The sequence below is a fragment of the Nocardioides jejuensis genome (genome assembly GCF_004337475.1).
In the GTDB taxonomy this organism is placed as follows: domain Bacteria; phylum Actinomycetota; class Actinomycetes; order Propionibacteriales; family Nocardioidaceae; genus Nocardioides; species Nocardioides jejuensis.
Map to the genome: position 1 here is coordinate 1 of NZ_SJZJ01000018.1, position 56,251 is coordinate 56,251.

Annotated in this window: 49 protein-coding genes; 29 read left to right on the plus strand and 20 right to left on the minus strand. The window is 71.2% G+C overall.

Features of this window, described 5'->3' with window-relative positions; all coding sequences use genetic code 11:
* From EPD65_RS11385 to EPD65_RS11405, 5 genes are all read left to right on the plus strand, one after another.
* A partial coding sequence (locus EPD65_RS11385; protein ID WP_207891519.1) for a hypothetical protein occupies positions 1-877 on the plus strand: 877 nt, incomplete at its 5' end.
* A 94-nt stretch (positions 878-971) separates the two neighbouring features.
* Complete coding sequence (locus EPD65_RS11390) at positions 972-2,450, plus strand: FAD-dependent oxidoreductase (RefSeq protein ID WP_131584216.1); 1,479 nt, start codon at positions 972-974, stop codon at positions 2,448-2,450.
* Positions 2,447-3,595: a sortase domain-containing protein gene (locus EPD65_RS11395; protein ID WP_131584218.1), complete on the plus strand. Its 1,149-nt coding sequence runs from the start codon at positions 2,447-2,449 to the stop codon at positions 3,593-3,595. Before EPD65_RS11390 ends, EPD65_RS11395 begins: the two co-directional genes overlap by 4 nt.
* A 3-nt stretch (positions 3,596-3,598) precedes the next feature.
* Positions 3,599-4,273 carry a class F sortase gene (locus EPD65_RS11400; protein ID WP_131584220.1) on the plus strand — a complete coding sequence of 225 codons (675 nt, stop codon included), beginning with the start codon at positions 3,599-3,601 and terminating at the stop codon, positions 4,271-4,273.
* A 42-nt stretch (positions 4,274-4,315) separates the two neighbouring features.
* Positions 4,316-4,966 carry a class F sortase gene (locus EPD65_RS11405; RefSeq protein WP_131584222.1) on the plus strand — a complete coding sequence of 217 codons (651 nt, stop codon included), beginning with the start codon at positions 4,316-4,318 and terminating at the stop codon, positions 4,964-4,966.
* A 7-nt stretch (positions 4,967-4,973) separates the two neighbouring features.
* Here the strand turns inward: EPD65_RS11405 and EPD65_RS11410 are convergent, their stop codons facing one another.
* The gene (locus EPD65_RS11410) at positions 4,974-5,672 is read right to left on the minus strand and encodes an NAD-dependent deacylase (protein WP_131584224.1); all 699 of its coding nucleotides are present in this window, start codon (positions 5,670-5,672) and stop codon (positions 4,974-4,976) included.
* A gap of 34 nt (positions 5,673-5,706) precedes the next feature.
* On the opposite strand from EPD65_RS11410, the gene EPD65_RS11415 reads away from it, so the two are divergent.
* Together EPD65_RS11415 and EPD65_RS11420 are read left to right on the plus strand one after the other, a co-directional pair.
* Positions 5,707-6,093: a thiol-disulfide oxidoreductase DCC family protein gene (locus EPD65_RS11415; protein WP_131584226.1), complete on the plus strand. Its 387-nt coding sequence runs from the start codon at positions 5,707-5,709 to the stop codon at positions 6,091-6,093.
* 113 nt (positions 6,094-6,206) lie between these two features.
* Positions 6,207-7,709 (plus strand): FAD-binding oxidoreductase, encoded by a 1,503-nt coding sequence (locus EPD65_RS11420; protein WP_131584228.1) that lies wholly within the window; start codon positions 6,207-6,209, stop codon positions 7,707-7,709.
* Between the two features lie 7 nt (positions 7,710-7,716).
* Here EPD65_RS11420 and gap read toward each other — a convergent pair whose 3' ends face one another.
* Positions 7,717-8,718 (minus strand): type I glyceraldehyde-3-phosphate dehydrogenase, encoded by a 1,002-nt coding sequence (gene gap / locus EPD65_RS11425; protein WP_131584229.1) that lies wholly within the window; start codon positions 8,716-8,718, stop codon positions 7,717-7,719.
* Between the two features lie 99 nt (positions 8,719-8,817).
* On the opposite strand from gap, the gene EPD65_RS11430 reads away from it, so the two are divergent.
* The gene (locus EPD65_RS11430) at positions 8,818-10,422 is read left to right on the plus strand and encodes a glucose-6-phosphate isomerase (protein WP_243640562.1); all 1,605 of its coding nucleotides are present in this window, start codon (positions 8,818-8,820) and stop codon (positions 10,420-10,422) included.
* An 18-nt stretch (positions 10,423-10,440) separates the two neighbouring features.
* Here EPD65_RS11430 and EPD65_RS11435 read toward each other — a convergent pair whose 3' ends face one another.
* Positions 10,441-11,616 carry an ROK family transcriptional regulator gene (locus EPD65_RS11435; protein WP_131584231.1) on the minus strand — a complete coding sequence of 392 codons (1,176 nt, stop codon included), beginning with the start codon at positions 11,614-11,616 and terminating at the stop codon, positions 10,441-10,443.
* 127 nt (positions 11,617-11,743) lie between these two features.
* Between EPD65_RS11435 and glgX the strand changes: the two genes are divergently transcribed.
* From glgX to glgA, 5 genes are read left to right on the plus strand one after another with little or no spacing between them, the layout of a single operon-like run.
* Positions 11,744-13,876 carry a glycogen debranching protein GlgX gene (gene glgX / locus EPD65_RS11440; protein ID WP_131584233.1) on the plus strand — a complete coding sequence of 711 codons (2,133 nt, stop codon included), beginning with the start codon at positions 11,744-11,746 and terminating at the stop codon, positions 13,874-13,876.
* A complete protein-coding gene (locus EPD65_RS11445) occupies positions 13,873-15,960 on the plus strand; it encodes a maltotransferase domain-containing protein (RefSeq protein ID WP_131584235.1) in 2,088 nt (695 codons plus the stop codon). The genes glgX and EPD65_RS11445 overlap by 4 nt, the downstream gene beginning before the upstream one ends.
* Positions 15,957-18,176, plus strand: coding sequence for a 1,4-alpha-glucan branching protein GlgB (gene glgB, locus EPD65_RS11450; RefSeq protein WP_207891521.1), 2,220 nt, complete (start codon positions 15,957-15,959; stop codon positions 18,174-18,176). The genes EPD65_RS11445 and glgB overlap by 4 nt, the downstream gene beginning before the upstream one ends.
* Positions 18,173-19,381, plus strand: a complete 1,209-nt coding sequence (gene glgC / locus EPD65_RS11455) for a glucose-1-phosphate adenylyltransferase (protein WP_131584237.1) — start codon at positions 18,173-18,175, stop codon at positions 19,379-19,381. Before glgB ends, glgC begins: the two co-directional genes overlap by 4 nt.
* Before the next feature lie 5 nt (positions 19,382-19,386).
* Positions 19,387-20,541 carry a glycogen synthase gene (glgA, locus tag EPD65_RS11460; protein WP_131584299.1) on the plus strand — a complete coding sequence of 385 codons (1,155 nt, stop codon included), beginning with the start codon at positions 19,387-19,389 and terminating at the stop codon, positions 20,539-20,541.
* Positions 20,542-20,587: 46 nt separating this feature from the next.
* Here glgA and EPD65_RS11465 read toward each other — a convergent pair whose 3' ends face one another.
* Genes EPD65_RS11465 through EPD65_RS11500 form a run of 8 tightly spaced genes read right to left on the minus strand, consistent with a single transcriptional unit; the run spans position 20,588 to position 30,440 of the window.
* Positions 20,588-21,808 (minus strand): DUF4032 domain-containing protein, encoded by a 1,221-nt coding sequence (locus tag EPD65_RS11465; protein ID WP_131584238.1) that lies wholly within the window; start codon positions 21,806-21,808, stop codon positions 20,588-20,590.
* Positions 21,809-21,836: 28 nt separating this feature from the next.
* Positions 21,837-23,489, minus strand: coding sequence for a glycoside hydrolase family 13 protein (locus EPD65_RS11470; protein WP_131584240.1), 1,653 nt, complete (start codon positions 23,487-23,489; stop codon positions 21,837-21,839).
* Entirely contained in the window at positions 23,476-24,417 is a 942-nt protein-coding gene (locus EPD65_RS11475; RefSeq protein WP_131584242.1) for a carbohydrate kinase family protein, read from the minus strand. Before EPD65_RS11475 ends, EPD65_RS11470 begins: the two co-directional genes overlap by 14 nt.
* Before the next feature lie 37 nt (positions 24,418-24,454).
* Positions 24,455-25,534, minus strand: coding sequence for an ABC transporter ATP-binding protein (locus EPD65_RS11480; protein WP_131584244.1), 1,080 nt, complete (start codon positions 25,532-25,534; stop codon positions 24,455-24,457).
* A 29-nt stretch (positions 25,535-25,563) separates the two neighbouring features.
* On the minus strand, positions 25,564-26,400 hold the full coding sequence (locus tag EPD65_RS11485; RefSeq protein WP_131584246.1) for a carbohydrate ABC transporter permease: 837 nt from the start codon (positions 26,398-26,400) through the stop codon (positions 25,564-25,566).
* Positions 26,397-27,410, minus strand: a complete 1,014-nt coding sequence (locus tag EPD65_RS11490) for a carbohydrate ABC transporter permease (RefSeq protein WP_131584248.1) — start codon at positions 27,408-27,410, stop codon at positions 26,397-26,399. Before EPD65_RS11490 ends, EPD65_RS11485 begins: the two co-directional genes overlap by 4 nt.
* 25 nt (positions 27,411-27,435) lie before the next feature.
* Positions 27,436-28,716 carry an ABC transporter substrate-binding protein gene (locus tag EPD65_RS11495; RefSeq protein ID WP_131584250.1) on the minus strand — a complete coding sequence of 427 codons (1,281 nt, stop codon included), beginning with the start codon at positions 28,714-28,716 and terminating at the stop codon, positions 27,436-27,438.
* 26 nt (positions 28,717-28,742) lie between these two features.
* On the minus strand, positions 28,743-30,440 hold the full coding sequence (locus EPD65_RS11500; protein ID WP_243640563.1) for a glycoside hydrolase family 13 protein: 1,698 nt from the start codon (positions 30,438-30,440) through the stop codon (positions 28,743-28,745).
* Positions 30,441-30,597: 157 nt separating this feature from the next.
* On the opposite strand from EPD65_RS11500, the gene EPD65_RS11505 reads away from it, so the two are divergent.
* The 4 genes from EPD65_RS11505 to EPD65_RS11520 all read left to right on the plus strand — a co-directional run bounded on the left by EPD65_RS11505 (position 30,598) and on the right by EPD65_RS11520 (position 35,196).
* A complete protein-coding gene (locus EPD65_RS11505) occupies positions 30,598-31,611 on the plus strand; it encodes a LacI family DNA-binding transcriptional regulator (RefSeq protein ID WP_131584252.1) in 1,014 nt (337 codons plus the stop codon).
* Between the two features lie 92 nt (positions 31,612-31,703).
* Positions 31,704-33,605, plus strand: a complete 1,902-nt coding sequence (edd, locus tag EPD65_RS11510; RefSeq protein ID WP_131584254.1) for a phosphogluconate dehydratase — start codon at positions 31,704-31,706, stop codon at positions 33,603-33,605.
* Positions 33,602-34,228, plus strand: coding sequence for a bifunctional 4-hydroxy-2-oxoglutarate aldolase/2-dehydro-3-deoxy-phosphogluconate aldolase (locus tag EPD65_RS11515; RefSeq protein ID WP_131584256.1), 627 nt, complete (start codon positions 33,602-33,604; stop codon positions 34,226-34,228). The genes edd and EPD65_RS11515 overlap by 4 nt, the downstream gene beginning before the upstream one ends.
* On the plus strand, positions 34,225-35,196 hold the full coding sequence (locus EPD65_RS11520; protein WP_131584258.1) for an ROK family protein: 972 nt from the start codon (positions 34,225-34,227) through the stop codon (positions 35,194-35,196). The genes EPD65_RS11515 and EPD65_RS11520 overlap by 4 nt, the downstream gene beginning before the upstream one ends.
* Before the next feature lie 142 nt (positions 35,197-35,338).
* Here the strand turns inward: EPD65_RS11520 and pgm are convergent, their stop codons facing one another.
* The gene (gene pgm, locus EPD65_RS11525; protein WP_131584260.1) at positions 35,339-36,976 is read right to left on the minus strand and encodes a phosphoglucomutase (alpha-D-glucose-1,6-bisphosphate-dependent); all 1,638 of its coding nucleotides are present in this window, start codon (positions 36,974-36,976) and stop codon (positions 35,339-35,341) included.
* A 119-nt stretch (positions 36,977-37,095) separates the two neighbouring features.
* Here pgm and zwf point away from each other — a divergent pair, with 119 nt between their 5' ends.
* Genes zwf through EPD65_RS11545 form a run of 4 tightly spaced genes read left to right on the plus strand, consistent with a single transcriptional unit; the run spans position 37,096 to position 41,806 of the window.
* On the plus strand, positions 37,096-38,574 hold the full coding sequence (gene zwf, locus EPD65_RS11530; protein ID WP_131584262.1) for a glucose-6-phosphate dehydrogenase: 1,479 nt from the start codon (positions 37,096-37,098) through the stop codon (positions 38,572-38,574).
* A gap of 9 nt (positions 38,575-38,583) precedes the next feature.
* Positions 38,584-39,573 (plus strand): Gfo/Idh/MocA family protein, encoded by a 990-nt coding sequence (locus tag EPD65_RS11535; protein ID WP_131584264.1) that lies wholly within the window; start codon positions 38,584-38,586, stop codon positions 39,571-39,573.
* A gap of 48 nt (positions 39,574-39,621) precedes the next feature.
* Complete coding sequence (gene glpX / locus EPD65_RS11540) at positions 39,622-40,614, plus strand: class II fructose-bisphosphatase (RefSeq protein WP_131584266.1); 993 nt, start codon at positions 39,622-39,624, stop codon at positions 40,612-40,614.
* A 4-nt stretch (positions 40,615-40,618) separates the two neighbouring features.
* Positions 40,619-41,806 carry an MFS transporter gene (locus tag EPD65_RS11545; RefSeq protein ID WP_131584268.1) on the plus strand — a complete coding sequence of 396 codons (1,188 nt, stop codon included), beginning with the start codon at positions 40,619-40,621 and terminating at the stop codon, positions 41,804-41,806.
* A gap of 10 nt (positions 41,807-41,816) precedes the next feature.
* On the opposite strand, the gene EPD65_RS11550 is transcribed toward EPD65_RS11545, so the two are convergent.
* Positions 41,817-42,749, minus strand: a complete 933-nt coding sequence (locus EPD65_RS11550; protein WP_207891523.1) for an aldo/keto reductase — start codon at positions 42,747-42,749, stop codon at positions 41,817-41,819.
* A 59-nt stretch (positions 42,750-42,808) separates the two neighbouring features.
* On the opposite strand from EPD65_RS11550, the gene EPD65_RS11555 reads away from it, so the two are divergent.
* The 5 genes from EPD65_RS11555 (at position 42,809) to EPD65_RS11575 (ending at position 48,718) form a co-directional block, all read left to right on the plus strand.
* On the plus strand, positions 42,809-43,465 hold the full coding sequence (locus EPD65_RS11555; RefSeq protein ID WP_243640565.1) for a lipoate--protein ligase family protein: 657 nt from the start codon (positions 42,809-42,811) through the stop codon (positions 43,463-43,465).
* 24 nt (positions 43,466-43,489) lie between these two features.
* Positions 43,490-44,386 carry a LysR family transcriptional regulator gene (locus EPD65_RS11560; RefSeq protein ID WP_131584272.1) on the plus strand — a complete coding sequence of 299 codons (897 nt, stop codon included), beginning with the start codon at positions 43,490-43,492 and terminating at the stop codon, positions 44,384-44,386.
* A 118-nt stretch (positions 44,387-44,504) separates the two neighbouring features.
* Positions 44,505-47,171: a pyruvate dehydrogenase (acetyl-transferring), homodimeric type gene (gene aceE / locus EPD65_RS11565; protein ID WP_131584274.1), complete on the plus strand. Its 2,667-nt coding sequence runs from the start codon at positions 44,505-44,507 to the stop codon at positions 47,169-47,171.
* A gap of 12 nt (positions 47,172-47,183) precedes the next feature.
* On the plus strand, positions 47,184-48,494 hold the full coding sequence (gene aceF, locus EPD65_RS11570; RefSeq protein ID WP_131584276.1) for a dihydrolipoyllysine-residue acetyltransferase: 1,311 nt from the start codon (positions 47,184-47,186) through the stop codon (positions 48,492-48,494).
* The gene (locus EPD65_RS11575; RefSeq protein ID WP_131584278.1) at positions 48,491-48,718 is read left to right on the plus strand and encodes a hypothetical protein; all 228 of its coding nucleotides are present in this window, start codon (positions 48,491-48,493) and stop codon (positions 48,716-48,718) included. Before aceF ends, EPD65_RS11575 begins: the two co-directional genes overlap by 4 nt.
* A gap of 16 nt (positions 48,719-48,734) precedes the next feature.
* Here EPD65_RS11575 and EPD65_RS11580 read toward each other — a convergent pair whose 3' ends face one another.
* Entirely contained in the window at positions 48,735-49,343 is a 609-nt protein-coding gene (locus tag EPD65_RS11580) for a hypothetical protein (protein ID WP_131584279.1), read from the minus strand.
* Positions 49,344-49,541: 198 nt separating this feature from the next.
* On the opposite strand from EPD65_RS11580, the gene EPD65_RS16665 reads away from it, so the two are divergent.
* On the plus strand, positions 49,542-49,988 hold the full coding sequence (locus tag EPD65_RS16665; protein WP_279387566.1) for a calcium-binding protein: 447 nt from the start codon (positions 49,542-49,544) through the stop codon (positions 49,986-49,988).
* A 22-nt stretch (positions 49,989-50,010) separates the two neighbouring features.
* Here EPD65_RS16665 and EPD65_RS11590 read toward each other — a convergent pair whose 3' ends face one another.
* The 3 genes from EPD65_RS11590 to EPD65_RS11600 all read right to left on the minus strand — a co-directional run bounded on the left by EPD65_RS11590 (position 50,011) and on the right by EPD65_RS11600 (position 52,874).
* Positions 50,011-50,967 carry a 1,4-dihydroxy-2-naphthoyl-CoA synthase gene (locus EPD65_RS11590; protein ID WP_131584283.1) on the minus strand — a complete coding sequence of 319 codons (957 nt, stop codon included), beginning with the start codon at positions 50,965-50,967 and terminating at the stop codon, positions 50,011-50,013.
* Positions 50,968-51,032: 65 nt separating this feature from the next.
* A complete protein-coding gene (locus EPD65_RS11595; RefSeq protein ID WP_131584285.1) occupies positions 51,033-51,266 on the minus strand; it encodes a hypothetical protein in 234 nt (77 codons plus the stop codon).
* Between the two features lie 72 nt (positions 51,267-51,338).
* On the minus strand, positions 51,339-52,874 hold the full coding sequence (locus EPD65_RS11600; protein WP_243640564.1) for a molybdopterin-dependent oxidoreductase: 1,536 nt from the start codon (positions 52,872-52,874) through the stop codon (positions 51,339-51,341).
* Positions 52,875-52,985: 111 nt separating this feature from the next.
* Here EPD65_RS11600 and EPD65_RS11605 point away from each other — a divergent pair, with 111 nt between their 5' ends.
* Complete coding sequence (locus tag EPD65_RS11605; protein ID WP_131584287.1) at positions 52,986-53,564, plus strand: sigma-70 family RNA polymerase sigma factor; 579 nt, start codon at positions 52,986-52,988, stop codon at positions 53,562-53,564.
* Entirely contained in the window at positions 53,564-54,223 is a 660-nt protein-coding gene (locus EPD65_RS11610; RefSeq protein WP_131584307.1) for an anti-sigma factor, read from the plus strand. The genes EPD65_RS11605 and EPD65_RS11610 overlap by 1 nt, the downstream gene beginning before the upstream one ends.
* 21 nt (positions 54,224-54,244) lie before the next feature.
* Here the strand turns inward: EPD65_RS11610 and EPD65_RS11615 are convergent, their stop codons facing one another.
* The 3 genes from EPD65_RS11615 to thpR are packed head-to-tail and all read right to left on the minus strand — an operon-like array spanning position 54,245 to position 56,143.
* Positions 54,245-54,859, minus strand: a complete 615-nt coding sequence (locus EPD65_RS11615) for an ACT domain-containing protein (protein WP_131584289.1) — start codon at positions 54,857-54,859, stop codon at positions 54,245-54,247.
* A gap of 46 nt (positions 54,860-54,905) precedes the next feature.
* Entirely contained in the window at positions 54,906-55,535 is a 630-nt protein-coding gene (locus EPD65_RS11620; RefSeq protein WP_131584291.1) for an NADPH-dependent F420 reductase, read from the minus strand.
* Positions 55,536-55,558: 23 nt separating this feature from the next.
* Positions 55,559-56,143 carry an RNA 2',3'-cyclic phosphodiesterase gene (gene thpR / locus EPD65_RS11625; protein WP_131584293.1) on the minus strand — a complete coding sequence of 195 codons (585 nt, stop codon included), beginning with the start codon at positions 56,141-56,143 and terminating at the stop codon, positions 55,559-55,561.
* Between the last annotated feature and the right edge of the window lie 108 nt (positions 56,144-56,251).

A 56,251-nucleotide genomic window follows, 5' to 3' on the forward strand; every position in this document is an offset into this window, starting at 1 on the left:
GGTGACCATCAACGGCGTCGACTACCCCGTCACCGACGGAACCGTCACCGTCAACGGCACGACCTACCCGGTCACGCCTGGCACCACCGACGGCGGCTCCACCACTCCCGGCAGCACCACCCCGGGAACGACGGACGGCAGCTCCACGCCCACCGATGGCGGCAGCAGCACCACGCCGGGCTCGACCGACGGCACGGAGCAGCCGCTGGCGATCAGCGAACCGACCGTCAACGGCAAGTCCGCTGACGCGCCCGGTTCGGCAAAGGCCGAGGCACACCGGCCGGCTCGGGTGGCGTTCACTGTCACCAACACGAGCCAGCAGGACGTGACCGACGTCAGCGGCCAGACCGACAACGGCTCCGTGACCTGCTCGGACACCGAGCTTGCTCCCGGGGAGACCGCCACCTGCACGGGGCGGATCGTTCCGGAGGAGGGCGCCCAGTCGACGCCCGTCTCGGTGTCGGCGACGACCGCGGACGGGGCTCGCACCACCGCCAGCCGTCCGGTCTACCTGTCGGGCGTCGCGGTCAAGGGCGTCGCAGCTCCGGTCGCCCAGGCTCCGGCGGCTCAGGCTCCGGCAGTTGCGGTTGGCGGGCACACCTCGATGCCGTCCACGGGCGGCGCCAAGGCGGGCGTGGCCAGCGTCATCCTCGGAGGCGTTCCGGCGCCGACGGGTCTGCAGCAGGTCATCGACCCGGCTGCCGGTGCGTACCCGATGCCGCTCGGCGGCGTCGGTACCGGTGGCGGCGGCATGGCCGACGTGCGGATCGGCAACCACGAGCAGGACGGCGACCACGACGTGTACGCCTGGCTGCTCCTCCTCGCAGGCGCGGGTGCCGTTTCGGCCCAGCGCGTGCGCACCTCCCGCTCGCGCTGACAAGCACGAGCACCTCGCTGACGGGGTGCGGCCCACGAGTCGCACCCCGTCAGCACCACCCATGAGCCACCTCCCAGCCCCTTGAGAGGCCCTGATGACGATCACCCCTGACCAGGCCACGAGCGCGACCGAGCGGCTCGTCAGCGACGACCAGCTCGAGGCGTCGCGGATCCCGGTGACCAAGGTCGGCTTCGCCACCATCGGCGGTGGCCTCGGGTCGTTCGCACTCGTGAACCGTCTCCGGATCGCGGGCGTGCCAGCCGAGGACATCGCCGTGATCGGAGCCCACCACTCCCCCGGCACCACCTTCTTCCAGCGATGCACCGCCCTGGGACTCACCGGAGACAGCCGCCTCCGCAGCGAGTCCTCGGCCCGCATCGACAACCTCTGGGGCTTCCCCGGCTACGCCAGCCAGGAGGCCCGCCGTACGCGGAGTCCCCGGCCGCTTCTGCGTGACCTGCTCGACGGCGTGGGCGGCGAGGCGTACAGCCCGACCGTCGCCGCGGTCCGCGACGGCCTCGACAAGGAAGCGCGCCGGATCGGCTGGCACCGCATGACCAGCGGCACGCCGGCCGACCACCTCTTCAAGCGCGTCGACGGCGGCTACTTCGTGATCTGCCGGGAGAAGGGGAAGCTGGTCGCGATCCAGAGCGACCACGCCCACCTCGCGCTCGGCGCAACCGGTGCGCGCCAGCCCGCAGACGTCGCCGCCTTCCGCGAGGCGTTCCCGACGAGCACCCTGCTCACCAGCCCGTACGACGACAACGCGGCCACGCTGAGCCGCCTCGCGAACCGTGGCGGCCAGGTCGTCGTACGCGGCGCGGGACCGGCGGCCGTACACCTCCTCGAGCAGCTCGCCGCCGCTCGTGCGCGTCACGGGCGCGACCTGCACATCTGGCACGTTCTCCGGAGCTGGCCGGACGGCTCGAGCGGCAGGGACGAGGGCCTCGGCTTCCGCCACCAGCGCCTCGAGTTCCCGCGCTCGGCGTACACCGGGACGCTCCGCGAGGAGCTCCGGGGTGTGGACGAGGACGACCGCCTCGAGGCGATCGAACGGCTCGGCGCGCCGAGCACCCCGCGTCGCAAGGCGGTCGACGACGTCCTTGCCCAGGCCCGCGAGGCCGGCTGGTACGACGCCGTGGTCGGCGAGGTCGACACGTTCGCCGAGCGAAACGGTCAGATCGACACCGTCGTCCTCCTGCAGAACGGCGAGCGGATGACCGTCACGGCGGACCACGTGTTCGACGCCTCGGGCCTGGAATCCGATGCCGGCGAGCACCCTCTCGTGGCCGACCTCCTCGCCTTCAGCCCGGTCTCGACCAACCGCCTGGGCGGGCTGCGTACGGGCACGGACTGGACCGTCGACGGAGGCGACAGCGGCGACGGTCTGTTGTTCGCGACCGGGCGGACCGCGCGCGGTGGCCACTACGGCCCGGTCGACTCCTTCCTCGGGCTGCAGCAGGCAGCCCTCGCCATCGCCGACACGCTGGCGGCAGCCGGCTTCGGCGCACCGCTCACACCGCTGCGCTCGGCCCGCAGCTGGCTCCACTGGATCGGAGGGAAGTCGCTGTGACCCCCACCCTCGCCGGGCGACTGCAGACGCGGATCGCGCTTGCGGTCGTCCCCGGCCTGCCCGTGACCGCGTTCTCCGCGGCGATGCTCGACAAGCTCACCCCGGCCGACGCGCTCGTCGGCCTGGTGGCGATCACCGTCGTCGGCCTCGGCTGGGACGCGGCGTACCAGGCGATCCAGGACCGGCGGTGGGACCGCGACTGGCCCCGGCCGTTCACGCTCCTGTCGTGGATCCCGGAGGCCTTCGGGTCCTGGCTGGTGCTCCACCTCCTCGACCGGGCCGCGCCGCTGGGCACGCACCTCGCCTTCTTCACGGCACTCTGGCTCGCCGCCCTGGCGGTGCGCGCGATGGTGCTGCCGGTGCTCCTCCCCCGGTCGCGGCACGAGGGGCAGCGACTCCGCGGCGTACGAGGATCCACGTCGGACGACCCGCTGCCGGTGGCTGACAGCGTCGAGCAGACCGGACCGCAGCACTCGCGTGCCCGTGGCTTCAGCCTGATGGGGCTGAAGCCGCAGCCCGGCAACGGACGTCTGGCCACGCTGGCGCTCTTCTTCGGCATCGTCGGGGCCGTGGTGCTCCTGGCGCCGCTCCTCGACAACCACCACGCCGGCCCCATGTCCGCGGACGCCCTGATGACGAAGAGCGGCGCAGCCATGGATCGGGCGGACAAGAACGATCGGTCCGGCGCCACGAGCACCGACTGGGACACCTCGCGCCGTGTCCTCCCGTCGTCGATCGTCTTCCACGGCGCTGATCTGGCGACCACGCTGACCATGACCCTCATGAAGCCGGACGGGGTCCTGGTGACGCCCGACGAGCAGCACGCAGCGTGGTACGGACAGGGCGCCGCTCCCGGCCAGCGCGGACCCGCGGTCGTGATCGGCTCGAGCGACGCGGTCTTCAAGGGACTCCGCGACGCCCACCGGGGACAGCGCCTCCAGGTTGCCCGCAAGGACCACAGCACGGTGACGTTCGTCGTGGACAGCGTGGACACCGTCGACGCTGCGTCGTTCCCCACCCAGAAGGTGTACGGCGCCTCCCCCCGGCCACTGCTCCGCCTCGTCGGCTACGACGCGGCATCGGGTCGCAACACCATCGTCTTCGCCCACGCCGTGTCGCTGCGGAAGAGCCCGACGGAGGGCTGAGCGATGACCACGAACCAGCCGGTCCGCACGGACACCCCACCGCCCCATCCGTCGGGAGCCATCGGTCTCGGCGTCCTCGCGATCATGATGTGGGGACTCATCGGGCTGGTCGCGGGTGGCGCCTGGCTGGCCAGCGGGACCGATCACCAGCGCGGCGGCTCACCCCGTGCCATCGCACCAACCAGCCACCCCACCGCGACCGTGCAGCTCGTCTCCGGCGAGCGGCCGGAGCGGCTGCGCATCCCGAGCATCGACGTGGACACCCGCCTCATGAACCTCGGGCTCACGGCCACGCGCGAGCTCGAGGTGCCGCCGTACTCCAAGGCGCAGGTCGCCGGCTGGTACGACCGCTCCCCCGTGCCCGGCGAGGTCGGGCCCTCGATCCTGGCCGGCCACGTCGACACGAAGACCGGGCCGGCGGTCTTCTACCGCCTCCGCGACCTCCACGAGGGCGACCGTGTCGCGATCGACCGCACGGACGGTCGGACCGCGTCGTTCGAAGTGGACCGCGTCGACCTGGTCACCAAGTCGGCGTTCCCCACCAAGCGGGTCTACGGGGCCACCGCGGATCCGGAGCTCCGGCTGATCACCTGCGGCGGCACGTTCGACGACGACACCGGTCACTACCTCTCGAACGTCGTCGTCTACGCCCACCTCGTCCGGCTCTCGCCGTCCTGACCCTGCAACGACCCGACGTCCCTCGCCTGCTCGGAGGCCCCCATGTCCACATCACACATCAGCCGCGGGCGTCGCTACGCCACCGCCGGATTCGCCGCCTGCCTGGCCGCGGGAGCGGCCACGATGGCCTTCGGCGCTGGTGCCACCTCGCCCCACGGCAACGCTGCCGGCCGGCCCGCTGACCCGTCGCCCGTCGCCGAGTCCCTCGGACCGTCCATGCCGACCAGGATCACCATCCAGCGGCTCGGCATGGCCGTCGGGGTGGTCGACCTCCGCGCCTCCGCGGACGGGCGGACCCTGGCCCTGCCACCGCTGCGGCAGACCGGCTGGGACTCGACGTCGGTCACCCCCGGCCAGGCCGGGATCACGGTCATCACCGGCTACATCTCGCGTACGGCGAAGCAGCCCGGCGCCCTGCAGTCGATCGACAAGCTGAAGGACGGGGACGTCATCACGGTCGACCGCAAGGACAGCAAACAGATCTCGTACCGGGTGACCGGCGTCGACTACTACGCCAAGGGCACGTTCCCGGCCGCGAAGGTCTTCCCCCAGACGAGGGTGCCGGAGCTGCGCCTGATCAGCACCGGCGGACCGCTGCACAAGGGCGACCCCCTCGGCAACGCGGTGGTCACCGCGGTCGCTGCTACGCCGGACCCCGCCGACGCGGGCCCCACTGACACAGGGCCCCACTGACGCCAGGTCAGTGCCCGATCGACTCCAGCACCTGATCCACCCAGCGCGGCACGAGGTCGCCCGCCTTGCCGTGGCGTGCCTCGTCGAACCAGTGCGTGCCCTCGGACGGCTCGAGGTTGAGCTCGAGACTGCGGATGCCTCGCGCGCGGGCCTCGATGACGAAGCCTGCCGCCGGGTAGACCGCACCGGAGGTGCCGATGGAGACGAAGAGGTCGGCCGCCGCCAGGGCCTGCGAGATGCGGTCCATCTCGTAGGGCATCTCGCCGAACCAGACGATGTCCGGTCGGAGCTCGCTCACCCCACAGCCCGGACAGGCGGGCCGGTCGCCGAGGTCGCCACTCCACCGATACCGGTGGCCGCAGGCACGACACAGCGCCGAAAGCAGCTCGCCATGCATGTGAACGACGTGCTGGGCGCCGCCGCGCTCGTGCAGGTCGTCGACGTTCTGCGTCACGATCGTCAGGTCGTCGCCGAGCACCGACTCCAGGCGACCGAGCGCCAGGTGCGCCGGGTTGGGTGCGACCTCGCGGAGGGCGGCACGCCGGGCGTCGTAGAACGCATGGACGAGGGCCGGGTCGGCGTCGTACCCCTCGGGGGTGGCGACGTCCTCGACGCGGTGGCCCTCCCACAGGCCGTCGGCGTCACGGAAGGTCGGCACGCCGCTCTCCGCGGAGACGCCGGCGCCGGTCAGGACCACGATGCGCATGACGGGCACTCTAAGCCGCACGTAGGCTCGCAGCATGATCCCGCCGCTCGCGCGCCTCTCCGGCACGGTCCTGTACGACGCCGACTGCGGCTTCTGCACCACGTGCGCGCACTGGCTCGAACGGCACGCCAGCTGCTCGGTTGCGCCGTGGCAGTCGCAGGATCTCGATGCACTGCACCTGACCGAGCACGACGTGACCACGGCGGCGTGGTGGCTCGACGGTTCCGGGCGTGCGACGGCCTCCGGAGCACAGGCGATCGCAGCCGCACTGCGCACCTGCGCGGCGCCGTACCGGGTGGCGGGGTGGCTGATGACCCTGCCGGTGATCCGGCTCGTCGCGGCCGTCGTCTACGGCTGGGTCGCACGCAACCGGTACCGCCTGCCCGGCGCCACCGACGCGTGCCGCATCGACCGGCACTGACCCGACACGGCGTGGAGCGCCGCTCCGGGTGACCTCTGCTCTGCTGTGTATCTGAGGCCAGTTTCCGGCCTCAGATACACAGCAGACGAGGAACCCCCTCGCACAATGGCCCGGTGAGCGAAATCAGTCGTCGTGCGCTGCTCGCGGCCGGTGCCGCCACGGCGCTCAGCGCCTGCGGTCCGCGGGACCGCAACGCCCCGCCACCGACGGCGCCGGCGACACTGACCCCGACCGGCTCGTCCGCCGGCCGCGTCCCCTGGGCCCAGCTCGGGCGGCACCTCGACGGCACCCTCGTCCGGCCGAACGACGCGGCGTACGACGCGGCCCGCGCGGTCGAGAACCCGCGCTGGCAGGCCCGCCCGCTCGCCGTCGCCCGGGTTGCCAGCGCGGCCGATGTGGCGACAGCGCTCCGGTTCGCCCAGGACAACGCTCTCGAGGTCGCCATCCGCTCGGGCGGGCACTCCTACCCCGGCTGGTCCGCGGGCGACGGCAAGCTCGTCCTCGACTGCCGTGGCCTCGACGGGCTCACCTGGCAGGGCACCAGCACCACGATGGGGCCCGGCCGCCTGCTCGCCGACGTGTACGCCGGCGTGGCCGGGCGCGGGCGGGCACTCCCGGGCGGCTCCTGCCCGACGGTGGGCCTCGGTGGCCTGACGCTCGGTGGCGGAGTCGGTGTTGTGACCCGTGCGTACGGCCTGACCTGTGACCACCTGACCGCGGCCGAGGTCGTCCTGCCCGACGGCCGCATCCTCACGACGGACGAGCACGACGAGCCGGACCTCTTCTGGGCGCTCCGCGGTGGTGGGGGCGGCCACCTCGGCGTCACCACATCCATGACGTTCTCGACCGTGCCGGCACCGATGCTCACCACGACCTACCTCACCTGGCCGTCGGCCCGCGCCGAGGAGGTGGTGCCGGCGTGGTTCGCCTGGATGGGCGCAGCTCCGCCCGAGCTGTGGTCGACCCTCAAGCTGCTCGACGGCGCGAGCCACCCCGACGGCATGTCGGTCGGCGCGACCGTCACCTGGGTCGGCGATGCCTCGCGCTTCGACACCGTGCTCGCTCCGATCCTCCGGACCGGACCGACAGGGCGCTACGACCACCACCGCGGGTTCCTCGAGGCGATGCGCGCGTACGCCGGCGGCGGCTCGGCGCCGCAGCCCTTCGCTGCCACGTCGCACATCGCGTACGCCGCGTACGCCGCGCCGGACGCCACGGCGATCAGCGACCTGGTCCAGCTCGTCGAAGCCTGTCCGCGGACGATCCACGAGGGCGGCGTCTCCATCGACGCGCTGGGGGGCGCGGTGGCCGAGGTCGCCGCGGACGCGACCGCCTTCGTCCATCGGGAGGCGCGGGCGACGCTGCAGTACACCGCCACCTGGACCGGCAACCAGACCGGCAACGAGTCCGGCAGCAGCCTTGCTGCCACTGCCGACCGCTTCGTCCACGGCCTCCGTGCTGGCATGACGCCACACCTCGGCGATCACGCCTACGTCAACTACGCCGACGCTTCGCTGCACGATGCCGGGACGGCGTACTTCGGTGACAACTGGCCGCGTCTACAGCAGGTGCGGGCGAGCTACGACCCGCACCAGTTCTTCACGCAGCCGCAGTGAGTCGGAGTCAGGCGCCGAGCAGCGTGACGAGGTCGACGAGGCGGTTGGAGTAGCCCCACTCGTTGTCGTACCAGCCGACGACCTTGACCTGGTTGCCGATGACCTTGGTCAGCGGCGCGTCGAAGATGCAGGACGCCGGGTCGGTGACGATGTCGGAGGAGACGATCGGCGCCGTCGAGTACTTCAGGTAGCCGGCAAGCGGCCCGGCGGCGGCCGCCGCGACGATCGCGTTGACCTCCTCGACGGTGGTCTCCCGCGAGGCGATGAAAGTCAGGTCGGTGAGCGAGCCCGTGGGGGTCGGCACCCGGACGGCGAACCCGTCGAGCTTGCCCTTGAGCTCCGGCAGGACGAGGCCGATCGCCTTGGCGGCGCCGGTCGACGTCGGGACCAGGTTGAGGGCGGCGGCGCGGGCGCGGCGCAGGTCCTTGTGGATGTTGTCCTGGAGGTTCTGGTCAGCCGTGTAGGCGTGGACCGTCGTCATCAGGCCGCTCTCGATGCCGAGGGCGTCGTTGAGCGCCTTGGCCATCGGGGCCAGGCAGTTGGTCGTGCAGGAGGCGTTGGAGACCACGGTGTGGAGCTCGGGGTCGTAGAGGTGGTCGTTGACGCCCATCACGATGGTGGCGTCCTCGTTGGTCGCGGGGGCCGAGATGATGACCTTCTTCGCGCCGCCGCCGGTGATGTGCTCGCGCGCCCGCGTCGCGTCGGTGAAGAAGCCGGTGGACTCGATCACGACGTCGACGTCGAGGTCTCCCCACTTGAGCGCCGCGGGCTCGCGCTCGGCGAAGCAGCGGATCTCCTGGTCGCCGATGCGGATCGAGTCGGCGGTCGCGGTGACCTCCTCGTCGAGGCGGCCGAGGATCGTGTCGTACTGCAGCAGGTGCGCGAGGACGGCGTTGTCCGTCAAGTCGTTGATGCCGACGATCTCGATGTCGGCGCCGGAGGCGCGGACGGCGCGGAAGAAGTTCCGACCGATGCGGCCGAATCCGTTGATGCCTACGCGGACGGTCATGTGCGGTGCTCCTCGGGAGTGACGGGTGGGTGTGATCGGCGCAACACCGACGCATCTACTTTTATACACGTTAAAAGCAAAAGTCTGTACCCTAGAGACATGAAGAATGTGATGGCAGTCACGATCGCCGCTCCCGGTCCGTCCCTCGCTCCCGCCCTCGACGACCTCGTCAGCAACCGGATCGCCTCCCGGATCGCCGCCCAGGACGCCACCGTCTGGGGCCCCGCCGCCGAGTCCGAGGCCAGCAGGCGACTCGCGTGGGTGCACCTCGCGGAGTCCTCCCGCCCGCTCGTCGCGACGATCCAGGAGCTCCGCGCCGACTTCGCCCGACGCGGCCTCGATCGCGTCGTCCTCTGCGGGATGGGCGGCTCCTCGCTCGGACCCGAGGTCGTGTGCGCGGCTGCCGGCGTCGACCTCACGGTCGTCGACAGCTCCGACCCCGGCCAGGTCGCTGCCGCCCTCGCCAGCGACCTCGAGCGCACCATCGTGGTCGTCTCCAGCAAGTCCGGCGGCACGCTGGAGACCGACAGCCAGCACCGGGCGTTCCGCCGGGCGATGCGTCGCGCCGACCTCGACCCGCGCGACCACGTCGTCGTCGTGACCGACCCCGGCACAGCCCTCGACCTCGAGGCCCGCGCTGCGGGCTACACGGTCATCAACGGCAATCCCGACGTCGGCGGCCGCTTCTCGGTGCTCAGCGCGTATGGCCTGGTGCCGAGCGGCCTGGCCGGGGCCGACATCGCGACCCTTCTCGACGACGCCGCATCGGTCAGCCCCCGACTCGGCGCCGACGACACGGCCAACCCCGGCCTCCAGCTGGGCGCCCTGCTCGGTGTCGCTGCCTCACAGGGCGTCGACAAGCTGGTCCTCGAGGGCGACCTGTCCGACGCTCCGGGCTTCGGCGACTGGGCCGAGCAGCTGATCGCCGAGTCGACCGGCAAGGACGGCCGCGGACTGCTCCCGATCGTCATCCCGGCACCCCGCAGCAGCACCGAGGAAGCCACCAGCGCTGACGCCGTCGTCGTCAACGGCGGCTCCACCCCTGCCAGCACCCGATCCGGACTGGCGGCCGCCGTCCAGGCACCGCTCGGCGCGGCCTTCCTCCTGTGGGAGTACGCCGTGAGCGTCGCCGGCCGCCTGATCGGCATCAACCCCTTCGACCAGCCGGACGTCGAGATCGCCAAGCAGGCATCGCGCGCGCTGCTGGAGGACCAGGGCACGGCCCCCGAGCCGGCTTTCCGCGACGGCCCGATCGAGGTGTACGCCGACCCGGAGCTGCTCGGCAGCGCCTCCGACGCCGCCGGTGCGGTCGCCGCGCTCCTGGCGCAGGTCGACCCGACGACCGGCTACCTGGCCGTGATGGCGTACCTCGACCGCCTCGGCAACCCCGAGCTCGCCGAGATCCGCGACTCTCTCGCGGCGCGCACGGGCCGGCCGACGACGTTCGGCTGGGGACCGCGGTTCCTGCACTCGACCGGGCAGTTCCACAAGGGCGGAGCGCCGGTCGGTGTCTTCCTGCAGATCACGGCCGCGCCAGCGGTCGACGTCGAGATCCCGGACCGGCCGTTCACGTTCGGGCAGTACATCCACGCCCAGGCCGCCGGCGACGGTGCCGTGCTCGCCGCGCAGGGACGGCCCGTCCTGCGGCTGCACCTGACCGACCCGGACGCCGGCCTGGCGACGCTGCGGAGCCTGCTCGGCTGAGGCCGCCGGACCGGTAGGTCAGGCCTGGCGGCGCAGCATCGCGTCGACGGTCGCCGGGCTGAGCACGTCGCTGACCGCCGCCTGCGCGCAGCCCACGATCCCCGCGTCGGCGCCGTGCGTCGAGGGCACGATCTCGAGGGCGTTGGAGGCGGCGGCGGTGGCGCCGGCGTACAGCGTCTCGCGGAGGCCGGCGACGAAGATGTCGTACGCCGCAGCGATGTCTCCGCCGATGACGAGCGCGCCCGGGTTGAGCAGGTTGACGACGCCGGCGAGCACCTCACCCACACGGCGCCCGCTCTCGCGGATCCGGCGGCGGGCCGCGGCGTCACCGTCGAGGGCGCGGCTGACGAGGTCGCGGATGTGGGCCGGCGGGTCGCCGTCGGCGGCACTGTCCTGGACGATCGCCCAGCCGCCGGCGACGGTGTCGAGGCACCCCACGTCACCGCACCGGCAGATCCGTCCGTCGGCCGCAGCCACCTTGGTGTGGCCGAGCTCGCCGGCGGCGCCGCGGAATCCGCGGACGAGTGCGCCGTTGATGAGGACGCCCGCACCGAGGCCGGTGGAGGCCTTGAGGACGACCAGATCCGGCCAGCGCAGGGCGTGCCCGTGCGTCTCCGCGAGCGCGAGGGCGTTGGCGTCGTTCTCGACGTGGACGACGCAGTCGAGGTCCTCGAACCAGCGTCCGAGCGGAACGCCGTCCCAGCCGCGCATCACCGGCGACGAGAGGCTCATCCCGGTCGCGGGGTCGATCGTGCAGGGCAGGCTGAGGCCCACACCGCGCACGCGGTCGGCCGGGATCCCGGCGTCCGCCATCAGGGCGTCGAGCGCCGTCCGCACGCGCGGCATCAGCTCGTCGGGGGCGTGGCCGTCCTCGTGGTCGAACTCCGAGGAGGCGAGCACGCGCCCCTCGAGGTCACACACCGCCATCTGGGTGCGGCTGCGACCGAGGGCTGCGGCCAGCACGGCGCCGGCTGCGGCGTTGAACTGCAGCTGGACCGGCGGGCGACCACCCGTCGACGGAGCCTCCGAGCCCTCGACCACGAGACCGGAGGCGAGCAGCGCGGTGAGGCGCGCGGTCACGGCCGTGCGGGAGAGCCCGGTGGCCGCGGCAACCTCGGCCCGCGTCGTCACCTCACCGCGCCGGATGAGCTCGAAGATCGCCCCCGCGGTCGGAGTCGCCACACGCTGAGTCATGAGCGGAGATTACACAAGCCGCACGATCAATAACGGATCTTGTCCCACTTAGGTAGTCAAACAATGCATAAGTCTGTACCGTGGAGACACAACGTGACGCGCGTCACTACGGGAGGACCTCGACTGCATGAACGCACCCACCTGGCCCGGCCGCCACTGGCCCCTGGGCGCGACGTGGAGCGAGGAGTCGACCAACTTCGCCGTCCATGCGCCCGCCGCCACCGCCGTCTGGATCTGCCTGGTCGACGACGAGGGCGTCGAGACCCGGCTCCAGCTGACCGAGCACCGCCTCGGCATCTGGCACGGTGCGGTGCCCGGGGTCCCGCCCGGCACGCGCTACGGCTTCCGCGCCGATGGTCCCTGGGATCCCGCCGGGGGCCTGCGGTTCAACCCGGAGAAGCTGCTGCTCGACCCCTACGCGCGCGCCGTCTCCGGCGTTCTCGAGGCAGGGCCGGCGATCTTCAGCCACGACCTCGATGACCCGACCGTGCGCTCGGGCCTCGACTCCGCCGGCTCCGTGCCGCTCGGTGTCGTCGTCCACGACGACTTCGACTGGGGCGGCGACGCCCTCCTGCGCCGACGCTGGCGCGACACCGTCATCTACGAGCTCCACACGCGGGGGTTCACCAAGCTGCACGACCGGATCCCGGCGGAGCTCCGCGGGACGTACGCCGGCCTGGGCCACGAGGTCGTGACGTCGTACCTCAACGACCTCGGCGTCACGGCCGTCGAGCTGCTGCCGGTCCACCAGTTCGTGCCGGAGACCGGCCTGCTCGAGCGGGGCACGACCAACTACTGGGGCTACAACTCGCTCGGCTTCTTCGCTCCGCACAACGGGTACGCCGCGGGAGGCGACCGCGGCCAGCAGGTGACCGAGTTCAAGCAGATGGTCCGCAACTTCCACGCCGCGGGCATCGAGGTCATCCTCGACGTGGTCTACAACCACACCGCCGAGGGCGGCCCCACGGGCCCGACCCTCTCGTGGCGCGGCCTCGACGACCGCGGCTTCTACCGCCGGGTCGCCGCGGAGGACGACGCGTTCGACGACACCTACTGGGACGTCACGGGGTGCGGCAACACCGTCAACAGCGGCGACCCCAACGCCCTGCGCCTGATCCTCGACTCCCTCCGCTACTGGGTGACGGAGATGCACGTCGACGGCTTCCGCTTCGACCTGATGTCCGCGATCACCCGCTCGGGCTACGACGTCGACATGCACGGCCACCTGCTGACCACGATCAGCCAGGACCCCGTCCTGCGCCACGTGAAGCTCATCGCCGAGCCCTGGGACGCCTCGATGGACGGCTACCGGGTCGGGCAGTACCCGCCACCGTGGGTGGAGTGGAACGACCAGTACCGCGACACCATGCGGGACTTCTGGCGCGGGCGCTCCGACGGCATCCGCACGGTCGCGACCCGGCTGGCCGGCTCCGCGGACCTGTACGCCGACGACGGCCGCTCGCCGTACGCCTCGGTCAACTTCATCACCGCCCACGACGGCTTCACGCTGCGCGACCTGGTCAGCTACGACGCGAAGCACAACGAGGCCAACGGCGAGGAAAACCGCGACGGCACCGACAACAACCGGTCATGGAACTGCGGCGTCGAGGGAGAGACCGACGACGAGGCAGTGCTGACCACCCGGCACCGGGTGGCGGCCAACCTGCTGGCCAGCCTCTGCCTCTCCAACGGCGTGCCGATGCTGACCGCTGGCGACGAGCGCGGGCGCACCCAGGGCGGCAACAACAACCCGTTCTGCCAGGACAACGAGATCTCGTGGGTCGACTGGTCGGCCAAGGACGCCTGGCTGGACCTCTTCGAGATCACCCGGGCTGCGCTGCGGATCCGTCGGGAGCACCCGGCCCTGCGCCAGCGGCACTGGTTCGAGGGACGGCCGACCGCGCCCGGCGCGCCACCCGATCTCTCGTGGATCCACCCCACCGGGCGTGAGATGAGCACGGACGACTGGCACGACGACCTGCTGCGAGTGATCGGCATGTTCGTCTCCGGATCGCCCCTGCGCTCCCCCGGGCCCCACGGCGAGGCGCAGCACGACGCGTCGTTCCTGCTCTGGCTCAACGGCTCGGAGCAGAGCAGCACGTGCCAGCTGCCCCGCAACAAGTGGATCCAGTCGGGCTCCGTCGTCCTCTCGACGGACCCGCTGCTGCCGTCCGGCACCCAGGTCTTCGCCGGGGAGACGATCGCGCTCGCGTCGCACTCCCTGGTCCTCCTTCAAGCAGATGCGGAGCACAGCTCATGAGCAACACCCCGGTCACCAGCGGACGCCGCGTGCGCAAGGACGTCGCCCCAGCCGCCGGCAACGGACGGGCGGTGGGCCGGATCCCGGTCATGGACGTCGCACCCGTCATCGGCGGCGGTCGCTTCCCCGCCAAGGCCGCGGTCGGCGAGCCGTTCGAGGTCTCGGCACTCGTCTTCCGCGAGGGCCATGACCGCTACGGCGCGGACGTCGTTCTCACCGACCCGAAAGGCAAGCGGCGGCCCCCGGTCCGCATGCGCGCCGAGGGGTACGACGCCGCCCGGCTCGCCGCCGTCGTCGTCCCGGACCTCGTCGGTGACTGGACCTTCGCGGTGCAGTCGTGGAGCGACCCGCTCGCCACGTGGCTGCACGCCACCTCGGTGAAGGTCCCCGCGGGTGTCGACGTCGAGCTGATGTTCGTCGAGGGCGTGCTGCTGCTCGAGCGCTGGGAGAAGGAGGTCCGCGCGGACGCCGCTACCCGTGCCGCCGTGCGCAAGGTGCGCAAGCTGCTCGCCCAGACCGACGTCGCCCCCGGCATCCGGCTTGCCGCTGCGGAGTCGGCGGAGATCCGTCACGCGATCGACGCCTTCCCGCTGCGCGACCTGCTCAGCAGCGACGAGCAGCACCCCTTCTTCGTCGACCGCGAACGCGCACTGGTCACGAGCTGGTACGAGTTCTTTCCGCGCTCCGAGGGCGCCCGGCCCGGCGCGGACGGCGCACTCGTCTCCGGCACGTTCCGGACCGCGGCCGATCGCCTCGCCGCCGTCGCCGCGATGGGCTTCGACGTGCTCTATCTCCCGCCGATCCACCCGATCGGCGAGGTCAACCGCAAGGGCCCCAACAACGTGGTCCTGGAGCCCGCCGGTCCCCACCCCGCGGACTGGGTCGGGTCACCCTGGGCGATCGGATCGCGCCACGGCGGACACGACGCGGTGCACCCCGACCTCGGCACGCTCGAGGACTTCGACGCGTTCGTCGCCGCGGCGACGGAGGTCGGGCTGGAGGTGGCCCTCGACTTCGCCCTCCAGGCAGCACCGGACCACCCGTGGGTCGAGGCCCACCCTGAGTGGTTCACGACCCGCGCCGATGGCTCGATCGCCTACGCCGAGAACCCGCCGAAGAAGTACCAGGACATCTACCCGATCAACTTCGACAACGACTACGCCGGCATCCTCGCCGAGTCGGAGCACGTGCTGCGGCACTGGATGGCGCACGGCATCCGGATCTTCCGCGTCGACAACCCGCACACCAAGCCGGTGCACTTCTGGGCCGACCTCTTCGCCCGGATCCGGGCCACCGACCCCGACGTCGTCTTCCTGTCCGAGGCCTTCACGGCACCCCCGATGATGCGGGCGCTGGCCACCGTCGGCTTCCACCAGTCGTACACGTACTTCACGTGGCGCACCACGCGGAGCGAGCTGGAGGCCTACCTGACCGAGGTCTCGCACGAGACCAGCGCGGCACTGCGGCCGAGCTTCTGGGTCAACACCCCGGACATCAACCCCTTCCACCTCCAGAGCGGTACGCCGGCGGCGTTCAAGATCCGCGCGGTGCTCGCCGCGACGGGCTCCCCGAGCTGGGGTGTGTACGCCGGGTTCGAGCTGTGCGAGCACCAGGCACTGCGCCCGGGGGCCGAGGAGTACCTCGACTCCGAGAAGTTCCAGCTGCGCCCGCGCGACTGGGCCGCTGCCGAGGCGTCCGGGCAGACCCTGGCGCCGTACCTGACCCTGCTCAATCGGATCCGCCGCGAGCACGCCGCGCTGCGGCAGCTGCGCAACGTGGTCATCCACTCCGCGGAGGACGACGCGGTCCTCTGCTTCAGCAAGGCCGACCTCGCGGACCCCACGGGCGATGCGGTGATCGTGGTCGTCAACCTCGACCCCGACCACACCCGGGAGACCGTCGTCCACCTCGACCTGGCCGCCCTCGGTCTACCAGCGGACGGCTCCTTCGAGGTCACCGACCTGCTCACCGACCAGACCTGGACCTGGGGCGCGGCGAACTACGTCCGCCTCGACCCCGGCGTCGAACCGGCGCACATCCTGCGCGTGCGGCGTACCACCGCTGACCAGGGAGGCGCGGCATGAGCACCGCACTCGTCGCCGAGCTGGACGCGCTCGTCGCCGGCCACCATGACGACCCGCACCGGGTCCTCGGCGTGCAGACCACGGACGCGGGCGTCGTCATCCGCGCCTTCAAGCAACTGGCCGCCAGCGTCACGCTGACCACCGACGACCTGCGGGTGCCGCTCACCCACGTGCACGCCGGCGTGTGGGAGGCCCCGCTCGACGCACCGGTCACCGACTACCGCCTCGAGGTCACCTGGGGCGACGGCGTCGTCCACGTCCTCGACGAGCCGTGGCGGCACTGGCCGACCATCGGCGAGCTCGACCTGCACCTGGTCGGGGAGGGTCGCCACGAGCGGCTCTGGGAGGTGCTCGGTGCGCGCCGAGCGACCGTCGACGGCGTCGCCGGGACGGCGTTCGCGGTCTGGGCCCCGGCCGCCCGCGGAGTCCGGGTCACGGGCGACTTCAACGGCTGGGACGGGCGCGAGCACCCGATGCGCCGCCTCGGCGACGCGGGTGTGTGGGAGCTCTTCGTGCCCGGCCTGGAGCCCGGCTTCGCCTACAAGTTCGCGATCCTCGGACGCGACAACGTCTGGGCCGAGAAGGCGGACCCGCTGGCGCGGCGTACGGAGGTGCCGCCGCTGACCGCATCGGTCGCGTTCGAGAGCGCCCACGCGTGGACCGACGACGCCTGGATGGAGGGACGCACCAGCCGCCCCGACCTCGCGCCGATGTCGGTCTACGAGGTGCACCTCGGCTCCTGGCGGCGCCACCCCGACGGCACGTCGTACAGCTATGACGAGTTGGCCGAGCACCTGACGGCGTACGTCGTGGAGATGGGGTTCACGCACGTCGAGCTGCTCCCGGTGATGGAGCACCCGTTCGGTGGCTCGTGGGGCTACCAGGTCACCTCCTACTACGCGCCGACCGCACGCTTCGGTGATCCCGACGGGCTGCGCCGCCTCATCGACGCGCTCCACAACGCCGGCATCGGCGTGATCCTCGACTGGGTGCCGGCGCACTTCCCGAAGGACGCCTTCGCCCTCGCCCGTTTCGACGGGACGCCGCTCTACGAGCACCCCGACCCGCGCCGCGGCGAGCACCCGGACTGGGGCACCTACGTCTTCGACTTCGGCCGCCCGGAGGTCCGCAACTTCCTGGTCGCCAACGCCCTCTACTGGCTGCGCGAGTTCCACGTCGACGGGCTCCGGGTCGACGCCGTTGCCTCGATGCTCTACCTCGACTACTCCCGCGAGGACGGCCAGTGGGCGCCCAACATCCACGGCGGCCGGGAGAACCTCGAGGCCGTGCAGTTCCTCCAGGAGCTCAACGCCACGGTCTACCGGTCCGTGCCCGGCGCCTTCATGGTCGCCGAGGAGTCGACCTCCTGGCCCGGCGTCACCCGGCCCACCGACGCAGGCGGCCTCGGCTTCGGCTTCAAGTGGAACATGGGCTGGATGCACGACACCCTGGAGTACTTCCAGCGTGACCCGGTGCACCGCAGCCACCACCATGACGAGCTGACCTTCAGCCTCGTCTACGCGTTCTCCGAGAACTTCACCCTTCCGCTGAGCCACGACGAGGTCGTGCACGGCAAGGGGTCGCTGCTCGGCAAGATGCCGGGCGACCGCTGGCAGCAGCTGGCCAACCTGCGCACCCTCCTTGCCCTGCAGTGGTCCCACCCGGGCAAGCAGCTGCTCTTCATGGGCTGCGAGATCGCCCAGGAGGGCGAGTGGTCCGAGCCCCGCGAGCTCGACTGGTGGCTGCTCGACCGCCCCGACCACGAGGGAGTACGCCGGCTGGTCACCGACCTCAACGCGACCTACCGCTCGTCGTCCGCGCTGTGGGAGTCCGACCACGACCCTGCCGCCTTCGCCTGGCTCGAGGCCCACGATGCCGAGCGCAACGTCATCGCGTTCCTGCGCTGGTCGGCCTCCGGCGAGCCCGTCGCGGTCGTCGCGAACCTCTCCCCCGTGCCGCTCACCAGCCACCGGATCGGGCTGCCATCGGCCGGGACCTGGCTCGAGGTGCTCAACACCGACGCCTCGGCGTACGGCGGGAGCGGGATGGGCAACCTCGGCTCCGTCGAGGCCACCGACCACCCCTGGCACGGCCAGCCGGCCTCGGCCGAGCTCGTCGTACCTCCCCTCGGCGTGGTCTGGCTGACCCCCGCTGCCCCGTCGGCGACCACCACCACTGACATCCCCACGGAAACGAACGAAGGAGAACTGCGATGAAGGTGCTGGGCATCGTCCTCGCCGGCGGCGAGGGCAAGCGGCTGATGCCGCTCACGGAGGACCGTGCGAAGCCCGCCGTGCCGTTCGCAGGCAGCTATCGGCTGGTCGACTTCGCGCTGTCGAACCTGATCAACTCGGGCTTCCTCAAGTGCGCCGTCCTGACCCAGTACAAGTCGCACTCGCTGGACCGCCACATCTCGCTGACCTGGCGGATGTCGAGCATGCTCGGCAACTACGTGACGCCGGTGCCGGCGCAGCAGCGGCGCGGCAAGCAGTGGTACCAGGGCAGCGCCGACGCGATCTACCAGTCGATGAACCTGATCGTGGACGAGAAGCCCGACATCATCGTCGTCTTCGGCGCCGACCACGTGTACCGGATGAACGCCCGCCAGATGGTCGACGCGCACATCGCCTCCGGCGCCGCGGTCACCGTCGCCGGCATCCGGGTGCCGCGGAGCCAGGCTGACCAGTTCGGCGTGATGACGGTGGCCGAGGACGGCGAGACGATCGCCGAGTTCCTCGAGAAGCCGACCGACCCGCCGGGCCTGCCCGACTCCCCCGACGAGGTCCTCGCCTCGATGGGCAACTACGTCTTCAGTGCCGACGCGCTGATCGAGGTGCTCGAGGCCGACGCCCTCGACCCGACCTCCAGGCACGACATGGGCGGCGACATCGTCCCCGCGCTGGTCGCCAAGGGCAGGGCCGCCGTCTACGACTTCAAGGACAACGACGTGCCGGGCTCCAACGAGCGCGACCGCGGCTACTGGCGCGACGTCGGCACGATCGACTCGTACCACGAGGCCCACCTGGACCTCGTCTCCGCGGAGCCGATCTTCAACCTGTACAACGACCGGTGGCCGATCTACTCGTACCAGGCACAGCTGCCCGGCCCGAAGTTCGTGCACGGCGCGACGGTCCGCGACTCCATCGTGAGTGCCGGGTCGATCATCTCCGGCGCCACGACCGAGAGGTCGGTCTTCGCGACGAACACCCGGATCGACGACGGCGCGACGGTGCAGCGTTCGGTCCTCATGGACAACGTGCAGATCGGCAAGGGTGCGATCATCCGCAACGCGATCATCGACAAGAACGTCGTGGTCCCGCCGGGCACGCTGATCGGCATCGACCACGACGAGGACCGCCGTCGCGGCTTCCACGTCAGCCCCGGCGGTGTCGTGGTGATCGGGAAGGGGCAGCTCGTATGAGCGACCTGCGCGCGAGCATCCTGACCCGCGAGTTCCCGCCCGACGTCTACGGCGGCGCCGGTGTCCACGTCACGTTCCTGGCCCGTGAGCTCGCGAAGCTCGTCGACGTCGACGTGCAGTGCATGGGGGCGCCCCGCCCGGGCGCCACCGCGCACTCCGAGGAGGACGAGCGGCTCGCGGCGGCGAACTCTGCACTGCGCGTGCTCTCCACCGACCTCTCGATGACCGCTGCGGTGGAGGGCTCCGACCTGGTCCACTCCCACACCTGGTACGCCGCCATGGCCGGCCACTGGGCGAAGCTGCTCTACGGCGTCCCCCACGTCATCACCGCCCACTCCCTCGAGCCCGACCGCCCGTGGAAGGCCGAGCAGCTCGGCGGCGGCTACGCGCTGTCCTCGTGGGCCGAGCGGACGGCGTACGAGTCGGCAGATGCGGTCGTCGCTGTCAGCAGGGCGATGGTCGGCGACATCCAGCGCGCCTACCCGGCCGTCGACCCGGCGAAGATCCACGTGATCCACAACGGCATCGACGCGGACCTCTACTACCCCGATCCGGCACGCGACGTGCTGGACCGGATCGGCGTCGACCCGTCCCGGCCGTACGCCGCGTTCGTCGGCCGGATCACCCGGCAGAAGGGCGTCGCGCACCTGCTCCGGGCCGCACTCGACTTCGACCCGGACCTGCAGCTCGTGCTACTGGCCGGCGCGGCCGACACCCCTGAGCTCAAGGCCGAGACGGACGTGGCGATCACCGAGCTGCACGCGCGGCGTACGGGCGTGTTCGTGGTCTCCGAGATGTTGCCGCCCGAGGACGTCCGGCAGGTGCTGAGTCACGCGCTCTTCTTCTGCTGCCCGTCGGTCTACGAGCCGCTCGGCATCGTCAACCTCGAGGCGATGGCGTGCGGTGCAGCGGTGGTCGCGAGCCGTGTCGGTGGCATCCCGGACGTCGTCGTCGACGGCGAGACCGGGATTCTCGTGGCGTATGACGCCGACGACCCGGACGGCTTCGAGCGGGGCATCGCGGACGCCGCCAACCGGCTGGTCGCCGACCCCACGCTCGCGGCCCGGCTGGGCATCGCCGGCATGAACCGGGCCCGCGACGAGTTCGGCTGGGGGCCGATCGCCGAGCAGACGGCCGCGCTGTACCGCTCTCTGCTCTGACCGTTCGGCGGGTGCTTCCTCCGAGGCAGCACCCACCGATGACCGGTCAGTCGTCGTCGGGAATCGCGGGCAGCGAACCCGTGGGCAGCTCGGGGAGCACCACCTCGAAGTAGTGACGGGCCGCCTCGGACGTGCTGACGTCACGGCCGGCGCGCTCGGAGAGCAGCCAGCGCTGCTCGAGCACCTCGTGGAAGACCTCCGCCTCATCCCGCTTGCCACCCAGCTCGGGCGGGATCGCGGACACGATCGGGCTGTAGCACTCCAGCACCCACCGGCTCGCGGCAGCGGCCTCGGAGACCGGCCGGCCCGATTCCTGCTCGAGCCACGCACGGAAGCTCGCGATGTCAGCCAGCAGCCGACGCGCCTGCTGATCCTGGACGTCGAGTCCGGTCCGGCGCATCAGGAGACGGCGCCAGCGCCCGGGGTCGGCGACGCGGGTGCGCACGCGCACCGTCGAGCCGTCCTCCGCGGGCAGGAGCTCGACCTCGTCGACATCGAACCCCAGCTCCTCGATGCGTCGCATCCGTTCGCCGATGAGGTAGCGCTGCTCGTCCTTGGCGACGACGTCCTCGCGGTTCACCTCGTTCCAGAGGGCGTGATAGCGCTCGCGCACGCTCTCTGCGGTGTCGACGGGGTCGACGTCCTCGGCGAGGAGGCCACCCGCCTCGAGGTCCATCAGCTCGCCGCCGATCCGCTCGTAGGCGCAGTCCAGGTCCAGGCACCGCTGACCGACGCTCAGGGTCGCGTGGTGCTCCATCGTCTCGGCGTCGACGAGGTAGGCCTCGAGGTCACCGGCATCGAGCTTGAACAGGGTGTTGGACAGCGAGCAGTCGCCCCACAGGAAGCCGGCCAGGTGCAGCCGCACCAGGAGCTCGACCATCCCGCCGATCAGGGCGTCGAGCTGCGGCCCGGCCTGCATCGTGCTGAGCAGACGGCGGTACGTCGCGGAGTAGCCGAGGAAGCGGGTCACCAGGATCGAGTCCTGGCCCTCGCGATCCAGGCAGGCGCCCACCACCTCGACGGCGGGGATGCTCACGTCGGCGAGCTCACGGAGTGACCGGTACTCGCGGCGTGCAAGGTCGTCGGGGAGCTCCTTGAGGACGAACGTCCCCTCGGGGGTGTCGACGAAGCGCACGACGTGGCGATGGATGCCGGCGGTCGGCATCTCGACCAGGCGCTCGTCCTGCCAGGTCGCGAGCGGTCGCTCCCAGGGCAGGTCGAGCAGCCCGGCTGCGCCGTCCGCAGGCGGGCTGAAGATGAACCTCACGGCTCCACCTGCCCGCCTGCTCGGCGGGTCATGACCGGTGCAGCCAGGCCGTCGCGGCCCCGGGCAGGAACCCGTCGGGGGCCCCGCCTGCCGAGGCGAGGAGCACCTCGCCGGCAGGCAGCGGGACCGGCGATCCGCCCGTGTTCGTCCACACCTCGACGGGGCCGACGCGGAAGGCGACCACGTCGTCGGAGCGATGCACCCAGGCGAAGTCTGTAGCGCCCCTGAGGTACGTACGCCGCAACCGCAGCGCCGCGCGATAGAGGCTGAGGACCGATGCCGGATCGTCCTCCTGAGCGGTGACGCTGAACCGCTCCCAACCGGCCGGCTGCGGGAGCCACGGCGCGGCGTGGGCACCCGCTGGCGAGAAGCCGGACGCTGCACCGTCGCCGCCCCACGGGAGCGGGATCCGGCAGCCGTCGCGACCGACGTCACCGTCGGTGCTCATCTGGAAGACCGGGTCCCGGCGCGCCTCGTCCGGGATCTCCTCGACCTCCGGCAGGCCGAGCTCCTCGCCCTGGTAGAGGTAGACGGTGCCCGGCAGGGCGAGCACGAACAGGGTGGCCGCGCGCGCCCGGCGTACGCCGAGATCCAGGTCGGCCTTCTCGTCGGCCCACCGACGGCGGTCCCACGCGGAGTCGATGTAGTGCTCCGGCTGGCTGCGGGCATAGCGCGTGACGTGGCGGACGACGTCGTGGTTGGAGAGCACCCAGGTCGTCGTGCCGCCGGCGACCGCGACGGCGTCCCGCGCGCTGTCGACGACGGGAGCCATCGCGGCAGCCGAGAAAGGAACCCCGAGGAAGTCGAACTGGAACGCCGTGTGGAGCTCGTCGGGTCGCAGGTAGCGCGCCAGCCGCTCGTTGCCGGAGACCCAGGCCTCGGCGACGAAGATGCGCGGCGGGTCGTAGGAGTCGGCTACCCGCCGCCAGCCGCGGTAGATCTCGTGGACCCCGTCGTTGTCCCAGGCGGGGTGCGTGTGGTCGTTGCGCAGGAGCCCCATCGGGCCGTCGGCGTCGGCGAAGCTCTGGTCCTTGACCAGGCCGTGCGCCACGTCGACCCGGAAGCCGTCGACACCCCGGTCGAACCAGAACCGCAGGATCTCCTCGAACTCGGCGCGGACCTCGGCGTTCTCCCAGTCGAGATCGGGCTGCGCGGGCGCGAAGAGGTGGAGGTACCACTCGCCGGGGGTGCCGTCCGGGTGAACTAGCCGCGTCCAGGCCGGGCCTCCGAAGACGCTCTTCCAGTTGGTGGGCGGCAGCTCGCCGTGCTCACCCTTGCCGGGGCGGAAGAGGTAGCGGGCACGCGCTGCGGCATCGCCCGCCAGCGCCGCCTGGAACCATGCGTGCTGGTCGGACGTGTGGTTCGGGACGATGTCCAGGATCACCCGGAGCCCCGCAGCGTGTGCCTCCGCGATCAGCAGGTCTGCCTCGGCAAGCGTGCCGTACGCCGGCTCGATGTCGCGGAAGTCGGCGACGTCGTAGCCACCGTCGGCCTGCGGCGAGGGATACCAGGGGTTGATCCAGATCGCGTCGACGCCGAGCTCGGCGAGGTACGGGATCCGGGCTCGCAGGCCGGCGAGGTCGCCGACGCCATCGCCGTCTCCATCTGCGAAGGAGCGGATGTAGACCTGGTAGACCGCTGCGTCGGCCCACCAGGGAGCGGCGGAGTCACTGTGCAGCAAGGGGGTTGACCTTTCCTGTCGGAGCGAGCGCGTCCCGTCGGGGCGGGTCGGCGCCAGGGCGGGAAACGGTGACGGCGGCGCAGGCTGCCGCGAATTCGAGCAGGCCCCGGAGGGCGGCCTCGTCGAGAGAACGCAGCCGCGCCTCGTGCCGGCGACCCAGCAGGTCCGCGTCGGAGAGCGCAGCGAGCAGGCCCGCCATGAACGAGTCACCTGCGCCGATCGTGTCGACCAGGTCGACAGCGGGAACAGGCACCCGGGCCGTGGCGCCCGGGCTGACGGCGTACGACCCGTCGGCACCGTGGGTGACGACCACGAGTGCGGGGCCGAGGGCGAGCCAGCGCCCGGCGACCTCGTCGAGGTCGTCGTCCGGGTAGAGCCACTCCAGGTCCTCGCTGCTGGCCTTGACCACGTCGGCCAGGCCGACGAGCTCCTCGATCCGGGCGCGAGCCGAGTCGCGGTCACCCATCAGCGCGGGGCGCACGTTCGGGTCGTACGAGATCGTGGCCGACGTGCAGTGCCGGCGGACCGTCTGCGCGGCCACCGCTGCACCCGGGGCGAGCAGCGCCCCGATCGAGCCGGTGTGCACGAGTCGCGGGCGGTCGAGGACCGCGGGCTCGAGGGACCACTCGAGGTCGAACTCGTACGTCGCGGCACCGTGTGCGTCGATGATCGCGGTCGCCGTCGACGTACGGCGGGCCGAGGGGGGAACGACCAGCGTGACGTCGTTCTCCGCCAGGTGGACCTCGATCATCGCGCCGTAGTCGTCGTCTGCGCCGATCGACGTGTGCAGCGCCGCCGGTACGTCGAGCCGGCTCAGGCCGACCGCGACGTTCAGCGGGCTCCCGCCGACCCGGGCAACCGTTGGCTGCCCGGGACGGCGGATCAGGTCGACCAGCGCCTCGCCGATGACCAGGACCGGCCCGGACACCTGCCGCTCCGGCCGCACCTGGTCAGGCCGCGTCTGATCAGGCAGAGAGGCGGACACCGGTCTCCTTGTCGAAGACGTGCACGTGCGCCGGATCGGTGGTGACGTGCAGGACGTCGCCCTTGCTCGTCGCGTCGCGCCCGTGGGCACGCACGATGATGTCGTGCGGGGTCCCCTGTGCCTCACACGTGCCGTAGACGAACGCGTCGGCGCCGAGCTCCTCGATCACGTTCACCGTGACCGGCAGACCCTCACCGGCGCCGACCAGGCGCCAGTTCTCCGGGCGAACGCCGACCACGACCGCGCCGTCCATCCGCTTGGCCGCCACCGGGTCGACCGGAATCGGGTAGCCACCAACGGTCACCTGTCCGTTGACCGCGATCCCCTCGAGCAGGTTCATCTGCGGCGATCCGATGAAGCCGGCGACGAAGAGGTTGGCCGGCTTGTCGTAGAGGGCCAGCGGGGTGTCGCACTGCTGGATGACGCCGTCCTTCATCACCGCGACACGGTCGCCCATCGTCATCGCCTCGACCTGGTCGTGGGTGACGTAGACGGTCGTGACGCCGAGCTCGCGCTGGAGCTTGGCGATGTCGGTGCGGGTCTGCACGCGCATCTTCGCGTCCAGGTTGGACAGCGGCTCGTCCATGCAGAAGACCTGCGGCTTGCGGACGATCGCCCGACCCATCGCCACACGCTGGCGCTGACCACCGGACAGGGCCTTCGGCTTGCGGTCCAGGTACTCGGTCAGCGACAGCATCGCGGCCGCCTCCTTGACCCGCCGCTCGCGCTCCTCCTTGCCGACCTTCGCCATCTTCAGGGCGAAGCCCATGTTCTCCGCCACCGTCATGTGCGGATACAGCGCGTAGGACTGGAAGACCATCGCGATGTCACGGTCCTTGGGGGCCATCGCGGAGACGTCACGGTCACCGATGTGGATCGTGCCCGCGTTCACCTCCTCCAGACCGGCCAGCATCCGCAGGGTCGTGGACTTGCCACACCCCGACGGGCCGACCAGGACCATGAACTCGCCGTCCTCGATCTCGAGGTCGATGCCGGGAACAGCGGGCGAATCCGTGCCGGGGTACCACCGCTGGGTGCCGGTGAAGGTCACTCGTGCCATGGAAATTTCTCCTTCGAACGTGGTGCGGGTCAGCCCTTGACGCCGCCGGCCGTCAGGCCGTCGACGATCCGCCGCTGGAAGGCGAGGACCATGAGGATGAGGGGGATGGTGACGACCGTGCCCGCAGCCATGACCGCGGTGTAGGGCTCGACGTGGGGCTGCGTGCCGTTGAAGCTCGCGATCGCCACCGTGACCGGCTGCGACTTGTCGTTGCTCAGCTGGCTGGCGATCAGGAACTCGTTCCACGCCGCGATGAAGGCGAGGATCGCCGTGGTCACCACGCCGGGTGCGGCGAGCGGCAGCATGATCTTGGTGAACGCCTGGCGCTTGGTCGCGCCGTCGATGCGGGCTGCTTCCTCGAGCTCCCATGGCATCTCACGGAAGAACGCGGTCAACGTGTAGATCGTCAGCGGGAGCACGAAGGAGATGTCGGGGATGATCATCGCCTGGTAGCTGCCGTACCAGCCGATGTTGCGGAACAGCTGGAAGAGCGGGGTCACCAGCGCGACGCCGGGGAACATCGAGGCCGCGAGGATCACGGCGAGGATCGCGTTCTTGCCCGGGAAGCGCAGGCGCGCCATGGCGTACGCCGTGAAGACACCGACGACCAGACCGATCGCCGTCACGACGCCGCCGATGAAGACGCTGTTGAGCAGGGACCGGCCGAAGTGGTTGCGGCTGGTGTCGAAGACCGTGCGGAAGTTGTCCAGGGTCACGTGGGTCGGCCACGGGGTGGGGTCGAACGTGAACTGCAGGTCGCGGAACGCGGTGACGACCATCCAGTAGAACGGGGCGAGGCCCCAGACCACGATGAGGGCGACGCCGAGGTACGTGCGCGCGCTGCGCCAGCGGGAGGTGGTGGTCATCGCTTCGCCTTCACCTTCGGCTCGGCCCCGGTCGCGTTGGCGCCGAGGAACTTGACGAACAGGAACGCGACGCCGAAGACCAGCAGGAAGGTCAGCGTCGAGAGCGCCGCAGCACTGTTGAAGCCGTTGCGCGACTCGTTGATCACCAGGATCGACAGGGTCGTGGTGTCGTTGCCGTCGCCGGCTCCACCGCCGGTCATGATGTACGGCAGGTCGAACATCCGGAGCACGTCGAGCGTGCGGAAGAGCAGCGCGACGACGACCGCGGGCTTGACCAGCGGGACGGTGATCGCCCAGAACCGCTGCCAGGCACTGGCTCCGTCGACCTTCGCGGCCTCGTAGACGTCCTCGGAGATCAATTGCAGGCCGGCCAGGATGAGCAGCGCCATGAACGGCGTCGTCTTCCAGACGTCGGAGACGATGATCGCGCTCCGCGCTGCCCACTTGTCGCCGAACCAGACCACGTGGGCGCCAAACAGCGTGTTGGCGATGCCGTCGTAGCTGAAGATGAAGTACCAGAGCTTGGCGGTCACGGCGGTCGGGATCGCCCACGGGATCAGGACTGCCGCGCGCACGAGGCTGCGCCCGCGGAATTTGCCGTTCATGATCGTCGCGAACCAGAAGCCGAGGACCAGCTCGATCGTCACCGTGACCACGGTGAAGAAGAGCGTGATGCCCACGACCTCCCAGAACGACGACCCGGTGTTGCCCGGCGGACAGGCGACGTCGCCGCAGCGCTGCAGAAGCCAGTGCTTGTAGTTATCCAGGCCGGCGAAGCCGCCCTGGACGAAGAAGCCGTTCTCGACGTGCTGGTCGGCCTGGAACGACATCCAGATCGCGCGAGCGACCGGGTAGCCGATCACCAGGGCGAGGACGGCCAGGGCGGGCGCCACCAGCAGCAGGGCGCGCCTGGTCTCGTGCGGGTCCAGGGAGTTCCCCCGGGCCCGGCGACGCGAGAGGCGTCGCCGGGCCGGGGCAGGCGCCGTGGACCCGGATTCCTTGCGTGTCATCGCAGTTCTCCGGAGTGCGGTCGGGTCACTGACCCGACGACGCAGCCTTGATCGCGGCGGCCATGTCCTTGACCGCCTGGGCAGACGTCTTGTCGCCCTTGATCGCGGCGTACGCGTTGTCCTGGACCGCCTTGGTGACGGCCTGGTAGAACGGCGTGATCGGGCGCGGGACGGCGTTCTCGATCGAGGTGAGCAGCGTCGGCAGGTACGGGTACTTCTTCACCAGCGCCGGGTCCTTGTAGACCTCGGTCCGGATCGGGGCGAGCGAGCCCTTGCCGAGGAAGAGCGACTGCGCCTCCTCGGACTCGAGGTACTTCAGGAAGTCGATCGCGGTCGCCTTGTGGTCGGAGTAGGCGCTGATCGCGGCGTTGTGACCGCCGAGCGTCGAGGCACCCACGCCATCGAAGCCGGGGAGCGGAGCGACGTCGAACTTGCCCTTGACCTTCGAGCTGGCCTCGCCCGACGCCAGGCTGTAGACGTAGGGCCAGTTGCGCAGGAAGAGCAGCTTGCCCGACTCGAAGGACTGTCGGCCCTCCTCCTCCTGGTAGGTGATCGCCTGCTTGGGGATGTCCCCGTCCTGGTAGGCCTTGGCGAGCACCTCGAGGCCCTTGGTCGCCTCGGGGCTGTCGACCGTCGGCGTCTTGCCGTCCGTGCCGACGATCGAGCCGCCGGCGCCGTTGATCGCCTCGGAGGCGTTGACCGTGAGGCCCTCGTACTTGTTGAACTGACCGGCGTAGCAGTCGATGTGCGCCTGCTTCGCGATCGCGCAGTCAGCGAAGAGCTCGTCCCAGGTCTTCGGCGGGGTCTTCACGAGGTCGGAGCGGTAGTAGAGCATGCCGCCGTCGCTGGTCATCGGCGCCGCGTACTGGGTGCCGTTGTACTGCGCGCCCTTGACCGCCGAGTCGAGCAGACCGTTGGTGTCGATGGCGAGGTCGCCCTTGAGCGGCTGGAGGTAGCCCTTGGCCGCGAACTCCGCGGTCCACACCAGGTCGACGGAGACGACGTCGTAGTCGGCGTTCTTCGCGTCGAAGTTGCGGACCAGGTCGTCGTGCTGCTGGTCGGCCGCGGCCGTCTGCTCCTTGAGCGTGACCTTCTCGTCGGGGTGCTCGGCGTTCCACCGGGCGATGACCTCGTGGGTCGCGTTGTCGTTGACCTTGCCCTGGACGTACGTGATCGGACCGCGGTCCTTCAGGTGCGCGGCGAACGCGTCGTTGGAGGACGAGCCACCACCACCGCCACAGGCGGCGAGGGGAAGCGCGAGAGTGCTGAGCGCAGCGACGGAGGCTGCAATGCGGGCGTGACGCATGGGTACTTCCTTTGTGTGCGGGTCGATCAGGAACGACGGAGCCAGGCGGCGCTGTCGGGGGCCAGGAAGCCGGCAGGGGCTCCCGGGCTGGAGGCGAGGAGGACCTCGCCAGCGGGCAGCGCGACCGGGGTGGAGCCGGTGTTGAGCCAGACCTCGACGTCGCCGTGCCGGAACGCGGCGACGTCGTCGGACGTGGGTACCCACGCGAAGCCGGTGGCACCGGCCAGGTGGGCCCGCCGCAGCCGGAGCGCGCGGCGGTACAGGTGGAGCACGGAGCCCGGGTCGGACTCCTGGTCTGCGGCGTTGAAGTGGGACCAGTTCGCGGGCTGCGGGAGCCAGGGCTCCGCGGTGGCACCGGCAGGGCTGAAGCCGTGCGCGGCGCCCTCGCCACCCCACGGGAGCGGGATGCGGCAGCCGTCGCGACCGACGTCGCCGTTGTCGGCCTGCAGGAACGTCGGGTCCTGGCGCGCTGCATCCGGGACGTCCTCGACCTCGGGGAGGCCGAGCTCCTCGCCCTGATAGACGTAAGCCGTGCCGGGCAGGCCGAGGATGAAGAGGGCGGCCGCGCGCGCCCGGCGTACGCCGAGATCCAGGTCGGCCTCTTCGTGCGGCCAGCGCAGGCGGTCCCACGAGGACTCGACCATCGCGTCCGGCTGGCTGCGCGCGTAGCGGGTGACGTGGCGGACGACGTCGTGGTTGGAGAGGACCCACGTGCTCGTGCCGCCCGCGAGGGCGGAGGCGGCACGGGCGTCGTCGACGACCTCCTTCATGTAGCCCGCGTCGAACGGCGCGCGCAGGAAGTCGAACTGGAAGGCGGTGTGCAGCTCGTCGGGGCGCAGGTAGCGCGCGAGCCGCTCGTTGCTCTGCACCCAGGCCTCGGCGACGAAGACCCGGGGCGGGTCGTAGGAGTCGGCGATGCGGCGCCAGTCGCGGTAGATCTCGTGGACCCCGTCGCGGTCGAAGCCGGGGTGCTCATAGGCATGCGGAGCCGACGGGTCGTGGTCGCCCGCGTCGGGCAGCCCGTCCTCCTTGATCAACGCGTGCGCCACATCGATGCGGAAGCCGTCGACGCCGCGGTCGAACCAGAACCGCAGGACGTCCTCGAACTCGGCACGGACCTCGGGGTTCTCCCAGTTCAGGTCGGGCTGCTCGGGCGCGAAGAAGTGGAGGTACCACTCACAAGGGTTGCCGTCGGCATCCGTCGTACGCCGCCAGGCGGGGCCGCCGAAGATGCTCTCCCAGTTGTTGGGCGGGAGCTCGCCGGCCTCGCCCTTGCCCGGGCGGAAGAGGTAGCGGTCGCGGGCCGCCTCGTCACCGGCGAGGGCAGCCTGGAACCACGCGTGCTGGTCGGAGGTGTGGTTGGGGACGATGTCGAGGATCACCCGGATGCCCGCGGCGTGGGCCTCGGCGATCAGCAGGTCCGCCTCCGCGAGCGTCCCGTACGCCGGCTCGATGTCGCGGTAGTCGGCGACGTCGTAGCCCGCATCGGCCTGCGGCGACGGGTACCAGGGGTTGATCCAGATCGCGTCGATGCCGAGCTCCGCGAGGTACGGGATGCGCGCGCGGAGGCCGGCGATGTCGCCGAGACCGTCGCCGTCACCGTCCGCGAACGAGCGGATGTAGACCTGGTAGACGACCGCGTCGGCCCACCAGGGGCCGCGCTCGGGGGCCACGTCGTCAGACCCGGTGAGGGTCACGGAGGCGGTGGTCGTGGACTGCAGCAAGGGGATCGCCCTTCCATGAGAAGACCGTGATCACGGTCACGTAAACGTTTGCGTTAGATCGTGGCGGCCGTCACACTCGACTGTCAAGGGGTCGATGCGAAGTGACCCGAACCGGCAACGCCCGAAGTCTCGGCAGGAGGCGTCTAGATTGAGCCGCGTGGTGGAGCGCTCCGAGATCAACATGGCCGACGTCGCGCGTCGCGCCGGGGTCTCCGTAGCGACGGTGTCCCGCGCGATGCGCGGCCTGCCCGGCGTCGGCGAGGCGACGCGCGCCCGGATCCTCGAGATCGCGGACGAGCTCGCGTACGTCATCTCGCCGGAGGCCTCCCGCCTGTCCGGCGGCCAGACGGGGCGCGTCGGGGTCGTCGTTCCCGCGACGGAGAAGTGGTTCTACGGCGAGATGCTGGCCGCGATCGAACGCCGCCTGCGCGAGGCCGACCTCGACGTCCTGCTCTACCAGGTCAGCGACGCCGAGGTGCGCGGCCGGTTCTTCCGCGACCTGCCCACCCGGCGCAAGGTCGACGGTGTCGTGCTCATCGCCCTGCCACTACCCCAGCACGAGGTCGACCGACTCGACCTGCTCGGCGTCGAAGTGGTCGTGGCCGGCGGACGGATCAAGGACTTCGCGCACGTCGAGGTGGACGACCGGGCCATCGCAGCCACCGCGGTCGAGCACCTCGTCGGCCTCGGCCACCGGCGCATCGCGATGATCCGCGCGACGATCTACGGCGACGAGCACTGGGCGCCGGACAGCCAGCGGCTCGAGGGATACCTGCAGGGCCTTGCCGACGCCGGCATCCCCGCCCGTGAGGAGTACGTCGTGTCGGTGCCCTTCACGCCTCTCGACGGAGCAACCGGCGCCGAAGAGCTGCTCGCGCTGGCGGAGCCACCCACCGCGATCCTCTGCTTCTCCGACGAGATCGCGTTCGGCGCCCTGCAGGGGGCGCGCCGCTCCGGCCACCGTGTGCCGGAGGACGTCTCGATCGTCGGGATCGATGACCACCCTCTCGCCGCCGTCATGGGACTCACGACGGTCCGGCAGGACGTCGCCGCCCAGGGCGAGATGGCTGCGGAGATGATCCTGCGTCGGCTCGCCCACCTGCCCGTCAAGGACGTCGTCGAACCGCACGAACTGGTGATCCGCGCTTCGACGGCGGCACCGCCGACCTGATCCCGACTTTTGCACGCAAAAGATCGTAAGAAGGGTTGCTAGCGCGCATATATCGGTCTACCGTCGGAGGACTGCCCCCTGAAGGAGTCCCGATGACCGGCGCCGCGCCGACCGATACGCCCACGCACCCCGTCCTCGAGCAGGTGCTCGCCCGTGTGGTGGAGCGCAGCAGCGAGGGACGTCGGGTCTACCTCGAGCGGATCCGCAACGCCGCGATCATCGGCCCCGCGCGCGGGCAGCTCGGCTGCGCGAACCTCGCCCACGGCTTCGCCGCGGCCCTCCCGGACGACAAGACCGCGCTCCGCAAGAGCCGGCGGCCCAACCTCGCCATCGTGTCGGCGTACAACGACATGCTCTCGGCACACCAGCCCTTCGAGACCTACCCCGCCCAGCTCAAGGCGGCAGCGGCGAAGGCTGGCGCCATAGCGCAGTTCGCGGGCGGCGTACCGGCCATGTGCGACGGCGTGACCCAGGGCCGCGACGGCATGCAGCTCTCGCTCTTCAGCCGCGATGTCATCGCCATGTCGGCGGCGATCGCGCTGTCGCACGACATGTTCGACGGCGCGCTCATGCTCGGCGTCTGCGACAAGATCGTGCCCGGCCTGCTGATCGGCGCGCTCTCCTTCGGCCAGCTTCCCACCGTCTTCGTGCCGGCCGGACCGATGACCTCCGGCATCCCCAACGGCGAGAAGTCGCGGGTCCGGCAGCTCTTCGCCGAGGGCAAGGTCGGCCGCGAGGAGCTGCTCGAGGCCGAGGCGGCGTCGTACCACTCGGCGGGCACGTGCACCTTCTACGGCACCGCCAACTCCAACCAGCTGCTCATGGAGGTGCTCGGCCTGCACCTGCCCGGCGCGAGCTTCGTCAATCCCGGCACCCCGCTGCGTGCGGCGCTCACCGACGCCGCCGCGCAGCGCGCCGCCGCGATCACCTGGGCAGGTGATGAGTTCACGCCGATCGGCGAGATCGTCGACGAGAAGGCCGTGCTCAACGCCTGCATCGCGCTGCTCGCCACCGGCGGCTCGACCAACCACACGATGCACCTGGTCGCGATCGCCGCAGCGGCCGGCATCACGCTGACCTGGGACGACCTCTCGGACCTGTCTGCCGTCGTGCCGCAGCTCGCGCGGATCTACCCCAACGGCTCCGCCGACGTGAACCACTACCAGGCCGCGGGCGGCCTGGCGTTCACGATCCGCACCCTGCTCGACCACGGTCTGCTCTTCGAGGACGTCCTCACCATCGCCGGCCCGGGCCTGCGCCGCTACACCGCCGAGCCGCGCCTGGTCGACGGTGAGCTGGCCTGGGTCGACGGCCCCGAGACGAGCCTCGACCTCGACGTGCTCCGGCCGGTCGACGCGCCGTTCGCGGCGGACGGCGGACTGCGAATCCTGCGCGGCAACCTCGGCACCAGCGTCATCAAGACCTCGGCCGTGGCCCCCGAGCACCGCGTCGTCACGGCGCCCGCGCGCGTCTTCGACGACCAGGCCGACCTGCTGCTGGCGTTCCAGGACGGGCACCTGCACGGCGACATGGTGGCGGTCGTCCGTTACCAGGGCCCGCGCGCCAACGGCATGCCCGAGCTCCACAAGCTCACGCCGGTCCTCAGCTCGCTGCAGGACAAGGGACACCGGGTCGCGATCGTCACCGACGGCCGGATGTCTGGCGCCTCGGGCAAGGTCCCGGCCGCCATCCACATGACCCCCGAAGCGGCCGACGGCGGGCCGATCAGCCTGGTCCGCGACGGTGACCTGATCACCGTCGACGGCGACACCGGCACGGTCACCTGGCACGTCGACGGCGCCGAGCTCCCGCTGCGCGAGCCCACCGGCCGGGCCCTTTCCGACGCAGAATGGGTGGGCACGGGACGCGACCTGTTCAGCATGTTCCGCCACCATGTGGGGACGGCCGACACGGGCGCCAGCGTCTTCGCGACACCCTCCCCCATCACCGCCCGCCCCACCCGCACCGCCACCCTCGTCGAGGAGAACGCATGACCACCTCCCTGCTCGACCGCGTCCCGGTCGTTCCCGTCGTCGTGGTCGAGGACCTCGCGCACGCCGTGCCTCTGGCTCGCGCCCTCGCGCGCGGCGGGCTCCCGGTCGTCGAGCTGACGCTGCGTACGCCGGTCGCGCTCGACGCCATCCGGGCGATCGCCGAGGAGGTGCCCGAGGTGCTCATCGGCGCGGGCACGATCGTCGAGCCGAAGCAGGCCGCCCTCGCGGTCGAGGCCGGCGCCGGCTTCCTGGTCTCCCCCGGCTGCACGCCCTCGATCCTGGACGCGATGACCGAGACCGGCGTTCCGTTCCTGCCCGGCGTCGCGACCGTCAGCGAGGTGCTTGCTGCGTACGAGCGCGGTCTGACCGAGCTCAAGTTCTTCCCCGCCGAGGCGGCGGGCGGCCGTGCCTATCTGAAGTCCATTGGCGGCCCGCTCCCGCAGGTGCGCTTCTGCCCGACCGGCGGCATCACCCCGGCGTCCGCACCCGACTACCTCGCCCTGCCGAACGTCGGCTGCGTCGGCGGCTCGTGGCTCACCCCGGCCGCTGCTCTCGCTGCCGGCGACTGGGACGCGATCGAGGCGCTCGCCCGCGCGGCCTCACTGCTCGGAGGGCAGAAGTGACCCTCGCGATCGGCGTCGACATCGGTGGCACCAAGGTTGCCGCCGGCGTCATCGACACGAGCACGGGCACGATCATCGACCGGCTGCGCCAGCCGACACCCGCTCATGACGGCGACGCGATGGCGAACGCCGTCATCGCGGTCGTGCGCGACCTCGCCCAGCGCCACGCCGTCGTGGCAGTCGGCCTAGGCGTGCCGGGCTTCGTCAACCGGACGCGTGACGACATCCTGACCGCGCCCAACCTGGCCCTCCCCTCGCGGTCGCTGGCCGCCCTCGTGCGCGAGGGCACCGGCCTGCCGACCACCCTCGAGAACGACGCGAACGCCGCGACGTGGGCCGAGTGCCGCTTCGGCGCGGCGATCGGTCACGACGACGTCCTCATGATCACCGCCGGCACCGGCATCGGCGGTGGCGCAGTGCTCGGCGGGCAGCTCCATCGGGGCGGGGCGGGCACGGCCCTCGAGGTCGGCCACCTGCGCGTCGTGCCCGACGGGCTCCCGTGCGGCTGCGGCAAGCGCGGCTGCTGGGAGAGCTACGGCTCCGGTTCCGCGATGACGCGGAGCGCCCGGACCCTCGTGGCCGCCGGCGCGCCCGGCTCCGAGGCACTCGCCGCGCGGGCCGGCGGTGACCCTGACGCGCTCGACGGCGCGATGGTGACCGCGGCAGCCGTGGCCGGCGACCCGCTGGCGCGCCGCGTCCTCGCCGAGGCTGGTGCCTGGCTCGGAGCGGGGATCGCGAGCCTCGTGGCCGTGCTCGACCCGTCGGTGATCGTCGTCGGCGGTGGCCTCGGCGACGCCGGGGCCCTCGTGTTCGACCCCCTGCGCGCGTCCTACGCAGACCTCGTCAGCCCCCGCGGCCCGGCGCCCGTCCCCTCGGTCATCGCCGCTGCGCTGGGCAACGACGCCGGGATGGTCGGCGTGGCCGACCTCGCCGCGCGCGAGGTCGCGGCGACCACCGTCGCCGTCTGAGGCGGCCGCGGCCACCATCGCTCGGCCGCAGCCCCTTGGTCTGCTGTGTATATGAGGTCACGAACTGACCTCATATACACAGCAGACGGACCACCTCCGGTGGCGCAGGACCGTCCGCGCGTGTGCGTCGACGGGCGCGCTGTCACGCCTCCAGCGCGGCGCCGACGACCTCGCGTGCCTCGGCCTGGACCTGCGCCAGGTGCTCGGGGCCGCGGAACGACTCGGCGTAGATCTTGTAGACGTCCTCGGTGCCCGAGGGCCGGGCGGCGAACCATGCCGACTCGGTGACCACCTTGAGGCCACCGATCGCAGCACCGTTGCCGGGCGCGGCGGTGAGCTTGGCGGTGATCGGCTCACCCGCGAGCTCGGTCGCAGAGACATCGGCCGGCGCGAGGGCAGCGAGGCGCGCCTTCTGCGTGCGGTCGGCGGGCGCATCGATCCGCGCGTACGCCGGCGCCCCGTGCCGCGCGGTCAGGTCGGCGTACAGCGCGCTCGGGGTGGAGCCGGTGACGGCGAGGATCTCGCTGGCGAGCAGCGCCAGCAGGATGCCGTCCTTGTCCGTGGTCCAGGTCGTGCCGTCCTTGCGGAGGAACGACGCACCGGCCGACTCCTCGCCGCCGAAGCCGAACGATCCGTCGACCAGCCCGGGCACGAACCACTTGAAGCCGACCGGCACCTCGACCAGCGGGGCGCCGACGTCCGCCGCAACGCGGTCGAGCATCGAGGACGAGACGAGCGTCTTGCCGATCCGCGCCGACGCGGGCCAACCCGGGCGCGCCCCGCCGAAGAGGTAGCCGATGGCAACGGCGAGGTAGTGGTTCGGGTTCATCAGACCCGCGTCCGGCGTGACGATGCCGTGGCGGTCCGCGTCGGCGTCGTTGCCGGTCGCGATGTCGTACGCCGACGCCTGCTGCACGAGGCTGGCCATCGCGTGCGGGGACGAGCAGTCCATCCGGATCTTGCCGTCCCAGTCGAGCGTCATGAAGCGCCAGGTCGGGTCGACGAGCGGGTTGACCACCGTCAGGTCGAGCCGGTGACGCTCCGCGATCGCCGCCCAGTAGTCGACGCTCGCGCCGCCGAGCGGGTCCGCACCGATCCGTACGCCGGCGCCACGGATCGCGTCGAGGTTGAGCACCGACGGCAGGTCGTCGACGTACGAGCCGAGGAAGTCGTAGCGACCGGCGCGCGGGAGCGCTGCGGCGTACGGCACCCGGCGTACGCCGACCAGGCCGGCCTCGATCAGCTCGTTGGCGCGGGCTGCGATCACCGACGTCGCGTCGGTGTCGGCGGGGCCGCCGTGCGGCGGGTTGTACTTGAAGCCACCGTCGGCCGGCGGGTTGTGCGAGGGGGTGACGACGATGCCGTCGGCCAGTCCGGGACCGCTTGTCCGGCCGGCGTTCGCGTTGAGGATGGCATGGGAGAGCGCCGGGGTCGGCGTGTAGCCGTCGGCGGAGTCGATCAGCACGGTGACGTCGTTGGCGATGAGGACCTCGAGGGCGGTCACCATGGCCGGCTCGGAGAGCGCGTGGGTGTCACGGCCGAGGAAGAGCGGGCCGTCATAGCCGCAGGACGTGCGGTACTCGCAGATCGCCTGCGTGATCGCGGCGATGTGCTGCTCGTTGAACGACCCCTTGAGCGAGGAGCCGCGGTGGCCGCTCGTGCCGAAGGCGACGCGCTGGTCGGGGTCGGTCGGGTCCGGAAGCACGCTGAAGTACGCCGTCACCAGACGGGGTACGTCGACGAGGTCGGTGGGCAGGGCGATCAGGCCGGCTCGTTCCATGGCAGAACGGTAGTCGTCACGTTCTGTCATATTCAAGACCTAAGTGGGGTTGTAACAACACAAAAGGTGCCTTACTGTCGGTGTGACCACGGCCACGACTCCCACCCTGGAGAACCCTCATGGGCAGCCAGACCCCGGCCCCTTGCGACATCGTCGTCTTCGGAGGCACCGGCGACCTCGCGCTCCGCAAGCTCCTCCCGGCGCTCTACCACCAGTTCCGCGACGGGCACCTCGCCACCGGGACCACGGTGATCGCGTGCTCGCGTGCCGGCCTCGACGACGCCGGCTACCGCGCCAAGGTGGCCGGTGACCTGCCGGCGTTCCTCGGCCACGACACGACGGGCGCCGACCTCGACCAGTTCGTCGCGCGGCTGCAGCACGTCAGCCTCGACATCGAGATCGAGGAGGAGTGGCAGCCGCTCGTCGAGCGGATCACCCGCGACGGTGTCGACCCCGACCGCGTGCGCGTCTACTACCTCGCCTGCGCGCCGGCGCTGTTCGGCCCGATCGCCGCCGCGCTCGACCGCAATGGCCTGATCAACGAGCACTCACGGGTCGTCCTGGAGAAGCCGATCGGCCGCGACCTCGCCTCCGCTCGGGCGATCAACGACGCCGTCGGCGCCGTCTTCGACGAGTCGCAGATCTTCCGGATCGACCACTACCTCGGCAAGGAGTCGGTCCAGAACCTGCTGGTCACCCGCTTCGCCAACTCGATCTTCGAGCCGATCTGGAACAGCGGCGCCATCGACCACGTGCAGATCACCGTCGCCGAGTCGCTCGGTGTCGGCACCCGCGGCGGCTACTACGACCGCTCCGGCGCGCTGCGCGACATGGTGCAGAACCACCTGCTCCAGCTGCTCTGCCTGGTCGCGATGGAGCCCCCGACGACCGTCGACCGTGAGACGGTCCGCGACGAGAAGCTCAAGGTGCTGCGCGCCCTCAAGCCGATCGGCGCGGCCGACGTCCCCCACGTCACCGTTGCCGGGCAGTACGCCGCCGGGCTGGTCGACGGCGCTGCCGTCCCGTCGTACGTCGCGGACAGCGAGTGCCCCGGCAGCGGCACGGAGACCTTCGCCGCCCTGCGCGTCGAGGTGCAGAACTGGCGCTGGGCGGGCGTGCCGTTCTACCTGCGCACCGGCAAGCGGATGCCCGAGCGCTACTCGGAGATCGTGATCCAGTTCAAGCCGGTCCCGCACCCGATGTTCCCGCACGCCGAAGGCACCGCGAGCGCCAACCGGCTGGTCATCGGCCTCCAGCCCGACGAGGGCATGAAGCTCCAGCTGACCGCGAAGGAGCCGGGCCCCGGCGGCATCCGGCTGCGGCCGGTCTCGCTCGACCTCGACTACGCCTCGGCGTTCGAGCGCCGGGCACCCGAGGCGTACGAGCGGCTGCTGATGGATGTCGTCCGCGGCAACCCGACGCTCTTCATGCGCCGCGACGAGGTCGAGACCGCATGGGCCTGGGCGGAGCCGATCCTGGCTGCCTGGGAGGACGGCGGCCGCCGGGTCCAGACCTACCCTGCAGGGACGGCCGGGCCGGTCGCCGCGAGCACCCTTCTCGAGCGCGACGGCCGCAGCTGGCACGAACGCGAGCGGTGAGGACGACACATGACGATCCGATGGGGCATTGCCGGCACCGGCGCGATGGCTGAGGAGTTCGTGCGCGACTTCGCGCACGTCTCCGGCGCCAGGATCACGGCAGTCGGCTCGCGCCGCCCCGCGTCAGCGGAGGACTTCGCGGCACGGCACGGCATCGCGACGGCACACGGCTCCTACCGGGCGCTGATCGAGAGCGCGGACGTCGACGTCGTCTACGTGGCGACCCCACACCCCCAGCACCACGCCATCGCGCGCGCCGCGATCGAGGCGGGCAAGGCGGTGCTGGTCGAGAAGGCCTTCACCGCGACCCTCGCCGGTGCACAGGACCTGGTCGACCTCGCCCGCGCCCGCGGGGTCTTCTGCATGGAGGCGATGTGGACCCGCTTCCAGCCCGCCGTGGTCCAAGCCCGCGCACTCGTCGACAGCGGCGAGATCGGCGAGGTGCGCACCGTGCAGGCCGACCTCGGCGCTTATCGCACCTACGACCCCGCCAGCCGGCTCTTCGCCACCGACCTCGGCGGCGGCGCGACCCTCGACCTCGGGGTCTACCTCGTCTCGATCGCCCAGCACTTCCTCGGCAGCCCGGCGCGCGTCCACGCCGCGGGGTCGGCGTACCCGAACGGCGCGGACGCGACCGTCAGCATGCTCCTCGCGTACGACGACGGCCGCTCGGCCACCCTTCTGGCCAGCCTCGAGAGCGAGACCCCGGGCCGTGCGGTCATCGGTGGCACCCTCGGATCGATCGAGATCGCGCCGCGCTTCCACCACCCCGACACCCTCGTCATCCGCCGCCCCGGCGTGGCCGCGGAAACGCTGGTCCTGCCGCCCACCGGCCGTGGCTACTGCCACGAGGTGGACGAGGTGAACCGCTGCCTGGCGGCCGGCCTCACCGAGAGCGCCGTCGTGCCGCTGCAGGACACCCTCGACGTGCAGGCGGCCCTCGAGTCGGTCCTCCACCAGCTCGGCATCACGCCGCACGAGGACCCCACTCCCCTCTGACCTGCTCCACCGGCCGACTCCGGTCGGCACCGCCCCGAAAGGCCCGTCATGCCCCTCGCCCCCGATCCGTCCGCGCCCGACCGCAACCTCGCGCTGGAGCTCGTCCGCGTCACCGAGGCGGCCGCCATCGCCGCCGGCCGCTGGGTCGGCCGCGGCGACAAGAACGGTGCGGACGGCGTGGCCGTCAACGCGATGCGCGCGATGCTCTCCAGCGTCGACATGGACGGCACCGTCATCATCGGCGAGGGCGAGAAGGACGACGCCCCGATGCTCTTCAACGGCGAGCGCGTCGGCACCGGACACGGCCCCGCCTGCGACGTCGCGGTCGACCCGGTCGACGGCACCACCCTCACCGCCAAGGGCATGAACAACGCCGTCGCCGTGCTCGCCGTCGCTCCCCGGGGCGCGATGTTCGACCCCTCGGCCGTCTTCTACATGGAGAAGCTGGTCACCGGCCCCGAGGCCGCCGACGTCGTCGACATCCGGCTCTCCGCCACCGAGAACGTACGCCGGGTGGCGGCCGCCAAGAAGATGGCCGTCGAGGACGTGACCGTCGTCCTGCTCGACCGGCCGCGGCACACCGCGCTGGCCGAGGAGATCCGGGCTGCCGGAGCGCGAATCATGTTCATCTCCGACGGCGACGTGGCCGGCGCGATCATGGCCGCGCGGCCCGACACCGGCATCGACCTGATGCTCGGCATCGGGGGTACGCCGGAGGGCATCATCACCGCCTGTGCCATGAAGTGCCTGGGCGGCACCATCCAGGGGCGGCTGTGGCCGACCGACGAGGCCGAGCGCCAGCGGGCCCTCGACGCCGGCCACGACCTCGACCCGGACACGGTGCTGCACACCGAGGACCTGGTCAGCGGGGACGACTGCTTCTTCGCGGCGACCGGCATCACCGACGGCGAGCTGATGAAGGGCGTCCGCTACCACGCGGGCAGCGCCTCGACCGACTCGCTCGTCATGCGCTCGCGCTCCGGCACGATCCGCCGGATCACCTCCGACTACCGCCTCGGCACCGGGCCGTCGGCATCATGACGGGATGACCCGCCACCCTGCGCTCCGCTCGCGCGATGCGGTGATGCTCGCCTTCTTCCTCAACGGCTTCGTCTTCGCGTCCTGGGCCTCACGCATCCCGGATACCCGCGCTGCCCTCGGACTCGGCAACGGCGAGCTCGGCCTGCTGCTCTTCTCGATCGCCGTCGGATCGGTGCTGACCCTGCCGAGCAGCGGCGCGCTGATCACCCGCTGGGGTGCGTCGACGGTGCTTCGCGCGGGCGTCACGATCGGCCTGGTCGGCCTGGTCGTCGCCGCGCTGTCCGTCGGCGTGCTCGGCACGGTGCCGCTCACCGTCGCCGGCCTGATGGCCTACGGCCTGGGCAGCGGCAGCTGGGACGTCGCGATGAACGTTGAGGGCGCCGCGGTCGAGCACCGGCTGGGCCGGGCGATCATGCCGCGCTTCCACGCCGGGTTCAGCCTCGGCACCGTCGCGGGCGCCGGTGCGGGCGCGGCGGCCACGGCCCTCGGCGTACCCGTCGCGTGGCACCTGGGCCTGACCTCCCTCGTCGCCCTGGTCCTGGTCCACCTGACCGTCGGCAACTTCCTGCCGCGCAGTGTCGAAGCAGCCGAGACCGCGTCGACCACCTCGACACTGGCGGCCTGGCGCGAACCCCGCACGCTCCTGATCGGGCTGATGGTCTTCGCCTGCGGCGTCTCCGAGGGCAGCGCCAACGACTGGCTCGCGCTCGGCCTCATCGACGGGTACGACGCACCCCACTGGCTCGGCGTCGCCGGCTTCGGCCTCTTCGTGGCCTGCATGACCGCGAGCCGGTTCGTCGGTACGACGCTGCTCGACCGCTTCGGACGCGTCGCCCTGCTCGCCGCGACCACGGTGCTCGCGGCGCTGGGCGTGGCCATGGTGGGGCTGGGCAACCACCCATCGATGGCCGCTATCGGCATCGTGCTGTGGGGCGTCGGCGCCGCGCTCGGGTTCCCGGTCGGGATGAGCGCCGCCTCGGACGACCCGGTCCACGCGGCAGCGCGCGTCAGCGTCGCCTCGACGATCGCCTACAGCGCCTTCCTCGCCGGGCCGCCGCTGCTCGGCGTACTCGCGGAGCACGTGGGGCCGCAGCACGCGCTGCTCGCCGTGGCGCTGTTGCTGGTGCCGAGCGCGCTGCTGGTCAGGGCCACCCGGCCGCTGCCGGTGACGACAAGTCGCGTGGCCGCCTGACGCACGCCCCTCAGGGCAGCTGGGCTCCGCGCGCGGTCGCCCAGACGGCGTACCACTCCTCGTGGGTGAGGCGTGAGGGCTCCGCGCCGGCCTCGCGGCAGGCGGCGATGCGCGCCGGGTTGGTCGTGCCGATGACCGGCACGATGCCCGCCGGGTGCTGCTGGAGCCACCACAGGAGCACGGTCTCCGGCGTCGTGTCGTGCACCCGCGCGAGCTCGCCGAGCAACGTCGCGACGGCGTCGTCGCCGGGCTCCTTCGGCAGGCCGGTGAACCTGCCGTTGGCGAGAGCGCCCCACGCCTGCAGCTCGATGCCCTCGGCTCGGCAGAACTCCACGGTCCCGTGCGGGAAGCCGACGTCGGCAGACGCGGGCGTGTTGACGAGGACGCTGCCCTCGAGCCAGGCGCGGCGGTGCAGACCCATCTCGAGCTGGTTGACGACCAGCCGCGGCGCCGTGTGCGCCTGGAGCGCGGTGATCTGCGCCGCGCTCATGTTGGAGACGCCGACGGACCGCACCACGCCCTCGTCGTGGAGCCCGGTCAGGGCGGCGCCGATCTCCTCGGGCGGGGTGAGCGGGTCCGGTCGGTGCAGCAGCAGCGCGTCGAGGTTGTCGGTGCCCAGCCGCTCCAGGATCCCGTGCACGCGCGCCCGGATCGTCCCGGCGCGGAGGTCGTACATCTGGGGGCTGTCGGCGGTCGCGAGCCGGATGCCGCACTTGCTCTGGATCTGGATCCGCGCGCGCAGCTCGGGCGCGCGCTTGAGGACCTCGCCGAAGATCGACTCCGCGGACCCGTGGCCGTAAATGTCGGCGTGGTCGAAGCGGGTGATGCCCGCATCGAGGGCCGCTGCGATGGCGGCCTCGGCCCGCGCGAGATCGGCGGCGCCCAGCGCCTCCCCGTCCCAGCGGCCGAGCCCCATGCAGCCGTAGATCAGACCGCTGCTCATGCGTTCACCCTAGCCACGCGCGGCTGGAGCCAACGACCGGGCAGAATCGTCGCGTGCGCATGATCCACGTCAACGGCTCGGTGGCGGAGTTCCACGAACGGGTGATCCCCGACGACCTCGATGCCCCGGAGGTCTGGCTCTTCGAGCCCGCCCAGCGGTCGCTCGTCCTCGGCAGCGCACAGGACCCGACGACGGCGCGCGCCGATGCCGCGTCCGCCTACGGTGTGAGCGTCGTACGCCGACGCAGTGGCGGCGGGGCCGTCTACGTCGACCCGTTGCGCTGCCTGTGGTTCGACGTCGTGCTGCCGCGCAGCGATGCCCGCTGGAGCGACGACGTCCGGGAGTCGACGTACTGGCTGGGCGAGGCCTGGATGCGGGCACTGCGGGCGTCCGGCTTCGACGCCTCCCTGTACGAGGGCGGGCTCGAGCAGACACCGTGGGGTCGCCTGGTCTGCTTCGCCGCGCTCGGCCCGGGCGAGGTGCTCATCGACGGCCGCAAGGCGGTCGGCATCTCCCAGCGGCGCACGCGGGCAGGCGCACGGTTCCAGTGCATCGTCTACGACCACTGGGACCCGTATGACGTCCTCGACCTGCTCGAGCTGAGCCCCGAGGACCGGCTCGCCGCCGCCTCCGACCTGGCCGGCATCGCCACGGGCGTCGGCGGCAAGCTGGACGTCGTGCGCGACGCGATCATGCAGGAGCTGCTTGGCGCGTGACCCATGCACTGAGAACATCAGTCCATGGAGATCGACACCATCCGTGCATTCCTCGCCGTCGCTGACGGCCGGACGGTGACGGAGGTGGCCGAGCGGTCGCACCGCACTCAGCCCGCGATGTCGCGCGCCCTCGCCCGGCTCGAGCGCGAGGTCGGCACCCAGCTCTTCCAGCGCGTCGGTCGCGGCCTCAACCTCACCCCCGCCGGCCGCGAGCTCGTCCCCCACGCCCGCGAGATCGTCGACGCCTTCGACCGCGGCGTCCGCGCCGTCGATGACATGGCCCGGCCGGACGGCGGCCTCGTGCCGGTCGCGTTCCTGCACACGCTCGGCACCTGGCTGGTCCCCGAGCTGATCCGCGGCTTCCGCGTCGAGCGGCCCAACGTCCGCTTCGACCTCCGCCAGCACGGCGACGAGGGCCTGGTCAGCGACCTGCTCGACGGCGTCGTCGACCTGGCGATCACGGCCGACCGGCCGGACCACCCCAACATCCAGAGCCGTCGGCTGCTGCTCGAGCCGCTGCGGGTCGTCGTACCGCCGGACCATCCGCTGGCACGCCGCCGGATGATCAGACTGGAGGAGGTTGCGAACGAGACCTTCATCGCCCTGCGCCCCGGGTTCAGCCTGCGGGCGATCACCGAGGACCTGTGCGCGAAGGCCGGGTTCACGCCGCGGATCGGCTTCGAGGGCGAGGAGGTCGAGACGCTGCGCGGCCTGGTCTCCGCCGGCCTGGGCGTCGCGCTGATCCCGGAGCCGCACGTCGGCGTACCTGCATCGCCACACCTGCGGGTCGCCGACATGGCGGCAAGCCGCGAGATCAGCCTCGCCTGGCTGGAGGGCCGCAAGCTCGCGGCGCCGTCCGAGCACTTCCGCACGCACACGCTGCAGCAGTCGAAGCAGATCGCTGCCCGACTCGGGCGCTGACCCGGACGGCTGATTCATACGCTTGGTGCATGAATCGTGGGCTTCGATGACATTGGACGCATGACAGGCACCACGGAATGATGGGTGACACCGCTCACACATCATCGAAGGGCCATCCATGTCCGACATCGATCCCGCTGAGACCCGCGAATGGCGCGACGCACTCGCCGCCGTCGTCGAGTTCGAGGGCGAGACCCGCACCCAGTTCCTGCTGGAGCAGCTCGTCGAAGAGGCCAACCGGCTCGGCGCCCGCGTCCCGTTCCCGGCCACCACGCCGTACGTCAACACGATCCACATCGATGAGGAGGCGCAGCACCCCGGCGACCTCGACCTCGAGCTGAAGATCCGCTCCGCCATCCGGTGGAACGCGATGATGATGGTGCTGCGGGCCAACAAGACCTCGACCGAGCTCGGCGGCCACCTGGCCAGCTTCCAGTCCGCTGCGACGCTCTACGAGATCGGCTTCCAGCACTTCTGGCACGGCGACAACGCCGCGGCCGACGGCCACGGCGGCGACCTGCTCTACATCCAGGGCCACCTCGCGCCGGGCATCTACTCCCGCGCCTTCCTCGAGGGCCGGCTCACCGCCGAGCAGCTCGACAACTTCCGCCAGGAGACCGGCGGCGACGGGCTGTCGTCGTACCCGCACCCGTGGCTGATGCCCGACTTCTGGCAGTTCCCCACCGTGTCGATGGGCCTCGGCCCGCTGATGGCGATCTATCAGGCCCGCTTCCTGAAGTACCTCCACGCGCGCGGCCTCGCCGACACCGCCGAGCGCAAGGTCTGGGCCTTCCTCGGCGACGGCGAGTGTGACGAGCCCGAGTCGCTCGGTGCGATCGCGATGGCCTCGCGGGAGAAGCTCGACAACCTGATCTTCGTCATCAACTGCAACCTCCAGCGCCTCGACGGACCGGTCCGCGGCAACGCGAAGATCATCCAGGAGCTCGAAGGCAGCTTCCGCGGCGCCGGCTGGAACGTCCTCAAGGTGATCTGGGGCTCCGGCTGGGACCGCCTCCTCGCCAACGACCACACCGGTGCGCTGAAGCGCCGGATGATGGAGTGCGTCGACGGCGAGTACCAGAACTTCAAGGCCAAGGACGGCGCCTACGTCCGCGAGCACTTCTTCGGGGTCTCCGAGGAGCTGCGCGCGATGGTCAAGGACATGACCGACGACGAGATCTGGCGCCTGACCCGCGGTGGCCACGACCCGCAGAAGGTGTACGCCGCGTACGCCGCCGCGACCTCGCACGTCGGCAGCCCGACCGTGATCCTGGCCAAGACCGTCAAGGGCTACGGCCTCGGCAAGGCCGGCGAGGCGCAGAACATCGCGCACCAGGCGAAGAAGGTCGCGGAGCCCGCGCTCAAGGTCTTCCGCGACCGCTTCAACATCCCGGTCGACGACGAGCACCTGCTCGACTACCCCTACGTCACCTTCGCCGAGGGTTCGCCCGAGCACACCTACCTGCACAAGCAGCGCGAGGCGCTCGGCGGCTACCTCCCGGCCCGTCGGCGTACGTCGGCCGCGCTGGAGGTCCCCGAGGCGTCGGCGTTCGCGAAGCAGATCGCGGGCACCGAGGGCCGCGAGGTCTCCACGACCATGGCGTTCGTCCAGATCCTCACGACGCTGCTGCGCGACAAGAACATCGGCAAGCGGATCGTCCCGATCGTCCCGGACGAGGCCCGCACCTTCGGCATGGAGGGCCTCTTCCGGCAGATCGGCATCTTCAGCCAGGAGGGCCAGCTCTACACGCCGCAGGACGCCGAGCAGGTGATGTTCTACAAGGAGGACCAGGCCGGTCAGATCCTCGAGGAGGGCATCAACGAGGCGGGCGCGATCTCGTCGTGGATCGCGGCGGCCACGTCGTACTCATCCAACGACGCCCCGATGATCCCCTTCTACATCTACTACTCGATGTTCGGCTTCCAGCGGATCGGCGACCTCGCCTGGGCCGCCGGCGACATGCGCGCGCGGGGCTTCCTGCTCGGCGGCACCGCGGGCCGGACCACGCTCAACGGCGAGGGCCTGCAGCACGAGGACGGGCATTCGCACCTCCAGGCGGCGCTCATCCCGAACTGCGTCTCCTACGACCCGACGTACGGCTACGAGCTCGCGGTGATCATCGCCGACGGCCTCAAGCGCATGTACGCCGAGCAGGAGGACGTCTTCTACTACCTCACGCTGATGAACGAGAACTACGAGCACCCGGCCATGCCGGAGGGCGTCGAGGAGGGCATCCTCCGCGGCATGTACCCGCTCCGTGAAGCGGCGAAGAAGCGCGGCAAGTCCACCGCCCAGGTGCAGCTGATGGGCTCGGGCACCATCCTCCGCGAGGTCATCGCGGCCGCCGACCTCCTCGCGGCCGACTGGGGCATCGCCGCCGACGTCTGGAGCGTCCCGAGCTTCACCGAGCTGCGCCGCGACGGCCTCGACGTCGAGCGGTGGAACACGCTGCACCCGCTCGAGGCGCCGCGTGTCTCCTACGTCGAACAGGCACTCACCGGGCGCAACGGCCCGGTCATCGCCGCGACCGACTACATGAAGGCGTACGCCGACCAGATCCGCGCCTTCGTGCCCGGCTCGTTCACCTCCCTGGGCACCGACGGCTTCGGCCGCTCCGACTACCGCGTCAACCTGCGACGTCACTTCGAGGTGGACCGCTACTTCGTGGCGGTCTCGGCCCTCCAGCGCCTGGCGGACGAGGGCGCGATCGAGCGCTCCGTCGTCGCCGAGGCGCTCACCAAGTACGGCATCGACCCCGACCGGCCCGCGCCGGCTCTCGCGTAAAGGAAGGCAGCCATGCCGAACACCATCGAGATCAAGGTTCCCGACATCGGTGAGTACACCGACGTACCCGTCATCGACGTGCTCGTGAGCGTCGGCGACACGGTCGACGTCGAGGCGCCGCTGATCACCCTCGAGACCGACAAGGCGACGATGGACATCCCGGCGCCCGCCGCCGGCACCATCACCGCGCTCTCCGTCAAGAACGGCGACACCGTCAGCGAAGGCACCGTCATCGCGGTGATCGAGTCTTCCGATGGGGCCGGCGCGCCGGTTGAGGAGGCCGTGCCCGAGTCGGCACCCTCCTCCGCCGCACCCGTCGCCGCGGCTAGCGCCGCGCCCGCCCGCCAGACCCCGCCAGCGGAGGAGGAGGGCGCCGCCCCGGTCCCGGCCGCGGCCGGCGCACCGGCCGCTCCGGTTTCCGGTGACTCGGACGGCCTGCGTGCCACCCCGCTCGTACGCCGCCTGGCGCGCGAGCTCGAGGTCGAGCTCGCGGTCGTCAAGGGCACCGGCGTGAGCGGTCGCGTGACCAAGCAGGACCTGCTGGCCCACTACGCCGGCGGATCTGCCCCGGCGGCGGCCGCGTCCGGCGGCTCCGGCATCCCGCCGATCCCGCCGGTCGACTTCGCGAAGTTCGGTCCGGTCCGCACGGTGCCGCTGCCGCGGATCAAGAAGATCTCCGGTCCGTTCCTGCACCGCTCGTGGCTCAACGTCCCGCACGTGACGCACAACGACGAGGCCGACATCACCGACCTCGACGCCTACCGCAAGGAGCTCGACGCGGTCGCGAAGACCGAGGGCTACCGCGTAACGCTGCTGGCGTTCCTGCTCAAGGCGTCGGCGTCCGCACTGCGGAAGTACCCCGAGCTCAACAGCTCGCTGTCCGGCGACGACCTGGTCTACAAGGACTACATCAACATCGGCGTCGCCGTGGACACCCCCGACGGCCTCGTCGTCCCGGTGGTCAAGGACGTCGACCGCAAGGGCATCACCGAGCTGTCGCACGACCTCGCGGACCTGTCGGCGCGAGCCCGCGACGGCAAGCTCGCGGCGACCGACATGCAGGGTGGCACCTTCACGATCTCCAGCCTCGGCGGCATCGGCGGCACGTCGTTCACCCCGATCGTCAACGCCCCCGAGGTCGCGATCCTGGGTGTCGTGCGCTCGAAGATGGCGCCGGTCTGGAACGGCACGGAGTTCGAGCCGCGGCTGATGCTGCCGCTGTCGCTCTCCTACGACCACCGGGTCATCGACGGGGCCCTCGCGGCGCGCTTCACCGCGCACCTGGGCACCCTCGTCAGCGACGTACGCCGGCTGGTGCTGTGACCACCTCGACCACGGTCCGTCCACTGTTGGCCACGGCGCAGCACCGCGCGCCGTGGACCGACCGGCCCTGGGGCGTGCTGCACGCCGCGGTCGAAGGTGCGGCCGAGACGCTGTGCGGTCAGCCCTCGCTGACCTGGCCGAAGTTCTGGCGGCTGACGTTCCGGCCCGGGGCGCGCGACACCTGCGGCGCGTGCAGCGCAGCACTTCGGCGCCACGCCGGCTGATCCGGCGTACTGCTGATCAGGCGGTCGCAGCGCGGCACTCGTCGCGCTGCGCGCCGCAGATCGAGCAGTACCAGTGCAGTCCGCCGCAGGCCTCGCAGAGTGGCCGGTCGAAGTCGGCCGAGTTGCAGATGTGGGTGGGCGCCGGCGGCTTTTCCGCCGCCGGTGCCACCTGCTCGACCTCCGGGACGTCGACGTCCTCGGCGTCCACGACGGGCGTGGGGTCCGCGAGCGGCTCGACGTCACCCAGGCCGGCCTGCTCCATGCGCTCGATCTTGTGGTGCCGTTCGCAGGTGAGCTCGTGCTCGTCGAGCTGATCGATCGGGACCATCACGAAGCACTCGGGGCAGACCTGCGCCTGCGGCGGCTCGTGCAGCGTGCCCGGCGTACGTGCCTGCGCAGGCTCGGCCTCGGGCGTGGACGCCTCGTCGGTCGCGAGGTGGCGCTCGACCACCGCGCGCAGCTCGGCGGCATGCGCGATGGTCAGACGGATCTCGGCGTCGACCGTCTCGCTCGACCCCTCACTGGCTGTCTCGCGAGCACGCTGGATCGCAGCCGACGACCACTCCTCGACCAGGTCCCACAGCTCCTCCAGGAGCGCCGGGGTCACCTCGCTCTGCGCTGCCACGTCCACCTCTCACCGATTCACGAACTGTGAAGCGACGGTAGCGAGCAAGACCGGACACCGATGCCCAAATCACCAGAGTTGGTCGGTGACAATGCGCGCATTCTGCAAAATTGGGGTCTTCCGCTGCGGTCTAGACCACTGTCAGTATCTGCGCAGCGCCGTCCACTCGGGAGGCGTACCGGACGGAGAGGTCCCCTCATGCGCATGCTCCCCACCGCGGCCGTCGCCGCACTGCTCAGCCTCACGCTCGCCGCACCTGCCTTCGCCGATGCCAACGTCGGCACGGAGGGCGATGACGTCTACGTCGGCACCAACGGCCCCGACCAGTACGACGGCCTCGGTGGTGACGACACCATCTCCGGCGGCGCCGCCGTCGACACCCTCTACGGGGGCAACGGCAACGACTCGATCAGCGGCGGCGCGGGCGCTGACTACCTCAACGGTGGCAACGGCGACAACACCCTCGACCCGGGCCCGGGTGCCGACGAAACCTACGGCGGCACCGGCAACGACACCATCACGCTCGTCAACGACGACGCCCTGGATGTCGTCCAGTGCGGCGGCGGCTACGACGTGGTCATCCTCGTCGGCGGCTACGACACCAACGACCAGGTCGGCGCGACCTGCGAGGAGGTGCGCTTCTGACGCGCGCCTCCGCCCCGGCGGCTCAGTAGTACCAGGGGTACGGCGACCAGTCCGGCTCGCGCTTCTCGAGGAACTGGTCGCGACCCTCCTGGGCCTCGTCGGTCATGTACGCCAGCCGTGTGGTTTCGCCGGCGAAGAGCTGCTGGCCGACGAGGCCGTCATCGAGGAGGTTGAAGGAGTACTTCAGCATCCGCTGCGCCGTCGGGGACTTGCCGTTGATCTTGCGGCCCCACTCCAGCGCGACCTTCTCGAGCTGGCTGTGCTCGGCGACGCGGTTGACGGCACCCATGCGGTGCATCTCCTCGGCGTCGTACTCGTCGGCGAGGAAGAAGATCTCGCGGGCGAACTTCTGGCCGACCTGACGCGCGAGGTACGCCGACCCGTAGCCGCCGTCGAACGAGCCGACGTCCGCGTCGGTCTGCTTGAAGCGCGCGTGCTCCTTGCTCGCGAGCGTCAGGTCGCAGACGACGTGCAGCGAGTGACCACCACCGGCCGCCCAGCCGGGGACAACGCAGATGACGACCTTGGGCATGAAGCGGATCAGGCGCTGGCACTCGAGGATGTGCAGACGCGCGAGCTTGGCCTTGTCGATGACCGACGGCTCCTCGGCGCCGGTGGCTGCCTGACTGTGACCGGCCCCGCTCTCCGTGTCCTCGTACTGATAGCCGGCCTTGCCGCGGATCCGCTGGTCGCCGCCGGTGCAGAACGCCCACTTGCCGTTCTTCGCGGACGGCCCGTTGCCGGTGAGGATCACGCAGCCGACGTCGGCGCTCATCCGCGCGTGGTCGAGGGTGCGGAGCAGCTCGTCGACGGTGTTGGGCCGGAACGCGTTGAGCACGTCCGGCCGGTCGAACGCGATCCGGACGGTGCCGTGCTCCTTCGCGCGGTGGTAGGTGAGGTCCGTCAGGTCCTCGAATCCCGGGACGACGTCCCAGTCCGCCGGGTCGAAGATCTCGCTGACGCCCTCGATCGCACTCATGGGCGACAGGCTAGTCGTCCGCGTGAGGCCTAGCGGGCGGCAGGCCTCAGGCGGACGACCCGACCTCACTTGTCGGTCATCATCTCGTCGGACTTCTCGGTCATCGGCGACTCGGACTTGTCATCCATCATCGAGTCCGACTTCTCCGTCATCGGCGACTTCGACATGTCGTCAGTCATCTGGCTCGTCTTGTCGGACGGGGTCATCGTCGTGTCGTCGCTGCCGCAGGCGGCCCCCGTCAGGAGTACGCCGCTGATGGCCGCGATGGCGAGGAGGCGGCGGAGTGCGCTGGAAGTCATGGCTGGATCCTTCGATCGGTGGAACGGACATCTCGGGTTCGGAGCTGGGTGCACCGCGGACGGGTGGCGACGTCAGCCGATGTGGACCTCGACGCTCGGGTAACCCGTGGCCCCATCCGGGGCGACGTCGGCGACCGCGCTGGTCTGCGTCGCGCCGGCGAGGTCCGTGGCGCGCGCCTGGAGGCGGTGCGTGCCCGGCTCGGCGGGCCAGGTCCAGCGCCACTGCCGCCAGGTGTCGATTCCATCGGCGGCAGCCAGCTCCGCCACCTGCCAGGGCCCGTCGTCGACGCGCACCTCCACCTTGCCGATGCCGCGGTGCTGGGCCCAGGCCACCCCGGCGACGGTGACGTCGCCCGCCTGCGCGCCATCGCCCGGCAGGTCGATCCGGCACCCGGTCTTGATCGGTCCCTGGGGTGCCCACCCACGGTCGGTCCAGTACGCCGAGAAGTCGGCGAAGCGCGTCACCTCCAGCTCGGTGATCCACTTGGTCGCGGACACGTAGCCGTACAGGCCGGGCACGATCATCCGCACCGGGAAGCCGTGGTCGATCGGAAGCGGCTGCCCGTTCATCCCGATCGCGAGGAGGGCGTCGCGGCCGTCGGTCAGTGCCGCGAGCGGCGTACCGATCGTGATGCCGTCGGACCCGCGGGACTGGACGGCGTCCGCCCCCGCACGTACGCCGGCCCGCTCGAGCACGTCGGACACGCGTACGCCGAGCCAGGTGGCGTTGCCGATGTACTCGCCCGCGACGGGATTCGAGACGCAGGCGATGGTCACCCGGCGTTCGACGAGAGGCATCGCGAGCAGCTCGCGATAGGTGAGGTCGAACGGCTCGTCGACGAGGCCACGCACGCGCAGCTTCCAGTCGTCGACGTTGAGTCGCGGCGGGATCAGCGCGATGTCGATCCGGTAGAAGTCGTCGTTCGGTGTGAGGTGGGGGGTGAGTCCCGGCAGCCGGAAGTCCGCGCCGCGCGGCACAGGGCCCGCAGGGTCGGCGGCGGCGGGCAGGACGACACCGCCGCGGCCCGTCGCTGCGGGCACCAGGCGGGGCACGCCAGCCCCCGTGACGACCCCCGCGCCGCCCATCACCGTCGCCAGCAGCAGGAACCGTCGCCGGTCGAACCCCGGCGGTGCCTCGGCCTCCGACACCAGCGCGCCCCCTGCCTGCCCGATCAGCCACCAGAGCGCGGCGCACCCGAGCGCGAGGCCGACCACGAGGGCGACGTACGACGACAGGTCGGAGCCGCCCCGGCCGCTGATGAGCGCCAGGGCGTCGACCGAGCCGAGGACGACGAACCCCACGATCCCGAGCGGACGCCGCCAGCGAGCCGCGATCCCGACCGCGGCCAGCAGGAGGGCCGTGACGACGAGCATGTTGCCGAGCAGGACCGTCTTGTCAGCGGTGCCGAACTGCGCGACGGCCCATTCCTTCAGCGGCCGCGGCGTGAGGTCGATCAAGCGGTCACCGAGGGCGATCAGCGGCGACGGGGTCGCGTGGAAGACAGCAGCCAGGCCCTGGGCAACACCGAGACCGAGGGCGCCTGCGCCGAGACCGGCGAACGCTGCCTCCAGCCGGGAGGACGTGGAAGAGTGCGAAAGGGTGATCACGTAGCGGGTTCGGAGCAGATCGGGCCCCGGACGGCCCGTCCGGCGTACGACGTGCTCCGAACCCTGACTGTGAACGTCCAACCAGACCGGCCAGCCGAGAGGAGCGTGCCGATGCCCCGGCGTGGACTCCTCCGCTCCGTGCCGCCGGTGCACGCCCAGCCCCAGCAGCTGATGGCCGCCATCGCGGCCGGCGACCTCGACGCCTTCGGCGAGCTCTACGACCGGTTCGCGTCCGCCGTCCACGGTGCCGCCCTGCAGGTCCTGCGCGATCCCGCACGCGCCGAGGAGGTCACGCAGGAGGTCTTCCTGGAGGCCTGGCGCGGGGCCGCGCAGTACCGGTCGGAGCGCGGCGGACTGCGCACCTGGCTCGTGCTCATCGCCCACCGGCGCGCGATCGACGTCGTCCGGTCCGTCGAGGCGAGCCGGGCCCGCGAGGAGCGGGCGGCCCGCCGCGAGCTCCACGAGGTGCCCGGCCCCGAGGCCGACCTGGTCACCGCGGCCGAGTGGGCCGACGTACGCCACTGCCTCGAGGGGCTGACACCGCTCCAGCTCGAGTCGGTGACCCTCGCCTACTACGACGGCTTCACCTACCCGGAGATCGCCGCCCACATGGGCCGGCCGCTCTCGACCATCAAGACGCGGATGCGCGACGGGCTCGCCCGCCTGCGCGACTGCCTGGAGGAGGCGTGATGAACGCACACGACCCCGACGTCCACTCCTTGCTCGGTCCCTACCTGCTGCACGCCCTCGAGCCGGCCGAGCGCGCGGCGTTCGAGGAGCACCTCACGGCATGCGCCAGCTGCCGCGAGGAGGTCGCCGAGCTGCGGCCGGCCGTTGCTGCGCTCTCCGACCGCCCGAGCCCTCCTCCGGCCGGGCTCCGTGAGCAGATCATCAGCCGGGCAGCCGAGACGCGTTCCGTACGCCGATCGCCCCGCCGTCGTCTCCGGGTTGCCGCTGTCGCGGCGGCCGTGCTCCTCGCCGTCGGCGGCGGCATCGTCGCGACGCAGCGCGGTGACGACAGGATGACGGCTGCCGATGTCTTCGCCGCCGCCGACGTCCGCACCCACGACATGCCCACCAAGATGGGTGCCGTGCGGCTGGGGATGTCGCACGAGCTGCACATGGTCGCGGTCGACGGGCGGGCCCTGACCGATCCGGGCGCGGGCATGGCCTACGAGGTGTGGTGGTCCGCCAACGGCCGGGCGACGTCGGTCGCGATGTTCCAGGAAACCGAGAGCGTCGTCGTCCCGATGCGCGAGGGCGAGCTGCAGATCACGATGGAGCCGATGGCGGGCTCGGACGCACCGACCTCACCGCCGCTGCTCGCGATGCCCGCGGCGTCGCTCTGACGCGCGGCCCGTCGAGCCGGGTCAGGCGTTCTTGGCGATGCTCACCGCGAGAGCGGTGAGGTGGCCCAGGCGCGCGACCTCGGAATCGAGGAGCTCCGGCCCGCCACGCCGGCCGATGACGATGATCTCGTCCTCGAGCAGGGGGGCGGCGGCGAGCACGTTGTTCTCGTCGGCGGAGTCGACGCGCGCCGGGCGGACGATGTCGAACCAGTCCAGCGAGTCGGGCGCAGCGGCCGAGCCGTGCAGGACCGCCGTGGTGCCGTTGCCGTTGCGGCGCAGCCGCACGCCCCAGTCGGCGCGGAACGTCGCCGGCAGGAGGTCGACGAGCCGGTCGAGCGCGCCAGCCGGGTTGGCGGTCAGCTCCTCGACGGCCTCGAGGTCGAGGAACAGGTTGCCGCCCGCGGCGTACCGGCTGATCCAGACGACGCGTACGCCGTCGAGCTCGTTGCACGCCGACACGATGGTGTCGGGCATCGCCGTGGTCTCGAGCAGCACATCGTCGACTGCGGTGCCGTCGGCGCGGTGCTCGACGATCTCGATCGCCTCGATGTCGCCACCCGCCTCACCGATGGCGGACGCGACCTTGCCCAACGATCCGGGGACGTCGGGGAGCTCGACTCGAAGCAGGAAGGGCATGCTGCGACCTTAACCGGACGGTGTTTCTCGGGGGTTTCCGGGCGGCTCAGCGCACGAGCTTGAGGTTGAAGTGGGCCGTGCCGAGCTGCTGCATCAGGCGCACCCAGAGCGGGAGGTACATCTCGAGCCCGCGCGCCGCCTCGAGCGACGGGAACTCGACGATGTCGACCCAGCCCAGGTCCTGCAGGAGACTGTGCACATGGGCCCGCGCGGCGGCGTCATCACCCGCGATGAAGATCGTGTGGTCGCCCTCGGCGAGCTGCTCCGGGGTCACCATCAGCGCGCAGTTGACCGTGTTGAGCGCCTTCACGACCTGCGCAGTCGGGTGCGCCCGCTGGAGCATCTCGGCCAGCGAGTCGGTGTCCTTCACGGTCAGGGTCGGCGGGAAGCCGTTGCTGAAGTCGAGTGGGTTCGTCAGGTCGAGGACGATCGCGCCGTCGGGCAGGTCGGCCTGCGCGAGCGCCTCCTCGGCGACCTGCCCACCCACGGCGAGCACGACGAGGTCCGCTCCGCGCGCTGCGTCGGCGTACGTCGCGAGGCGGACGTCGGTCCACTCCTCGCGGGCAGCGGTGACCTCCGGGTCGCGGGTGCCGACGGTGACCGTGTGGCCGACGCGGACGAAGCCTGCTGCGAGGGTCTTGCCGACCATGCCGGTGCCGAGGACTGCGATCTCCATGCCGCCCATCCTGCCCCTCGACGTCAACCGAGGACGAACGTTTCCAGCGACTCGTAGCGGGGCGTACGACGAGGGCCCTCGCCGAGGTGGGACGCGACCAGCTCGATCTCGTCGACGGTCCAGGCAGGTCCCTGGTAGGCATCGAGCAGACGGACCCAGTTGCTGACGTCCTCCGGATGCCCCAGCCGCCCGAGCGTGAGGTGCGGGCGGAAGCGCTGGCCGTCCACCGCAGCACCCGCCTTGGCGAACGCCGACCGGGCACCCCGGGCCAGATGGCCCAGCTCCTCGAGTGCGGGCGGCATCGCCAGGTCGTCCGGGTCTGCGGCGTGGACGTCCACGTAGAGCACGCGCGCCTGCGCGGCGTTCGGGAACGCTCCGCCACCCGCCAGCCGCAGCGCGAACGGCGTGCGGCGAGAAGCCGCGCGGTCCAGCCGGTCGCTGATCTCGTCGAGCGAGCGCTCGGGCGCCTCGGAGGCGAACGACAGCGTCAGGTGCCACTGGTCGGGGCGGGTCCACCGGAAGGCGGCTACCTCGCGACGTACGTCGAGGAAGTCGTCGAGGTGGGCGATCACCTCCTCCGGAGGCACGACAGCAGCGAAGAGTCTCATCACTCAAGTGTCGTCGGCAGTGCAACCCCATTGCGCCGGTGTCGGTGAGACTGCCGCGAGCCGTCGGCGGCGGGCACGTAGGCGGCATCCGTGGGTCGTGTGTAAGTG

What these genes read in the sequence shown, in the direction of transcription:
- EPD65_RS11390 (WP_131584216.1), top strand. Translation starts at nt 972, where the DNA reads ATGACGATCACCCCTGACCAGGCCACGAGCGCGACCGAGCGGCTCGTC.
- EPD65_RS11400 (WP_131584220.1), top strand. Translation starts at nt 3,599, where the DNA reads ATGACCACGAACCAGCCGGTCCGCACGGACACCCCACCGCCCCATCCG.
- EPD65_RS11405 (WP_131584222.1), top strand. Translation starts at nt 4,316, where the DNA reads ATGTCCACATCACACATCAGCCGCGGGCGTCGCTACGCCACCGCCGGA.
- EPD65_RS11410 (WP_131584224.1), bottom strand. Translation starts at nt 5,672, where the DNA reads ATGCGCATCGTGGTCCTGACCGGCGCCGGCGTCTCCGCGGAGAGCGGC.
- EPD65_RS11415 (WP_131584226.1), top strand. Translation starts at nt 5,707, where the DNA reads ATGATCCCGCCGCTCGCGCGCCTCTCCGGCACGGTCCTGTACGACGCC.
- gap (WP_131584229.1), bottom strand. Translation starts at nt 8,718, where the DNA reads ATGACCGTCCGCGTAGGCATCAACGGATTCGGCCGCATCGGTCGGAAC.
- EPD65_RS11430 (WP_243640562.1), top strand. Translation starts at nt 8,818, where the DNA reads ATGAAGAATGTGATGGCAGTCACGATCGCCGCTCCCGGTCCGTCCCTC.
- EPD65_RS11435 (WP_131584231.1), bottom strand. Translation starts at nt 11,616, where the DNA reads ATGACTCAGCGTGTGGCGACTCCGACCGCGGGGGCGATCTTCGAGCTC.
- glgX (WP_131584233.1), top strand. Translation starts at nt 11,744, where the DNA reads ATGAACGCACCCACCTGGCCCGGCCGCCACTGGCCCCTGGGCGCGACG.
- EPD65_RS11445 (WP_131584235.1), top strand. Translation starts at nt 13,873, where the DNA reads ATGAGCAACACCCCGGTCACCAGCGGACGCCGCGTGCGCAAGGACGTC.
- glgB (WP_207891521.1), top strand. Translation starts at nt 15,957, where the DNA reads ATGAGCACCGCACTCGTCGCCGAGCTGGACGCGCTCGTCGCCGGCCAC.
- glgC (WP_131584237.1), top strand. Translation starts at nt 18,173, where the DNA reads ATGAAGGTGCTGGGCATCGTCCTCGCCGGCGGCGAGGGCAAGCGGCTG.
- EPD65_RS11480 (WP_131584244.1), bottom strand. Translation starts at nt 25,534, where the DNA reads ATGGCACGAGTGACCTTCACCGGCACCCAGCGGTGGTACCCCGGCACG.
- EPD65_RS11485 (WP_131584246.1), bottom strand. Translation starts at nt 26,400, where the DNA reads ATGACCACCACCTCCCGCTGGCGCAGCGCGCGCACGTACCTCGGCGTC.
- EPD65_RS11490 (WP_131584248.1), bottom strand. Translation starts at nt 27,410, where the DNA reads ATGACACGCAAGGAATCCGGGTCCACGGCGCCTGCCCCGGCCCGGCGA.
- EPD65_RS11495 (WP_131584250.1), bottom strand. Translation starts at nt 28,716, where the DNA reads ATGCGTCACGCCCGCATTGCAGCCTCCGTCGCTGCGCTCAGCACTCTC.
- edd (WP_131584254.1), top strand. Translation starts at nt 31,704, where the DNA reads ATGACCGGCGCCGCGCCGACCGATACGCCCACGCACCCCGTCCTCGAG.
- EPD65_RS11515 (WP_131584256.1), top strand. Translation starts at nt 33,602, where the DNA reads ATGACCACCTCCCTGCTCGACCGCGTCCCGGTCGTTCCCGTCGTCGTG.
- pgm (WP_131584260.1), bottom strand. Translation starts at nt 36,976, where the DNA reads ATGGAACGAGCCGGCCTGATCGCCCTGCCCACCGACCTCGTCGACGTA.
- zwf (WP_131584262.1), top strand. Translation starts at nt 37,096, where the DNA reads ATGGGCAGCCAGACCCCGGCCCCTTGCGACATCGTCGTCTTCGGAGGC.
- EPD65_RS11535 (WP_131584264.1), top strand. Translation starts at nt 38,584, where the DNA reads ATGACGATCCGATGGGGCATTGCCGGCACCGGCGCGATGGCTGAGGAG.
- glpX (WP_131584266.1), top strand. Translation starts at nt 39,622, where the DNA reads ATGCCCCTCGCCCCCGATCCGTCCGCGCCCGACCGCAACCTCGCGCTG.
- EPD65_RS11545 (WP_131584268.1), top strand. Translation starts at nt 40,619, where the DNA reads ATGACCCGCCACCCTGCGCTCCGCTCGCGCGATGCGGTGATGCTCGCC.
- EPD65_RS11550 (WP_207891523.1), bottom strand. Translation starts at nt 42,749, where the DNA reads ATGAGCAGCGGTCTGATCTACGGCTGCATGGGGCTCGGCCGCTGGGAC.
- EPD65_RS11555 (WP_243640565.1), top strand. Translation starts at nt 42,809, where the DNA reads ATGATCCACGTCAACGGCTCGGTGGCGGAGTTCCACGAACGGGTGATC.
- EPD65_RS11560 (WP_131584272.1), top strand. Translation starts at nt 43,490, where the DNA reads ATGGAGATCGACACCATCCGTGCATTCCTCGCCGTCGCTGACGGCCGG.
- aceE (WP_131584274.1), top strand. Translation starts at nt 44,505, where the DNA reads ATGTCCGACATCGATCCCGCTGAGACCCGCGAATGGCGCGACGCACTC.
- aceF (WP_131584276.1), top strand. Translation starts at nt 47,184, where the DNA reads ATGCCGAACACCATCGAGATCAAGGTTCCCGACATCGGTGAGTACACC.
- EPD65_RS16665 (WP_279387566.1), top strand. Translation starts at nt 49,542, where the DNA reads ATGCGCATGCTCCCCACCGCGGCCGTCGCCGCACTGCTCAGCCTCACG.
- EPD65_RS11590 (WP_131584283.1), bottom strand. Translation starts at nt 50,967, where the DNA reads ATGAGTGCGATCGAGGGCGTCAGCGAGATCTTCGACCCGGCGGACTGG.
- EPD65_RS11595 (WP_131584285.1), bottom strand. Translation starts at nt 51,266, where the DNA reads ATGACTTCCAGCGCACTCCGCCGCCTCCTCGCCATCGCGGCCATCAGC.
- EPD65_RS11605 (WP_131584287.1), top strand. Translation starts at nt 52,986, where the DNA reads ATGCCCCGGCGTGGACTCCTCCGCTCCGTGCCGCCGGTGCACGCCCAG.
- EPD65_RS11610 (WP_131584307.1), top strand. Translation starts at nt 53,564, where the DNA reads ATGAACGCACACGACCCCGACGTCCACTCCTTGCTCGGTCCCTACCTG.
- EPD65_RS11615 (WP_131584289.1), bottom strand. Translation starts at nt 54,859, where the DNA reads ATGCCCTTCCTGCTTCGAGTCGAGCTCCCCGACGTCCCCGGATCGTTG.
- EPD65_RS11620 (WP_131584291.1), bottom strand. Translation starts at nt 55,535, where the DNA reads ATGGAGATCGCAGTCCTCGGCACCGGCATGGTCGGCAAGACCCTCGCA.
- thpR (WP_131584293.1), bottom strand. Translation starts at nt 56,143, where the DNA reads ATGAGACTCTTCGCTGCTGTCGTGCCTCCGGAGGAGGTGATCGCCCAC.